Annotated in this window: 54 protein-coding genes, 3 tRNA genes and 1 riboswitch (1 of these 58 cut by a window edge); of the genes, 32 read left to right on the top strand and 25 right to left on the bottom strand. The window is 64.5% G+C overall.

Annotation, left to right across the window (positions count from 1 at the left end):
• From trxA to BM315_RS06065, 3 genes are all read right to left on the bottom strand, one after another.
• Positions 1–355, bottom strand: partial view of a thioredoxin gene (gene trxA / locus BM315_RS06075; RefSeq protein WP_090498862.1) — the start only. It extends 518 nt beyond the left edge of the window; 355 of the gene's 873 nt are visible here — the first part of the coding sequence; its start codon is at positions 353–355; its stop codon lies off the left edge, out of view.
• Between the two features lie 122 nt (positions 356–477).
• Positions 478–1,134 carry a class I SAM-dependent methyltransferase gene (locus tag BM315_RS06070; protein ID WP_090498860.1) on the bottom strand — a complete coding sequence of 219 codons (657 nt, stop codon included), beginning with the start codon at positions 1,132–1,134 and terminating at the stop codon, positions 478–480.
• A complete protein-coding gene (locus BM315_RS06065) occupies positions 1,131–1,562 on the bottom strand; it encodes a YbaY family lipoprotein (protein ID WP_090499094.1) in 432 nt (143 codons plus the stop codon). The genes BM315_RS06070 and BM315_RS06065 overlap by 4 nt, the downstream gene beginning before the upstream one ends.
• A gap of 135 nt (positions 1,563–1,697) precedes the next feature.
• On the opposite strand from BM315_RS06065, the gene nrdR reads away from it, so the two are divergent.
• From nrdR to BM315_RS06000, 13 genes are all read left to right on the top strand, one after another.
• Positions 1,698–2,165 carry a transcriptional regulator NrdR gene (nrdR, locus tag BM315_RS06060; protein WP_090498858.1) on the top strand — a complete coding sequence of 156 codons (468 nt, stop codon included), beginning with the start codon at positions 1,698–1,700 and terminating at the stop codon, positions 2,163–2,165.
• On the top strand, positions 2,162–3,283 hold the full coding sequence (gene ribD / locus BM315_RS06055; RefSeq protein ID WP_090498856.1) for a bifunctional diaminohydroxyphosphoribosylaminopyrimidine deaminase/5-amino-6-(5-phosphoribosylamino)uracil reductase RibD: 1,122 nt from the start codon (positions 2,162–2,164) through the stop codon (positions 3,281–3,283). The genes nrdR and ribD overlap by 4 nt, the downstream gene beginning before the upstream one ends.
• Before the next feature lie 155 nt (positions 3,284–3,438).
• Positions 3,439–3,598, top strand: a riboswitch (FMN riboswitch).
• A gap of 119 nt (positions 3,599–3,717) precedes the next feature.
• Positions 3,718–4,380, top strand: a complete 663-nt coding sequence (locus BM315_RS06050; RefSeq protein ID WP_090498854.1) for a riboflavin synthase — start codon at positions 3,718–3,720, stop codon at positions 4,378–4,380.
• 12 nt (positions 4,381–4,392) lie between these two features.
• Positions 4,393–5,490, top strand: coding sequence for a bifunctional 3,4-dihydroxy-2-butanone-4-phosphate synthase/GTP cyclohydrolase II (gene ribBA, locus BM315_RS06045; RefSeq protein WP_090498851.1), 1,098 nt, complete (start codon positions 4,393–4,395; stop codon positions 5,488–5,490).
• 51 nt (positions 5,491–5,541) lie between these two features.
• A complete protein-coding gene (ribH, locus tag BM315_RS06040) occupies positions 5,542–6,018 on the top strand; it encodes a 6,7-dimethyl-8-ribityllumazine synthase (protein ID WP_090498849.1) in 477 nt (158 codons plus the stop codon).
• Positions 6,015–6,500, top strand: coding sequence for a transcription antitermination factor NusB (gene nusB / locus BM315_RS06035; protein WP_090498847.1), 486 nt, complete (start codon positions 6,015–6,017; stop codon positions 6,498–6,500). The genes ribH and nusB overlap by 4 nt, the downstream gene beginning before the upstream one ends.
• Positions 6,501–6,583: 83 nt before the next feature.
• Positions 6,584–7,552: a thiamine-phosphate kinase gene (thiL, locus tag BM315_RS06030; protein WP_090498845.1), complete on the top strand. Its 969-nt coding sequence runs from the start codon at positions 6,584–6,586 to the stop codon at positions 7,550–7,552.
• Entirely contained in the window at positions 7,545–8,057 is a 513-nt protein-coding gene (locus BM315_RS06025) for a phosphatidylglycerophosphatase A family protein (protein WP_244527255.1), read from the top strand. The genes thiL and BM315_RS06025 overlap by 8 nt, the downstream gene beginning before the upstream one ends.
• Positions 8,058–8,059: 2 nt before the next feature.
• Positions 8,060–8,785, top strand: a complete 726-nt coding sequence (locus BM315_RS06020; protein ID WP_090498843.1) for a transporter substrate-binding domain-containing protein — start codon at positions 8,060–8,062, stop codon at positions 8,783–8,785.
• Between the two features lie 12 nt (positions 8,786–8,797).
• The gene (locus BM315_RS06015) at positions 8,798–9,448 is read left to right on the top strand and encodes a retropepsin-like aspartic protease family protein (RefSeq protein ID WP_090498841.1); all 651 of its coding nucleotides are present in this window, start codon (positions 8,798–8,800) and stop codon (positions 9,446–9,448) included.
• A 152-nt stretch (positions 9,449–9,600) separates the two neighbouring features.
• Complete coding sequence (gene ribA / locus BM315_RS06010; RefSeq protein WP_090498838.1) at positions 9,601–10,221, top strand: GTP cyclohydrolase II; 621 nt, start codon at positions 9,601–9,603, stop codon at positions 10,219–10,221.
• Positions 10,218–10,637, top strand: a complete 420-nt coding sequence (locus BM315_RS06005) for an MFS transporter (RefSeq protein WP_090498836.1) — start codon at positions 10,218–10,220, stop codon at positions 10,635–10,637. The genes ribA and BM315_RS06005 overlap by 4 nt, the downstream gene beginning before the upstream one ends.
• A gap of 671 nt (positions 10,638–11,308) precedes the next feature.
• The gene (locus tag BM315_RS06000; RefSeq protein ID WP_141123929.1) at positions 11,309–11,530 is read left to right on the top strand and encodes a cupin domain-containing protein; all 222 of its coding nucleotides are present in this window, start codon (positions 11,309–11,311) and stop codon (positions 11,528–11,530) included.
• Between the two features lie 436 nt (positions 11,531–11,966).
• Here BM315_RS06000 and trmA read toward each other — a convergent pair whose 3' ends face one another.
• Together trmA and BM315_RS05990 are read right to left on the bottom strand one after the other, a co-directional pair.
• Positions 11,967–13,055, bottom strand: a complete 1,089-nt coding sequence (trmA, locus tag BM315_RS05995) for a tRNA (uridine(54)-C5)-methyltransferase TrmA (protein ID WP_090498832.1) — start codon at positions 13,053–13,055, stop codon at positions 11,967–11,969.
• Positions 13,056–13,164: 109 nt separating this feature from the next.
• The gene (locus tag BM315_RS05990; RefSeq protein ID WP_090498830.1) at positions 13,165–14,457 is read right to left on the bottom strand and encodes an NCS2 family permease; all 1,293 of its coding nucleotides are present in this window, start codon (positions 14,455–14,457) and stop codon (positions 13,165–13,167) included.
• Between the two features lie 182 nt (positions 14,458–14,639).
• Here BM315_RS05990 and BM315_RS05985 point away from each other — a divergent pair, with 182 nt between their 5' ends.
• Entirely contained in the window at positions 14,640–15,194 is a 555-nt protein-coding gene (locus tag BM315_RS05985; RefSeq protein WP_090498828.1) for a DJ-1 family glyoxalase III, read from the top strand.
• Positions 15,195–15,417: 223 nt separating this feature from the next.
• Here BM315_RS05985 and BM315_RS05980 read toward each other — a convergent pair whose 3' ends face one another.
• Positions 15,418–16,686 (bottom strand): MFS transporter, encoded by a 1,269-nt coding sequence (locus BM315_RS05980; protein ID WP_090498825.1) that lies wholly within the window; start codon positions 16,684–16,686, stop codon positions 15,418–15,420.
• A gap of 303 nt (positions 16,687–16,989) precedes the next feature.
• On the opposite strand from BM315_RS05980, the gene BM315_RS05975 reads away from it, so the two are divergent.
• From BM315_RS05975 to BM315_RS05965, 3 genes are read left to right on the top strand one after another with little or no spacing between them, the layout of a single operon-like run.
• Positions 16,990–18,423, top strand: a complete 1,434-nt coding sequence (locus BM315_RS05975) for a cytochrome ubiquinol oxidase subunit I (protein WP_090498823.1) — start codon at positions 16,990–16,992, stop codon at positions 18,421–18,423.
• A 2-nt stretch (positions 18,424–18,425) separates the two neighbouring features.
• Positions 18,426–19,433, top strand: a complete 1,008-nt coding sequence (gene cydB, locus BM315_RS05970) for a cytochrome d ubiquinol oxidase subunit II (protein WP_090498820.1) — start codon at positions 18,426–18,428, stop codon at positions 19,431–19,433.
• A gap of 10 nt (positions 19,434–19,443) precedes the next feature.
• A complete protein-coding gene (locus BM315_RS05965; RefSeq protein ID WP_090498818.1) occupies positions 19,444–19,587 on the top strand; it encodes a DUF2474 domain-containing protein in 144 nt (47 codons plus the stop codon).
• Between the two features lie 106 nt (positions 19,588–19,693).
• Here BM315_RS05965 and BM315_RS05960 read toward each other — a convergent pair whose 3' ends face one another.
• Positions 19,694–20,818 (bottom strand): methyltransferase, encoded by a 1,125-nt coding sequence (locus BM315_RS05960; protein WP_090498816.1) that lies wholly within the window; start codon positions 20,816–20,818, stop codon positions 19,694–19,696.
• A 154-nt stretch (positions 20,819–20,972) separates the two neighbouring features.
• On the opposite strand from BM315_RS05960, the gene BM315_RS05955 reads away from it, so the two are divergent.
• Positions 20,973–21,749, top strand: a complete 777-nt coding sequence (locus BM315_RS05955) for a ferredoxin--NADP reductase (RefSeq protein WP_090498813.1) — start codon at positions 20,973–20,975, stop codon at positions 21,747–21,749.
• Between the two features lie 136 nt (positions 21,750–21,885).
• Here the strand turns inward: BM315_RS05955 and mscL are convergent, their stop codons facing one another.
• Positions 21,886–22,299 carry a large-conductance mechanosensitive channel protein MscL gene (mscL, locus tag BM315_RS05950; protein WP_090498810.1) on the bottom strand — a complete coding sequence of 138 codons (414 nt, stop codon included), beginning with the start codon at positions 22,297–22,299 and terminating at the stop codon, positions 21,886–21,888.
• A 227-nt stretch (positions 22,300–22,526) separates the two neighbouring features.
• Here mscL and BM315_RS05945 point away from each other — a divergent pair, with 227 nt between their 5' ends.
• The 3 genes from BM315_RS05945 to radA all read left to right on the top strand — a co-directional run bounded on the left by BM315_RS05945 (position 22,527) and on the right by radA (position 24,538).
• Positions 22,527–22,775, top strand: coding sequence for an HP1242/YdcH family protein (locus tag BM315_RS05945; RefSeq protein WP_090498808.1), 249 nt, complete (start codon positions 22,527–22,529; stop codon positions 22,773–22,775).
• 66 nt (positions 22,776–22,841) lie between these two features.
• Positions 22,842–23,108, top strand: coding sequence for an HP1242/YdcH family protein (locus BM315_RS05940; protein ID WP_090499090.1), 267 nt, complete (start codon positions 22,842–22,844; stop codon positions 23,106–23,108).
• Between the two features lie 65 nt (positions 23,109–23,173).
• Positions 23,174–24,538, top strand: coding sequence for a DNA repair protein RadA (gene radA, locus BM315_RS05935; RefSeq protein ID WP_090498806.1), 1,365 nt, complete (start codon positions 23,174–23,176; stop codon positions 24,536–24,538).
• A gap of 306 nt (positions 24,539–24,844) precedes the next feature.
• On the opposite strand, the gene BM315_RS05930 is transcribed toward radA, so the two are convergent.
• Positions 24,845–25,216, bottom strand: coding sequence for a PilZ domain-containing protein (locus tag BM315_RS05930; protein WP_090498804.1), 372 nt, complete (start codon positions 25,214–25,216; stop codon positions 24,845–24,847).
• Positions 25,217–25,414: 198 nt separating this feature from the next.
• Positions 25,415–26,668 carry a serine hydroxymethyltransferase gene (gene glyA, locus BM315_RS05925; RefSeq protein ID WP_090498802.1) on the bottom strand — a complete coding sequence of 418 codons (1,254 nt, stop codon included), beginning with the start codon at positions 26,666–26,668 and terminating at the stop codon, positions 25,415–25,417.
• A 317-nt stretch (positions 26,669–26,985) separates the two neighbouring features.
• Here glyA and BM315_RS05920 point away from each other — a divergent pair, with 317 nt between their 5' ends.
• On the top strand, positions 26,986–27,213 hold the full coding sequence (locus BM315_RS05920) for a PA4570 family protein (protein WP_090498799.1): 228 nt from the start codon (positions 26,986–26,988) through the stop codon (positions 27,211–27,213).
• A gap of 105 nt (positions 27,214–27,318) precedes the next feature.
• Here BM315_RS05920 and bamJ read toward each other — a convergent pair whose 3' ends face one another.
• The 6 genes from bamJ to norR form a co-directional block, all read right to left on the bottom strand.
• Positions 27,319–27,936 (bottom strand): BamJ family beta-barrel-assembly machinery protein, encoded by a 618-nt coding sequence (gene bamJ / locus BM315_RS05915; RefSeq protein ID WP_090498797.1) that lies wholly within the window; start codon positions 27,934–27,936, stop codon positions 27,319–27,321.
• 82 nt (positions 27,937–28,018) lie between these two features.
• Entirely contained in the window at positions 28,019–28,318 is a 300-nt protein-coding gene (locus BM315_RS05910) for a DUF6482 family protein (protein WP_090498795.1), read from the bottom strand.
• A 168-nt stretch (positions 28,319–28,486) separates the two neighbouring features.
• Positions 28,487–28,981, bottom strand: coding sequence for a TIGR00645 family protein (locus BM315_RS05905; protein WP_090498794.1), 495 nt, complete (start codon positions 28,979–28,981; stop codon positions 28,487–28,489).
• A 204-nt stretch (positions 28,982–29,185) separates the two neighbouring features.
• The gene (locus tag BM315_RS05900) at positions 29,186–29,527 is read right to left on the bottom strand and encodes a PA4575 family protein (protein WP_090498792.1); all 342 of its coding nucleotides are present in this window, start codon (positions 29,525–29,527) and stop codon (positions 29,186–29,188) included.
• Between the two features lie 388 nt (positions 29,528–29,915).
• Entirely contained in the window at positions 29,916–32,372 is a 2,457-nt protein-coding gene (locus tag BM315_RS05895) for a Lon protease family protein (RefSeq protein ID WP_090498791.1), read from the bottom strand.
• 164 nt (positions 32,373–32,536) lie between these two features.
• The gene (gene norR / locus BM315_RS05890; RefSeq protein ID WP_090498790.1) at positions 32,537–34,090 is read right to left on the bottom strand and encodes a nitric oxide reductase transcriptional regulator NorR; all 1,554 of its coding nucleotides are present in this window, start codon (positions 34,088–34,090) and stop codon (positions 32,537–32,539) included.
• Positions 34,091–34,240: 150 nt separating this feature from the next.
• Here norR and BM315_RS05885 point away from each other — a divergent pair, with 150 nt between their 5' ends.
• Entirely contained in the window at positions 34,241–34,594 is a 354-nt protein-coding gene (locus BM315_RS05885) for a hypothetical protein (RefSeq protein ID WP_090498788.1), read from the top strand.
• A gap of 392 nt (positions 34,595–34,986) precedes the next feature.
• Here BM315_RS05885 and BM315_RS05880 read toward each other — a convergent pair whose 3' ends face one another.
• Positions 34,987–35,307: a TraR/DksA family transcriptional regulator gene (locus tag BM315_RS05880; protein WP_090498786.1), complete on the bottom strand. Its 321-nt coding sequence runs from the start codon at positions 35,305–35,307 to the stop codon at positions 34,987–34,989.
• Between the two features lie 277 nt (positions 35,308–35,584).
• Between BM315_RS05880 and BM315_RS05875 the strand changes: the two genes are divergently transcribed.
• Positions 35,585–36,805 (top strand): RtcB family protein, encoded by a 1,221-nt coding sequence (locus BM315_RS05875; protein WP_090498784.1) that lies wholly within the window; start codon positions 35,585–35,587, stop codon positions 36,803–36,805.
• A 127-nt stretch (positions 36,806–36,932) separates the two neighbouring features.
• Here BM315_RS05875 and ettA read toward each other — a convergent pair whose 3' ends face one another.
• A complete protein-coding gene (ettA, locus tag BM315_RS05870) occupies positions 36,933–38,600 on the bottom strand; it encodes an energy-dependent translational throttle protein EttA (RefSeq protein WP_090498782.1) in 1,668 nt (555 codons plus the stop codon).
• A 407-nt stretch (positions 38,601–39,007) separates the two neighbouring features.
• Between ettA and BM315_RS05865 the strand changes: the two genes are divergently transcribed.
• Both BM315_RS05865 and clpB read left to right on the top strand, forming a co-directional pair.
• Complete coding sequence (locus BM315_RS05865) at positions 39,008–43,153, top strand: sensor domain-containing protein (protein WP_090499088.1); 4,146 nt, start codon at positions 39,008–39,010, stop codon at positions 43,151–43,153.
• Between the two features lie 367 nt (positions 43,154–43,520).
• Positions 43,521–46,085: an ATP-dependent chaperone ClpB gene (gene clpB / locus BM315_RS05860; protein ID WP_090498780.1), complete on the top strand. Its 2,565-nt coding sequence runs from the start codon at positions 43,521–43,523 to the stop codon at positions 46,083–46,085.
• A 302-nt stretch (positions 46,086–46,387) separates the two neighbouring features.
• On the opposite strand, the gene BM315_RS05855 is transcribed toward clpB, so the two are convergent.
• Together BM315_RS05855 and BM315_RS05850 are read right to left on the bottom strand one after the other, a co-directional pair.
• Positions 46,388–46,720 carry a PilZ domain-containing protein gene (locus tag BM315_RS05855; RefSeq protein ID WP_090498778.1) on the bottom strand — a complete coding sequence of 111 codons (333 nt, stop codon included), beginning with the start codon at positions 46,718–46,720 and terminating at the stop codon, positions 46,388–46,390.
• A 19-nt stretch (positions 46,721–46,739) separates the two neighbouring features.
• Positions 46,740–49,067, bottom strand: coding sequence for a DUF1631 domain-containing protein (locus BM315_RS05850; RefSeq protein WP_090498777.1), 2,328 nt, complete (start codon positions 49,065–49,067; stop codon positions 46,740–46,742).
• Positions 49,068–49,277: 210 nt separating this feature from the next.
• Here BM315_RS05850 and BM315_RS05845 point away from each other — a divergent pair.
• The 4 genes from BM315_RS05845 (at position 49,278) to BM315_RS24240 (ending at position 49,758) form a co-directional block, all read left to right on the top strand.
• Positions 49,278–49,353 (top strand) — tRNA-Asn (locus BM315_RS05845).
• Positions 49,354–49,363: 10 nt separating this feature from the next.
• A tRNA-Pro gene (locus BM315_RS05840) sits at positions 49,364–49,440 on the top strand.
• Between the two features lie 5 nt (positions 49,441–49,445).
• Positions 49,446–49,521: transfer RNA gene (locus tag BM315_RS05835), tRNA-Lys, on the top strand.
• Positions 49,522–49,569: 48 nt separating this feature from the next.
• Positions 49,570–49,758 (top strand): hypothetical protein, encoded by a 189-nt coding sequence (locus BM315_RS24240; RefSeq protein WP_141123928.1) that lies wholly within the window; start codon positions 49,570–49,572, stop codon positions 49,756–49,758.
• Positions 49,759–49,889: 131 nt separating this feature from the next.
• Here BM315_RS24240 and BM315_RS05830 read toward each other — a convergent pair whose 3' ends face one another.
• The 3 genes from BM315_RS05830 to BM315_RS05820 form a co-directional block, all read right to left on the bottom strand.
• Positions 49,890–51,197: an NAD(P)/FAD-dependent oxidoreductase gene (locus tag BM315_RS05830; RefSeq protein ID WP_090498775.1), complete on the bottom strand. Its 1,308-nt coding sequence runs from the start codon at positions 51,195–51,197 to the stop codon at positions 49,890–49,892.
• Between the two features lie 62 nt (positions 51,198–51,259).
• Positions 51,260–51,433, bottom strand: a complete 174-nt coding sequence (locus BM315_RS05825; RefSeq protein WP_090498773.1) for a DUF3094 family protein — start codon at positions 51,431–51,433, stop codon at positions 51,260–51,262.
• Between the two features lie 189 nt (positions 51,434–51,622).
• Positions 51,623–52,252 (bottom strand): DUF1780 domain-containing protein, encoded by a 630-nt coding sequence (locus BM315_RS05820; RefSeq protein ID WP_090498772.1) that lies wholly within the window; start codon positions 52,250–52,252, stop codon positions 51,623–51,625.
• 301 nt (positions 52,253–52,553) lie between these two features.
• Between BM315_RS05820 and BM315_RS05815 the strand changes: the two genes are divergently transcribed.
• Positions 52,554–53,243 (top strand): energy-coupling factor ABC transporter permease, encoded by a 690-nt coding sequence (locus tag BM315_RS05815; protein WP_090498770.1) that lies wholly within the window; start codon positions 52,554–52,556, stop codon positions 53,241–53,243.
• A 125-nt stretch (positions 53,244–53,368) separates the two neighbouring features.
• Here BM315_RS05815 and yacG read toward each other — a convergent pair whose 3' ends face one another.
• Both yacG and coaE read right to left on the bottom strand, forming a co-directional pair.
• Positions 53,369–53,575, bottom strand: a complete 207-nt coding sequence (gene yacG / locus BM315_RS05810) for a DNA gyrase inhibitor YacG (protein ID WP_090498768.1) — start codon at positions 53,573–53,575, stop codon at positions 53,369–53,371.
• On the bottom strand, positions 53,572–54,180 hold the full coding sequence (gene coaE / locus BM315_RS05805) for a dephospho-CoA kinase (protein ID WP_090498766.1): 609 nt from the start codon (positions 54,178–54,180) through the stop codon (positions 53,572–53,574). Before coaE ends, yacG begins: the two co-directional genes overlap by 4 nt.
• A gap of 361 nt (positions 54,181–54,541) precedes the next feature.
• Between coaE and BM315_RS05800 the strand changes: the two genes are divergently transcribed.
• Positions 54,542–55,084 (top strand): REP-associated tyrosine transposase, encoded by a 543-nt coding sequence (locus tag BM315_RS05800; protein ID WP_090498764.1) that lies wholly within the window; start codon positions 54,542–54,544, stop codon positions 55,082–55,084.
• Positions 55,085–55,225: the final 141 nt, after the last annotated feature.

Raw genomic sequence — 55,225 nt, 5'->3', positions numbered from 1 at the left:
CGGGTGCCGGCTCGGCCACGTGGGGCTTGAGTAGTTCGCGGATCGCCGATTCCGGTTGCGCGCCGGTAAAGCCATCGACCGGCTGGCCGTCCCTGAACAGCACCACGGTGGGCAGGCTGCGAATGCCGAAGCGCGCGACTATGTCCTGTTCGATGTCGCAGTTGACCTTGGCCAGCAGCAGTTCGCCCTGATAGCCCTCGGTGATTTGCGCCAGCAGTGGCATCAGCGCCTTGCAGGGCGCACACCACTCAGCCCAGAAGTCCACCAACACCGGCTTGTGGAAGGAGTTCTCGATCACCAGTTGCTCGAACTGGGCACTACCGGACACGTCGAAAATATAGGGGCTGTCGCTCATGGGCTCGGCTTCAATGATGAGAAAGGCATAGTTTCAGGCTGAAGGGCGCAGGCTGCAAGTTTCGGGGCGGAGATGAGGGAAAGCTGCGTTGGCTGGCGCGATCACCACAGTGAATTCCCCATTCAAGCCCGCTGCGCGTAATACAGGCTAACCTGGCGAAACTCTTCCGGCTCAGCCAGGTCCGGCCAGGTGCAGGCGTCCATCACGCCAAGGCGCCGATACAGCGGGTGCTGGAAGTCGCGCACCCGTGAATCGGCTACCAGTGCCTGGCGTCCGCGGCTGAGGAACTGGTCGAGCAGCGGCAGGTTGGCGCGGTCGTAGAGCACGTCGGCGACCAGGATCAGGTCGAAACGGTCGGCTTCCCGGAAGAAGTCCGCCGAATAGCCCAGTTCCACCTGATTGAGGGCGGCATTGGCCCGGCAGGCCGCAAGGGCCAGTGGGTCGAGGTCGCAGGCCACCACTTCGAGGGCGCCCGCCTTGGCCGCGGCAATCGCCGCGACGCCGGAGCCGCTGCCGAAGTCCAGTACACGCTTACCGCGCACCCACTGCGGGTGCTCAGCCAGCCAGCGCGCCAGCACCAGGCCGCTGGCCCAGCAGAAGCACCAATAGGGCGGCCCCTCGAGAATGCGCCGGGTTTCCTCAGGATTGAAGGCTCGATCCATATTGGTCGCATCGATCAGCCAGAGTTTCAGCGCGGTGCCGGGCACGGTGGTGGCGGTCAGTTGCGCATCGCCGAGTAGTTCGTGCAGCGCCCTGTGCAGGCGAGCCGGTGCATTCATGGCGCGGGTACCAGTTGCAGTGCGCCGAGTTGCTGGCTGTCGTTGTGGCGAATCGGCTGGGGTGGCAGGCGCAGGATCAGTCGGCCGGCCTGATTGACCCGCCCGCGCAGCTCGACCCGAGTGCCGGGGATAAAGGCCTGGGGGTCGAAGGGCAGGCGAAAGGGCAGCGCCGCGCCGCTGCCGGTCAGTTGGATGGTGCCCAGCAGAACCTGCGGCAAGCCGCGCGCATCGATCAGCAGCAGGGCCAGTTCGACTTCGGCATTGCGGGGTACGCCGAGCAGGTTGCCGCTGAGTTCGCGCAGATGGGCCGGCAGGGCGGCGGGGGCCGCGTCAGCCGGTGCTTGCGCCGCTGGCTGGGGCGGCATGGCGGGTTCGCTGGCGCAGGCCGCCAGCAGCCCGGTCAGGGCAAGCGGAGCGAGCAGTCGCATCGTGCAAGTGGCCATCGAAGTGGGTGCCGGGAAGAGTGGTGGGAACGGGCGTCTGTATAGCGCAAACTCCTCGGCTTGTCTTGCCCGCGGGATGCGCTACCATGGCGCTTTCCTGTTCAAGGCGGCTGCCATCCTATGCACTGTCCCTTCTGCGGTGCCAACGACACCAAGGTCATCGATTCACGCCTGGTCGCCGAGGGCGGGCAAGTGCGCCGTCGGCGCGAATGCCTGGCCTGCGAAGAGCGTTTTACCACCTTCGAAACCGCCGAGCTGGTGATGCCGCGGCTGATCAAGCAGGACGGCAGCCGCCAGCCGTTCGACGAAGACAAGCTGCGTGCCGGCATGCAGCGCGCCCTGGAGAAACGCCCGGTGAGCATCGAGCGTCTGGAGGCGGCGATTGCCCATATCAAGCACCAGCTGCGCGCCACCGGCGAGCGCGAGATCAAGTCGCTGGTGCTCGGCGAACTGGTGATGAGCGAGCTGCAGAAGCTCGATGAGGTCGCCTACATCCGCTTCGCCTCGGTCTATCGGCGCTTCCAGGATCTCAACGAATTCCGCGAGGAAATCGACCGGCTGTCCCGCGAACCCGCGAAACAGCCATGATGGGCTTCGATCATGCTTGCATGGCCCGCGCCCTGCAGCTGGCCCGCAAGGGTCTGTATTCCACCCACCCGAACCCGCGGGTCGGCTGCGTCATCGCCCGCGACGGACAGATTGTCGGCGAAGGCTGGCATGTGCGCGCCGGTGAGCCGCACGCCGAGGTGCATGCGCTACGCCAGGCCGGCGAGCAGGCGCGGGGCGCCACCGCCTATGTGACTCTGGAGCCCTGCAGCCATCACGGCCGTACCCCGCCGTGCGCCGATGCGCTGGTCGCCGCCGGTGTGGCGCGGGTGGTGGTGGCCATGCAGGATCCCAATCCAGAGGTCGCCGGCAATGGCCTGGCGCGGCTGAGGCAGGCCGGGATCGAGGTCCAGACTGGCGTGCTGGAAGCCGAGGCGCGGGCGCTCAATGCCGGCTTCATCAAGCGCATGGAACAGGGCCTGCCCTTCGTGCGGGTCAAGCTGGCGATGAGCCTGGACGGCCGCACTGCCATGGCCAGCGGCGAGAGTCAGTGGATCACCGGACCGGCCGCCCGCGCCGCGGTGCAGCGCCTGCGTGCCCGCGCCAGCGTGGTGCTGACCGGCGCCGACACGGTGTTGGCGGACGATGCCCGCCTGACCGTGCGCCCGGAGGAACTGGGCCTGGATGGCGAGCTGACGGCGCTGGCGATGACCCGCCCGCCGTTGCGGGTGCTGGTCGACGGCCGCCTGCGGGTGCCGCTGGATGCGCCCTTCTTTCAAGCCGGCGCGACGCTGGTGGCGACCTGCGCGGCGGCCACGGCGCGTGATCGCTACCTGGAGGCGGGGCACGAATTGCTGGCCGTACCGGGCAGTAGCGGTCATGTCGATCTGCACAAACTGCTGGCCGAACTGGCCGGGCGCGGCGCCAACGAGGTGCTGGTCGAGGCCGGGCCGCGCCTGGCCGGGGCCTTCGCCCGCGAGGGCCTGGTCGATGAATACCAGTTGTTCGTCGCAGCGAAGTTTCTCGGCTCCAGCGCGCGGCCGCTGCTCGAACTGCCGTTGGCGCGGATGGCCGAGGCGCAGGCGCTGAAGATCGTCGAGATGCGCGCAGTCGGCGACGACTGGCGGATCATCGCAGTGCCGGAGCAGAGGCAGGCATAAGCGGCAAGCCACAAGCTGCAAGTAAGAGCTTGACGCTGGCTGAACTCGAGCCCGCACACTGATGCGCTTGCAGGGGGCGGCCATCCGCTTTGCAGCTTGCAGCTGCTTCATTGCCACAATTGTGGTAAAACGCGTCTCGGCCACTGCGGTGGCCGCAACGTTCTCAGGGCGGGGTGTGATTCCCCACCGGCGGTAATGGCGCCATGCGCCTAGCCCGCGAGCGCTTGTTACCACCTGTTACAGGCGGCGGCAAGGTCAGCAGACCCGGTGCGATTCCAGGGCCGACGGTATAGTCCGGATAAAGAGAGAGCGGGATTCCCTCCTCGGGCGCCCTGTGCGCACCCGTGAAATCCCTATCGATCGGCATTGCCCTGTTTTGACTAAAACAGGAGTTCATCCATGCTGTTCAACATCATCCAGGCACCGGAGGACCCATGTTCACCGGCATAATCGAATCCATCGGCAGCATCCGTGCACTGACGCCCAAGGGCGGCGACGTGCGTGTCCATGTGGCCACCGGCAAGCTCGATCTGGGCGACGTCAAACTGGGCGACAGCATCGCGGTCAACGGCGTCTGCCTGACCGCGGTGGCGCTGCCCGGCGACGGTTTCTGGGCCGACGTCAGCCGCGAGACCCTGGCACGCACCGCCTTCATCGACTTGAAGCCCGGCAGCAAGGTCAATCTGGAAAAGGCGCTGACGCCCTCCAGTCGCCTCGGCGGCCATCTGGTCAGCGGCCATGTCGACGGTGTCGGTGAGGTCATCGCCCGCGCCGACAACGCCCGCGCCGTGCAGTTCACCATCCGCGCGCCGCGCGAACTGGCCAAATACATCGCCCACAAGGGCTCGATCACGGTCGACGGCACCAGCCTGACCGTCAACGCGGTGAATGGCGCCGAATTCGAGCTGACCATAGTGCCGCACACCCTGGCCGAGACCATCATGGTCGACTATCGCCCGGGGCGTCAGGTCAACCTGGAAGTGGATCTGCTGGCGCGTTACCTGGAGCGCCTGCTCCTCGGCGACAAAGCCGCCGAGCCAAACGCCTCGGGCATGACGGAAAGTTTTCTGGCCGAACACGGCTACCTGAAGAATTAAGGAATCGCCAGCATGGCTCTCAACAGCATCGAAGAACTGATCGAAGACATCCGCGCCGGCAAGATGGTCATCCTCATGGACGACGAGGATCGCGAAAACGAAGGCGACCTGATCATCGCCTCCGAGTGCGTCAAGGCCGAACACATCAACTTCATGGCGCGTTTCGCCCGCGGCCTGATCTGCATGCCGATGACCCGTGAACGCTGCGAGCTGCTCAAGCTGCCGCTGATGGCGCCGCGCAATGGCTCCGGTTTCGGCACCAAGTTCACCGTCTCGATCGAGGCCGCCGAGGGCGTCACCACCGGCATCTCCGCCGCCGACCGCGCGCGTACCGTGCAGGCCGCGGCAGCCAAGCACGCGGTGGCCGACGACATCGTCAGCCCCGGCCATATCTTCCCGCTGATGGCCCAGCCCGGCGGCGTCCTGGCCCGCGCCGGCCACACCGAAGCGGCCTGCGACCTGGCGCGCATGGGCGGCTTCGAGCCGAGCGGGGTGATCTGCGAGATCATGAACGACGACGGCACCATGGCCCGGCGTCCCGAGCTGGAAGAGTTCGCCGCCGAACACGGCATCAAGATCGGTACCATCGCCGACCTGATCCATTACCGGCTGATCCACGAGCGCACCGTCGAGCGTGTCAGCGAGCAGATCCTCGATAGCGAGCTGGGCCAGTTCAACCTGGTGACCTACCGCGATTCGGTGGAGAACGACGTGCACATGGCGCTGACTCTGGGCACCATCTGCGCCGATCAGCCGACCCTGGTGCGGGTGCACAACATGGACCCGCTACGCGACCTGTTCATGGTCAAGCAGCCGGGGCGCTGGAGCCTGCGCGCGGCCATGGCCGAGGTGGCCAGGGACGGCAGCGGCGTGGTGCTGCTGCTGGGCAACCCGCTGACCGGCCCGGATTTGCTCGCGCATTTGGAGCGGCAGTTGGGCGGCGAGGCGAAAGTGCTAGCCAATCCGACCACCTACAGCACCGTCGGCGCCGGCTCGCAGATCCTCCGTGACCTCGGCGTGCGCCAGATGCGCCTGATGAGCTCGCCGATGAAGTTCAATGCGATATCCGGTTTCGACCTGGAAGTTGTAGAATACCTGCCCTCTGAATAATCCCAAGGGCCGCCAATCGCGGCCCGGCTCTTTAAATAGACGAGACTCGCTATGACCCTGAAGACCATCGAAGGTACTTTCATCGCCCCCAAGGGCCGCTTCGCCCTGGTGGTCGGCCGCTTCAACAGCTTCGTTGTCGAAAGCCTGGTAAGCGGCGCCGTTGACACCCTGGTTCGCCACGGCGTGAGCGAAAGCGACATCACCCTGATCCGTGCACCGGGCGCCTTCGAGATCCCCCTGGTGGCGCAGAAAATCGCCCAGCGTAGCGAGTTCGACGCGATTATCGCCCTCGGTGCGGTGATCCGTGGCGGTACGCCGCATTTCGAATACGTCGCCGGCGAATGCACCAAGGGCCTGGCCCAGGTGTCCATGGAGTTCGGCGTGCCGGTGGCCTTTGGCGTACTGACCGTCGACTCCATCGAGCAAGCCATCGAGCGTTCCGGCACCAAGGCCGGCAACAAGGGCGCGGAAGCTGCACTGTCCGCCCTGGAAATGGTCAGCCTGCTGGCGCAGTTGGAGGCCAAGTGAGCCAGAACGACAAGCCGCAAGCGCCGAAAGGTTCCAAGGCTCCCAGCGGCAAGACCCTGGCGCGCCGTCAGGCGCGCACCCTGGCCATGCAGGCGCTGTACTCCTGGCACATGGCCGGTCAGCAACTGAACGAGATCGAGGCGCAGTTTCGCGTCGATAACGATTTCAGCACGGTCGACGGCGCCTACTTCCACGAGATCCTGCACGGCGTGCCGCGGCAGAAGAGCGAGATCGACGGCGCCTTCGAGATCCTCCTGGATCGCCCTATCGCCGAGATCGACCCGGTCGAGCTGTCGATTCTGCGGCTGTCCACCTACGAGCTGAAGAACCGCCTCGATGTGCCCTATCGGGTGGTGATCAACGAAGGCATCGAGTTGGCCAAGGTGTTCGGCGCCACCGACGGGCACAAGTTCGTCAACGGCGTGCTGGACAAATTGGCGCCGCGTCTGCGGGCCGACGAAGTCCGTGCCAACCGGCGCTGACAGCCTCTTGAACAGCGACTGCGGCTTGCGTGCGCCAGGCCAGACCCGCCTGGTCGCGGCGCCGCTGGCCGGCGGTGTCGTCCGTGGGTGAGTTCGAGCTGATTCGCCGTTACTTCGCCGCGGCGGCCTGTGCGCAGGCTGGCGCAGGCGTGGCGCTGGGCATCGGCGACGACTGCGCGCTGCTGGAGCTGCCGGCTGGCGAACAGCTGGCGGTATCCACCGACACCCTGGTGGCCGGGGTGCATTTTCCCGCTGCAGCCGATCCCTTTCTGCTCGCCCAGCGTGCGCTGGGCGTGTCGGTCAGTGACCTGGCCGCCATGGGCGCGAGCCCCATCGGCTTCACCCTGGCCTTGACTCTGCCTGGCGCCGAAGCGGCTTGGCTGCAAGCCTTCGCCGGCGGTCTCGACCGGATGGCGCAAGACTGCGCCGTGCGCCTGATCGGCGGCGATACCTCGCGCGGGCCGCTGAGCCTGACCCTGACCGTGTTTGGCCGGGTGCCCCATGGCCTGGCGTTGACCCGCGCCGGTGCGCGGGTCGGCGATCTGCTCTGCGTCGGCGGCGAGCTGGGCGATGGCGCCGGTGCCTTGGCCCTGGTGCTCGGCCAGCGCCAGGCGCCAGCCGAGATTGCCGAACCCTTGCTGGCGCGCTATTGGTCGCCGCGCCCGCAGCTTGGCTTGGGCGTGGCGCTGCGCGGCAAGGCCACGGCGGCGCTGGATATTTCCGACGGCCTGCTGGCCGATTGCGGGCATATCGCCGCCGCCTCGGGCGTGGCGCTGCTGATCGAGCAGGCGCGCCTGCCGCTGTCGCCGGCATTGCTGGCCTTGCTCGGTGCCAGTGGCGCGCGGAACTGCGCGCTGAGCGGTGGCGACGATTACCTATTGGCCTTTACCCTGCCGGCCGAGCATCTCGCCGGCTTGCAGGCGCAGGGTTGGCCGGTGCATGTGGTCGGCCGCGTCGAGGCCGGGGCAGGCGTGCAGTTGCTGGATCAGCAGGGTCAAGGCATCACGCCGCAGGCGCGGGGCTATCAGCATTTCGGGAGTGACGGTGACTGAACCGCTAAGCGTGCCGCCGTCGGTATGGCGCAATCCGTGGCATTTCATCGCCTTCGGCTTCGGCTCGGGCACCTTGCCCAAAGCACCGGGCACCTGGGGTTCGCTGGTGGCGCTGCCGTTCATCCCGCTGTGGCAGATGCTGCCGGACTGGGGCTACTGGCTGATGCTCGGCATTACCATGCTGTTCGGCTTCTGGCTGTGCGGCAAGGTGGCGGAAGACCTGCGTGTGCATGACCATGAAGGCATCGTTTGGGACGAAATGGTCGGCATGTGGATCACCCTGTGGCTGGTGCCGGAAGGCTGGGGCTGGCTGCTGGCGGGTTTTTTGATGTTCCGCCTGTTCGACATCCTCAAGCCCTGGCCGATCAGCTGGATCGACCGGCACGTGCATGGCGGCGTCGGCATCATGCTCGACGACGTGCTGGCCGGGGTATTCGCCTGGCTGGCCATGCAGGTGCTGGTGTGGGGCTGGGTCAATGGACTGGCGGCAGGGTTGGGCTTCTAGCCGTGCGATGGAAGTTGGGGTTGCTGCTGGGGGCGCTGGGCTGTTCATGCGCCTATGCCGAGCCGGCTGCGCCGCGGGAAATTCGCCTGGCCAGCGAGGTCTGGCAAGGCTACAGCCATGCCGACGGCAGTGGTCTGGCCTGGGATATCCTGCGTCAGGTGTTCGAGCCCGAAGGCGTCGAACTGGTGATCCAGAGCGTACCCTATACCCGCTCCATCGGCCTGGTGCAGCGCGGCGAGGCCGATGCCTGGGTCGGCTCCTACCGCAATGAGGTGGACGAGGGCGTGTTTTATCCGCGCTGGCACTACGACGCCGATCAGATCAGTGCACTGGGCTTGATCGAGCAAGCGGTACCCACCCAGGCGACGCTCGGCGAGTTCCGCCTGGTGTGGGTGCGTGGCTATGAATACCAGCGTTATTTGCCAAACCTGAAGCACTACCGGGAAATTCAACGCCGCAACGGTATCCTGCCCATGCTCGATTACGGCCATGCGGATTTCTACATCGATGCGCAGACCGAGATCGATGAGGTGCTTGAAGGTGCCGCCGACCGGGCCCGCTACCGGGTCACCCGGTTGACCCGGTTGCCGATGTACCTGGGGTTTGCCGATAACCCGCGTGGGCGGGCGTTGGCCCAGTTGTATGATCGACGCATGGCGCAGCTGGTCGAGCAGGGCAGCTTGCGCCCACTGTTCGAGCGCTGGCGGCAGCCCTATCCCTTCGAATGAGGAGTGAGAGCTTTGCGTAACAGGCTGAAAGTACTCTGCGCCGGGGCGCTGCTGTTGGCTTGCGCGACGAGTTGGGCGGCGGCCCAGGTGCTGGTGGTCGGCCTGTTCCCCGGTGCCGCGGTGCTCAATGTCGACGGCCAGCGCAAGCTGGTGAGAGTCGGCCAGACCGGTCCCGGCGGGGTGGTGGTGGTCAGTGCCGATAGCCGTGGCGCCGTGCTGCGGGTGGATGGCGTGGAGCGCGCCTATTCCCTGAGTCGCGAATACAGTGAAGGCTTTGCCGAGCCGAGCACGCGTCAGTTGAGCATCGCCAAGGGCATTGGCGGGCACTATTGGGTCGCCGGTTCGGTGAACGGCCACCCGCTGCAGTTCCTGGTCGACACCGGCGCCACCTCGGTCGCCCTCAACGATGGCCACGCTCGCCGCCTCGGCATCGACTATCGCGTGGTCGGCCGGCCATTGCAGGTCAGTACCGCCAGCGGCACGGTGCGCGGCTGGCGGGTCAATCTCAACAGCGTCAAGGTCGGCACTCTGGAGGTGCTGGGCGTCGAGGCGGTGGTGCTGGAGGGTGGCTCGCCCAGCGATGCGCTGCTCGGCATGAGCTTTCTCAGTCGGGTCGGCTGGCGGGTGGAGCAGGATCTGCTGGTGCTGGAGTCCAAGCACTGACAGCAGACATACGCCATAAGCCCGGCCTGCTATCCCCTCGTTGCGGCTTATCCGATCCTTATCATCGGTAATTCAAGCTGACCCGCTGGCAAGGGCTGCTGTTACAATGCGCCCTCGCAAATTTCCAGCCCTTATCTATTTAGGAGCATCCGGTGTCTGTCGTGTTCGTCGCCGCCTCCCAGCTGCCTACCCCGTTCGGGGTGTTTACCATGCATGGCTTTCTCGAAACGGCCACGGGCAAGGAGCACGTCGCGCTGACCTTTGGCGATGTGGCCGATGGCGAGCCGGTGCTGGGGCGCCTGCATTCCGAGTGCCTGACCGGCGATGCGCTGTTCAGCCTGCGCTGTGACTGCGGCTTCCAGCTCGAAGCCGCGATGCGTGCGATTGCCGCCGAAGGACGTGGCGTCCTGCTCTATCTGCGCCAGGAGGGCCGCGGCATTGGCCTGCTGAACAAGATTCGCGCTTACGAACTGCAGGATGGCGGCGCCGATACGGTGGAGGCCAACGAGCGCCTCGGCTTTGGTGCCGATCAGCGTGAATACGCGATCTGCCTGCCGATGCTTGAACACCTGCACATCAAGGCGCTCAAACTGATGACCAACAACCCGCGCAAGGTCAAGGCGCTGGGCGATATGGGCATCAACGTAGCCACTCGCGTGCCACTGCAGATCGACCACAATCCGCACAACAAGAAGTACCTGGCGACCAAGGCTGGCAAGCTCGGGCATATGCTCGGCAGTCTGCATCAGGGCGAGGTTGAGGAAAGCCTGTGACCCGCGCCAACGTGCGCCGTCGCCTGGCGCTGGCCTGGTGGTCGCAGCTGGCGCTAACCCTGGCGCCGCTGTTGGTGCTTGACTTGCTGTTTGCTGCCGATCGGCAGCTGACTGTGTTGGCCATGCCCTTGTTCATCGCGGGGATGGCATCGATGTTCGTCAGCCTGCCGCTGTTCCATGCCTACAAGCACGCCTTGATCGCCACTGAAAAGCACCTCGATACCCCGCAAGAACCGTCCGCCTGGCTGGCCTTGGCCGCTCGGCGTCGGCTGGCTCTGCTCGGCGCCGGCCTGCCGGCCTGGATTGCCGCCATCGCGGTGTTCGCCGGGCTTGAGGCGATTCCGCTGACGCTCCTGGCGCTGTCCAGCGTCGTCCTGTTCTACCTCTACCGTATTCCCCGCCAACTCGGTCAGTAATCGGCGCAGCGCCCGGCCATTCACCGCGGCACTGTCCGCTACGGCGCGTCCAGGCGGCTCCGCCCGCGATCTCATGACCTTGAGGTAATCCGGGGCTGCTGCCGGTTTTATCGGCTGCGCCCGGCCTATCCCTTCAGCGACGACTTCAAGCAGCAGGGCGATCTCGGCCATGACCAGGTCGAGGCCACCGATGCTACCCGCCGCCTGACCAGATTCAGCATCGCGCCGGCCTGGCCTCGTCGCCCGCCCAAAATACGTCCGCTCTACTGTTGGTGCAAAACGGTTCCGATGGTAGCGCGAAGTAAATGACACACAAGGGAGAAATATCCGCGGCGTGACATCGCACACCCTTGATAACGACCGTTATCCAGGCGCCAGCGGTGGTAGAACCTCACCGGCGATATTCGCAAGCGTGGCAGGCAATAATCCGGCGTGCTCGGCGACAGGACTCCGCCGAAGACGGCGGCTGATCGCCTGCACATCCGATCGAGCCCTGAACCGCCTCCAAGCATGGGGTGAAGGAGGCCGTTTCGGGTTTCTGCCGACCACCAGGAACGAACCTGCCGCCACAGCGAGGCGGACATTAGCGGTCAGGCGCTGGTGCAGGCGGTTGCGCCGAGCTGGAGGTCGAGGGGACGCTGCAGCGGATCGCGCAAGCCTCGCTGCAGGTGGTGCCCGCGCTGAGTGTCTACGGCTTTCGCTTTTCCCGGGATATCCAGGGCCATGTGCTGAGCCTGGCGCTGCCGCTGGTCGAGCAACTGGAGACGGGCTTGCCGCTGGCCCCGCTCGCCGCTGCGAGCGGGCGTACCGTGGGCGGCGAGAAGCCGCGGCTGGATGCCCTGTTCGAGTCGATTGCCCAGGAGTACTGCAGCTGGTCGCTGGGTGCGAGCTGATGTTGCAGTCGCTGATCAGCATGCTGCTGGTGTGGATTGGCTGGCGCTGCCTGGCGGCGCAGCACTGGACAAGGGGCGGGTCCACCTGCAGCGCTTCACCCGCCTGCTGGAAGAGCACTACCGCGCGCACTGGTCCATCGAGCGCTACGCCACGGAGCTGGGGCTCGGCGCCGCCCACCTGAATGCCCTGCGCCGCAGCCTGGCTGGGCTCTCGGCCCTGCAGGTGATCAACCAGCGGGTGCTGCTGGAGGCCAAGCGCAACCTGGTGTACACCACCATGACCATCAACCAGGTGGCCGATAGCTCGGTTTGTCCGGGCCGGCTTACTTCTCGCGCTTCTTCAAGCGTTGCGCCGGGGCCGCCCCGCAGACACTTCGCCAGCGCCGCTAGGCTCGCTGACCGCGTGTGGCGCGGGCAGCCATGCGCAGGAGTGCGCCTATCGCCTGCTCAGCAGCACCCCGGCTTCCATGTGGTGGGTGTAGGGGAACTGGTCGAACAGCGCGCAACGGGTGACCTGGTGAGTGTCGCTGAGCTGGGCGATGTTGGCGGCCAGGGTCTCGGGGTTGCAGGAGATGTAGAGGATGCGCTCGAAGCGCCGGGTCAGCTCGCAGGTGTCCGGATCCATGCCGGCGCGCGGCGGGTCGACGAACACGCTGCCGAACTCGTAGCTTTTCAGGTCGATGCCGGCCAAGCGGCGGAACGGCCGCACCTCGTTCAGTGCCTCGGTCAGTTCTTCGGCGGACAGGCGCACCAGGCTGACGTTGTCCACGCCGTTGTCTTCCAGGTTGGCCAGGGCGGCGTTGACCGAGGATTTGCTGATCTCGGTGGCCAGCACCTTGCGCACCCGGCTGGCCAGCGGCAGGGTGAAGTTGCCGTTGCCGCAATACAGTTCCAGCAGGTCGTCGTCGCGCTCGCCCAGCACCTCGTGGGCCCAGCCGAGCATCTTCTGGTTGACCTCGCCGTTGGGCTGGGTGAAGGCGCCTTCCGGCTGGCGATAGCGGTAGCTACGGCCGGCCACCTGCAGTTGTTCCTCCACATAATCCTTGCCGATGACGATGCGCTTGCCGCGCGAGCGGCCGACGATATTCACCTGCAGGTCGGCGGCGAGCTTCTCCGCCTCGGCCTGCCAGGCGGCGTCCAGCGGGCGGTGGTAGCACAGGGTGATCAGCGCTTCGCCACTCAGGGTGGTGAGGAATTCGACCTGAAACAGCTTGAAACTCAGCGTCGCACTGGCCTGCCAGGCTGCTTTCAGGCGCGGCATCAGCGCGTTGATCCGGGCGCTGGCGATGGGGAAGTCGTCGAAGAAGATCGGCGTGTGCTTGTCGCCGGCCGCGAACATCGCGTAATGACGGTTGCCGTCTTCGCGCCACAGGCGGAACTCGGCGCGCAGGCGGTAGTGCTCGCGCGGCGACTCGAACACCTCGGGTTCGGGGGCAGTGAAGGGCGCCAGCAGCTCGACCAGGCGGGCTTTCTTTTCGGCGAGTTGGGCGGCGTAGCGGGCGGGATCGAATTGGGAACGGCTCATGGGTTACTCGGAAATTCTATGAATTACGTTACTTGTAGGAGCGGCGGGGGCGTCTAGCCCATGCCCGCGAACCATGATCGCGGGCATGGCCCGCTCCTACAGGGCGGAGTCAGGCGAACCAGCCCAGCTTGATCACGAACAATAGCGACAAGACCACCAGCGCCGGGTTGAGGTCGCGCCAGCGGCCGGCCAGCAGCTTGATCAGGGTCCAGGCGATGAAGCCGAAGGCGATGCCGTTGGCGATCGAGAAGGTCAGCGGCATGGCCAGGGCGGCGACCACCACCGGGGCGGCGACTGTGAGGTCGTCCCAGTCTATCTGCGCCAGGCTGCTCATCATCAGCACGGCGACGAACAGCAGCGCCGGCGCGGTGGCGAAGGCCGGCACGGCGCCGGCCAGGGGGGCGAAGAACAGGCTGAGCAGGAACAGCAGGGCGACCACGCAGGCGGTCAGGCCGGTGCGCCCGCCGGCGGCGATGCCGGCGGCGGATTCGATGTAGCTGGTGGTGGTCGAGGTGCCCAGGGCGGCGCCGGCCATGGTCGCCGTGCTGTCGGCCAGCAGGGCGCGACCCAGGCGCGGCATCTTGCCGTCCTTGTCCAGCAGGTCGGCCTTCTGCGCCACGCCGACCAGGGTGCCGGAAGTATCGAACAGGTCGACGAAGAGAAAGGCGAAGATCACGCTGAGCAGGCCGATGTCCAGGGCGCCGGGGATGTCCAGTTGCAGCAGGGTCGGCAGCAGCGACGGCGGCATCGACACCACGCCAGTCAGTTGCGACAGGCCGAGCAGGATCGACAGGCCGGTGATCAGCAGGATGCCGATCATCACCGCGCCGGTGACCCTGCGGTAGGCCAGGGCGGCGATCACGAAGAAACCCAGGCAGGCCAGCAGCACGCCGCCCTGGCTCATGTCGCCGAGGCTGACCAGGGTGGCCGGATGGTCGACCACGATACCGGCGTTCTTCAGCGCGATGATCGCCAGGAACAGGCCGATGCCGGCGGCGATGCCGGCGCGCAGGGCCAGGGGGATGCTGTTGATGATCCACTCGCGGATCCTGAAGATCGACAGCGCGAAGAAGATCACCCCGGAGAGAAACACCGCGCCCAGCGCCACCTGCCAGGTGTGGCCCATGGTCAGGACCACGGTGTAGGTGAAGAAGGCGTTGAGGCCCATGCCCGGCGCCAGGGCGATCGGGTAGTTGGCCAGCAGGCCCATGATCGCCGAGCCGATGGCCGCCGCCAAGCAGGTGGCGACGAACACCGCGCCCTTGTCCATGCCGGTTTCGGCGAGCATGTTGGGGTTGACGAAGAGGATGTAGGCCATGGTCAGGAAGGTGGTGAGACCGGCGAGGATCTCGCGGCGTACCGTGGTGTGATGCGCTTCGAGGTGGAAGAGGCGTTCCAGCATGCGGGGCTCCCTGTGACGCCACGGCGGCGTGAATGTGTAAACCGCAAGCAAAGCACATCCGCCGGCGGCTGCACGATTTTGCTGGCGATCTGGAAAAAGGCGCGCATCATAACAGCTCGTCCGCAAGCGGTGCAGGCATGGCCCTGCGGACGCTTTTCGTTGTGCTTTTCGAGGAGGCAAACATGACTTCACGTGCCCTTGTCGCCATTGCCGATGGCGTCGAAGACATCGAATGCGTGACCTTGATCGACGTGCTGCGCCGTTCCGAGGTCGAAGTGGTGGTCGCCAGCATCGAAGGTCGGCGCATGGTTACCTGCGCCCGCGGTACTCGCCTCACCGGCGACGCCATGCTGGTCGACGTGCTGGCCCAGGAGTTCGACCTGATCGTGCTGCCTGGCGGCATGCCCGGGGCCCAGCGCCTGGCCGAGCATGAGCCGCTGGCCGAACGGGTGCGCCGGCAGGCCAAGGCCGGCAAGTTGTTCGCGGGAATCTGCGCAGCGCCGGCGCTGGCCTTGCAGGCGTTCGGTGTGCTCAAGCAGCGGCGCATGACCTGCTACCCGAGCTTCAGCGAGCGTCTCAGCGGTTGCACCTTCGTCGATCAGCCGGTGGTGGTCGACGGCAACTGCATCACCAGCCAGGGGCCGGGCACCGCGATGGAATTTGCCCTGACCCTGGTCGAACACCTGCGTGGCAAGGGCACGCGCAAGCAGGTGGCCGAGGCGATGCTGGTGCAGTGACGCGGGCTTCACTCGTCTATCCGCACGGAGGGCGCACTCGCGCAGAACCGTAGGGTGGGTCAGGCGCTTGTTCCGATAGGGCGATCGCCGCCGTTTATGGTGCGCCGTAACCCACCATGGCCGCGCCTCGGACTACTGTTTGGTGGGTTACGCGGCGCGCAAGAAACGGTGTCGAATTGACGATCTTTACCTGCGCCGCTAACCCACCCTACGGTTCTGAGCCTTACCGGCTCACCGGCCCGGTTCCGGCCGTCGCCATCGCCTCGGCAGCATCCTGTGGCTCATGCATACGGTCGCGCTTGGCCAGTTCCGGGAACAGCTTGAGCCAGGCGCCGCTGACCAGCAGGGCGCCGACCCCGCCGATCAGCACCGCCGGCACGCTGCCGAACCAGGCGGCGCTGACCCCGGCACGGAACTCGCCGAGCTGGTTCGAGGCGCCGATGAACAGGCCGTTCACCGCGCCGACCCGGCCGCGCATCTCGTCCGGCGTCTGCAGCTGCACGAAGGCGCCGCGGATGACCATGCTGACCATGTCCGCCGCGCCCAGCAGCACCAGGGTCGCCAGGCTGAACCAGAGCGAGGTGGACAGGCCGAAGCCGATGGTCGCCACGCCGAAGATCGCCACCGAGATGAAGATCACCGGGCCGACCCGGCGCTCGATGGGGAAGTACGCCAGCCACAGCGACATCAGCAGCGCGCCCAGCGCCGGCGCCGAGCGCAGCAGGCCGAGGCCCCAGGGGCCGGTGAGCAGGATGTCCTTGGCGAATACCGGCAGCAGCGCGGTGGCGCCGCCGAGCAGCACCGCGAACATGTCCATGGAGATAGCGCCGAGCACCTCGGGGCGGCTGCGGATAAAACGGAAGCCGGCCAGCAGCGAGTCCAGCGAAGCCTTCTGTTTCAGCGGCAACTGGCGCGCCGGCAGGCTCAGCATCAGGCTCAGGGCGGCGCCATACAGCAGCGCGGCGGGACCGTAGACCCAACCCGCATCCAACGCAAAGAGCAGGCCACCGAGTGCCGGTGCGACTATGGTCGCGGTCTGCATCGCCGAGGCGGAGGCGGCCACGGCGGCGGGAAACAGTCCGGGCGGCACTATGTTGGGCAGCAGCGCCTGGGTGGTGGGCATCTCGAAGGCGCGGGCGCTGCCGAGCAGAAAGGCGATGAGGAAGATCATCTCGCGGCTGAGGCCGCCCAGCGTGGTGCCGATCAGCAGGGCCAGGGCGACCAGGCCCTGAGCGCCCTGGCACAGCGCGGCGACCTTGCGCCGATCGAAGCGGTCCGCCACATGGCCGGTGAGGAGGATGAACAGGATTCGCGGGAGAAACTCGACCAGGCCGACCAGGCCCAGGTCGAGCACGTTGCCGGTCAGCGTGTACAGCTGCCAGCCGATGGCCACGGTGAGCATCTGGAAGCCGCTGGCGGTGCCCACCCGGGCCAGCCAGAAGGCGATGAAGGGGCGCTGGTGGCGCAGGAGCAGCTTGGTGTGGACGCTCATGGATTATTTAGGTAGCTAGCTACTGAAGATGCGCCAGCCTAGCATGGCTGGCGGCCCGCACAAGCCTGCGGCGCGACAAATGACCACAGCGGCAAGCGCCGGAGGAGACGCTACTCTCTAATCCATAATTGATCCAGATCAAGATTTATCCTGGTTTTTCTGGGGTCACCTCGATCGGATCCGCCGCATCGCCCCGGCTATGACAAGAACAATCGCACCCTTTGCGCCTTTCTATTGATGGGGGCGTGATCGACAGGCGCGCGCCCAGGGCCGTACCCCGAATAACCTGAGTGAGGATGCTGCATGTTCGGCATAGAGGCGCTCGACCTGGCGCGAATCCAGTTCGGCTTCACCATTTCCTTCCACATCATCTTCCCGGCCATCACCATCGGCCTGGCCAGCTATCTGGCGGTGCTGGAGGGCTTGTGGCTGAAGACCCGGCAAGAGGTGTACCGCGATCTGTACCACTTCTGGGCGAAGATCTTCGCGGTCAACTTCGGCATGGGCGTGGTTTCGGGCCTGGTCATGGCCTACCAGTTCGGCACCAACTGGAGCGCCTTTTCCGATTTTGCCGGGGCGGTCACCGGGCCGCTGCTGACCTACGAGGTGCTCACCGCGTTCTTCCTCGAGGCCGGCTTTCTCGGCGTCATGCTGTTCGGTTGGCAGCGGGTCGGTCCCGGCCTGCACTTCTTCTCCACCCTGATGGTGGCCATCGGCACCCTGATCTCGACCTTCTGGATCCTCGCCTCCAACAGCTGGATGCACACGCCGCAGGGTTTCGAGATCATCGACGGTCGGGTGATTCCGGTGGACTGGTTCGCCGTGGTGTTCAATCCCTCCTTCCCCTATCGCCTGGCCCATATGGCCACCGCGGCCTTCCTCGCCACGGCCTTCTTCGTCGGCGCCTCGGCGGCCTGGCACCTGCTGCGCGGCCGCGACAACCCGGCGCTGCGCAAGATGCTCTCGATGGCCCTGTGGATGGCGCTGATCGTTGCGCCTGTGCAGGCCGTGATCGGCGACCTGCACGGCCTTAATACCCTGAAATACCAGCCGGCGAAGATCGCGGCGATGGAGGGCCACTGGGACAACAGCAACGGCGAGCCGACCCCGCTGATCCTGTTCGGCTGGCCGGACATGCAGCGCGAGGAAACCCGCTTCAAGCTGGAGATTCCCGCGCTCGGCAGCCTGATCCTGACCCACAGCCTGGACCAGCAGGTGCCGGCGCTGAAGGAGTTCGCTGCCGAGGATCGGCCCAACTCGACCATAGTGTTCTGGACCTTCCGGGTCATGGTCGGCCTCGGCCTGCTGATGATCCTCACCGGTCTCTGGGGCCTGTGGTTGCGCGTGCGCGGTCGCCTCTACCAGTCGCGGGCGTTCCTCCACCTGGCGGTGTGGATGGGGCCTTCGGGCATCGTCGCCATGCTCGCCGGCTGGTACACCACCGAGATCGGCCGCCAGCCGTGGATCATCCAGGGCCTGATGCGCACCGCCGATGCGTCCTCGGGGCACAGCTTCGCGCAGATGAGCCTGACCCTGGCGCTGTTCGTGGTGGTGTACTTCGCCCTGTTCGGTGCCGGGCTCGGCTACATGATGCGGTTGGTGCGCAAGGGGCCGATTACCGACGAAGGCAAGCAGGCCGCCGAGGGCGGACCAGGCCAGAGGCGCACGCCGTCGCGACCGTTGTCCGCCGCCGAAGAAGGTCTGGACGATAACGACAGCCTGACTGAGAGGACTTGACCATGGGTATCGACCTTTCGCTGATCTGGGCCGTGATCATCGCCTTCGGCGTGATGATGTACGTGGTCATGGACGGTTTCGATCTGGGCATCGGCATCCTCTTTCCCCTGGTCAAGAGCAAGGGCGAGCGCGATGTGATGATGAACACAGTGGCGCCGGTGTGGGACGGCAACGAGACCTGGCTGGTGCTCGGCGGCGCGGCGCTGTTCGGCGCCTTCCCGCTGGCCTATGCGGTGGTCTTGAGTGCGCTCTACCTGCCGTTGATCCTGATGCTGCTGGGGCTGATCTTCCGTGGCGTGGCCTTCGAGTTCCGCTTCAAGGCCAAGGCGGCCAAGCGCCACCTGTGGGACAAGGCCTTTATCGGCGGCTCGCTGACCGCGACCTTCTTCCAGGGCGTGGCTCTGGGCGCCTATATCGACGGCTTCGAGGTGGTGGAGCGGGTCTATGTCGGTGGGGCCTTCGATTGGCTGACGCCGTTCTCGCTGTTCTGCGGCCTGGCGCTGATCGTCGCCTACGCCTTGCTCGGCTGCACCTGGCTGATCATGAAGACCGAGGGTCGTCTGCAACAGCAGATGCACGATATGGCCAGGCCGCTGGTGTTCGTGGTGCTGGCGGTGACCGGCATCGTCAGCCTGTGGACGCCGCTGGCCCATGCCGAGATCGCCGCGCGCTGGTTCAGCCTGCCCAACCTGTTCTGGTTCATCCCGGTACCGCTGCTGGTGCTGCTGTGCACCTGGGCACTGCTGCGCGCGGTGGCCGGCAACGCCCACTATTCGCCGTTCCTGCTGACCCTGGCGCTGATCTTCCTCGGCTACAGCGGCCTGGGCATCAGCCTGTGGCCGCACATCATCCCGCCGTCGGTGAGCATCTGGGAGGCCGCCGCACCGCCGCAGAGCCAGGGTTTCATCCTGGTCGGCGCGCTGTTCATCATCCCCTTCATCCTGATGTACACCGCCTGGAGCTACTACGTGTTTCGCGGCAAGGTGACCGAGGAAGACGGCTATCATTGAGGTGCCCGCCATGCCGGACCAACAGGAGAAGAAACCGCTGTGGCAGCGCCTCGGCTGGCTGCTATTGATCTGGTCCGCCAGCGTGCTGGCGCTGGGGCTGGTGGCCGGGCTGTTGCGCCTGTTTATGCAGGCGGCAGGGATGGGCACGCCGTAAGGCCATGTACCTGTTAGGTGTTGCAGGGCCGGTAGGTAGGGTGCGCCGTGCGCACCAGTGTTCTCGGTGCGCATGGCGCACCCTACGGTTTAGCGGCGTGCCAAGCCTATTTGATCGCTTTCAGCACCACGAACTTGGGCGTGGCCGCGACCTGCTCGACGCCGCGGAACAGGCGTTTGAGTTTGCCGTGGTAGCCCAGGTGGCGGTTGCCGACCAGCCACAGTTCGCCGCCTTTGACCAGCGCGGCGCGGGCCTGCTGGAACATGCGCCAGGCGAGGAAGTCGCCGACCACCTGCTGCTGGTGGAACGGCGGGTTGCACAGCACCAGGTCCAGCGAGTCCGCCGGCTGCTCGGCCAGGCCGTCGCCGGCGCGGATCTGCACCGGCCGTTCGCCGAGGGCCGCGCGCCAGTTCTCCCGGGCCGATTGCACCGCCATATAAGACTCGTCGACCAGGGTCAGTTCGGCCTGCGGACTGCCCAGGGCGTAGACGATGGCGAGCACGCCATTGCCGCAGCCGAGATCCGCCACGTGCATGCGGCTGAGGTGTTTGGGCAGATGAGGCAGGAAGGCGCGGGTGCCGATGTCGAGGTCTTCGCGGCAAAACACGTTGGCGTGGTTGAGCAGTTCGATGGCCGGCTGGTCCAGGCGGTAGCGCGTAGGGTAGGGCGATACCGGCGCGGGCTTGTCTGCGGGCGTGGCCAGCAGCAGACGGGCCTTTTTCACCGCCAGCGAGGCCTGCACCGGGCCGATGTATTTTTCCAGCAGATCGCCGGCGGCGCGCGGCAGGTGTTTGACCATGCCGGCGGCGATGACCCGGGCATCGGGCGCCAGTTGCCCGTGCAGGCGGATCAGTTGTTCCTCCAGCAATGCCAGGGTCTTGGGTACACGGATCAGTACCCGGTCGAACGGACCCAGGGCCGTTGCGCTGGCCGGCACGAAACTGACCGCGTCTGCCGGCAAGTGATTGCGCGCCAGATTAGCCTGCAAACCCAGCAGGCCCAGGTGCGAGTCGCCACTGCTGGTGACCCGGGCATGCCCGGCCAGACTGGCCGCCAGGGCGCCGAAGTTGTCGTTGAGCACCAGCACGCGTGCAGCCGCGGGCAAGCCCTGTGCATGCAGATGGTTGAGCAGGTACTCGTCGGCGGCGTCGAAGGCCTGCAGGGGTTCGGCCTGCTGTTCGGGCTGGCGGATCAGGTCGAGTCGGGCAAAAGGCGTAACGAATATAGGCATATAGACTGCTGGTGTTTGTTAAGGACGCTTTGCGCGACACTGTGACCGGCCGTTGAAAAACTATTGCGCCTTGACTGGGCGTCCCCGTCTAGCCTTCGCTCGCTACGTTTTTTAACGGCCCGCCAGATCTTCGGCACAGCAGAGGGAGTGAAGTATGACCGCCAGCGAAGACAAGTTCACCCGGCAGATATTGAGCGACGTGCATGTGTGGTCGCCGAGCCTGTTCAGTCTGCGTTGTTCGCGGGACCCCGGGTTCCGATTCCGCGCCGGGCAGTTCGCCCGTCTTGGCGTGCAGAAGGCCGACGGTTCCGTGGTTTGGCGCGCCTATTCGATGGTGTCGGCGCCGCACGACGAGTTTCTCGAGTTCTTCTCCATAGTCGTGCCCGGCGGCGAGTTCACCTCCGAGCTGAGCCGGCTCAAGGCCGGCGACAGCCTGCTGGTGGACAAGCAGGCGTTCGGCTTTCTCACCCTCGATCGTTTCGTCGATGGCCGCGATCTCTGGCTGCTGGCCAGCGGCACCGGCCTGGCGCCCTTTCTGTCGATCCTCCAGGACTTCGAGGTCTGGCAGCGCTTCGAGCGCATCGTCCTGGTCTACAGTGCGCGCACCGCCGGCGAACTGGCCTATCAGCCGCTGATTCACGGACTCGAGAAGCTGGAACACCTGGTCGAGTATGCCGGCAAGCTGACCTATCTGCCGCTGGTGACCCGCGAACAGGCGCCGAACTGTCTGCACGGGCGCATCACCAGGCTGCTGACCAGCGGCGAACTGGAACGCGCCGCCGGCCTGAGCCTGAAGCCCGAGCGCTCGCGGCTGATGCTCTGCGGCAATCCGCAGATGATCGACGACACGCGCACGCTGCTGAAACAGCGCGATCTGCAACTGAGCCTGACCCGCCGGCCGGGGCAGGTGGCGGTGGAAAATTACTGGTAATGATGAGGTGGAGCGGAGTGCGGTCCGGGCGGCGATCCGCCGGGCACAGCGACAACCCGCCAGTTTGGTAACGCGCGATGAGCCACTGCTGCACTGCCTTCGGCGAGTGAGACACCAGCCTCGGCGGTGTTACAGGCTACTCCTTGCTTTGCTGGGCCTTGAGCAGGTCGCGAATCTCGGTCAGCAGGGTTTCTTCCGCGCTTGGTGCCGGTGGCAGGGTAGGCGCCACGGCTTCCTCGCGCTTGAGCTGGTTGATCACCTTGACGGCCATGAAGATGGCGAAGGCAACGATCAGGAAGTCCAGCAAGGTCTGGATAAACTTGCCGTAGCTGAGGATCACCGCCGGCAGGTCGCCCTCGGCAGCCTTGAGGGTAATCGCCAGGTCGGTGAAATCGACGCCACCGATCAGCAGGCCGATAGGCGGCATGATCACGTCGCCGACGAAGGACGAGACGATCTTGCCGAAAGCCGCCCCGATGATGATGCCCACGGCCATGTCGACCACGTTGCCCTTGACGGCGAAGGCCTTGAATTCGCTGATGATGCTCATGTGTCACTCCCTGATTTGGATGATGTGCAGAGTGTAATGCAGTGCGCTGTACTTGCCAGGCGGCAGCACAGTCTGAAGACGCATTCAGGCGCCCTCTCGCGCGTGGACCATGCAACCAGCTAAGCAAAAAATGCCGCGCCTGTCCTGCTTGTTCGCCAGTAGTCTAGGATTTCGGTGTGAAGCATCGGGCTGAGCTAGTCTGATACATACATTCGGAGGGTGCCGCCATGCCATTGCAATATCATCCACTCAACCGCGAATTTCCCCAGTTTGAAACACAGATGCGCACCTTGTTGCAGGTCGACGGCCATTTCGCCCGCTTGGCCGAGGAGTACGAACAGCTGGATAAACGCATCTATGAAGTGGTGGATGGCCGGGTGGCGATGGACGAGCTGCAACTGCAGGGCCTGAAAATGCAGCGGGTCACCCTCAAGGACGAAATCGAAACCCTGTTGCGCGGCGGTACGGTCGGTTGATCCGGGTCAAGGGGCGGGCCGGCGCAGGGGGATATGCTGATCCTGGTCATTTTCTGGAGTATCAGCATGCATATCGAACATCACCCCCTGGTTCATGATTTTCCCGAGCAGCGTGCCGAGTTGCACGAGTTGCGGCAAAACGACCCGGACTTCGCGCGCCTGGCCGATGACTACGAGGCGTTGGATAAGCGCATTTGCCGCGTCGAAGAGGGCATCGAACTGTTGGCCGACGATGCCTTGACCGCCTTGAAACAGCAGCGGGTCGAGCTCAAGGATCGGGTGGCCAGCCGGCTCAAGCCGGCGACCACCTGCTGCGGTTGCTGCCAAGGCTGATCGGGCTGCCGTTGAGCGGCTGGTAAAGGCTATGATGCGGACTTTCGTCTGACGGAGTCCGCTTGATGGCCAAGGCCAAGCGCATGTACGGCTGCACCGAGTGTGGCGCCACCTTTCCCAAGTGGGCCGGGCAATGCGGCGAATGCGGCACCTGGAACACCCTGACCGAAACCCTGATCGAAGCCCATGCTGTTGCGCCCAGCGGACGCAGCGGCTGGACCGGGCAGCAGGCGCAGCTGAAAACCCTGGCGGAAGTCAGTGTCGAGGAGATGCCGCGCTTTTCCACCGCCTCCGGTGAACTGGACCGGGTGCTCGGTGGCGGTCTGGTCGATGGCTCGGTGGTGCTGATCGGCGGCGATCCGGGTATCGGCAAGTCGACCATTCTGCTGCAGACCCTGTGCAATATCGCCACGCGCTTTCCCGCGCTCTATGTCACCGGCGAGGAATCCCAGCAGCAGGTGGCCATGCGCGCCCGTCGCCTGGGCCTGCCGGAAGACCAGCTCAAGGTCATGACCGAAACCTGCATCGAAAGCATCATCGCCACCGCGCGCCTGGAAAAGCCCAAGGTGATGGTGATCGACTCGATCCAGACCATCTTCACCGAACAATTGCAGTCGGCTCCCGGCGGTGTGTCCCAGGTGCGCGAGAGTGCGGCCCTGCTGGTGCGTTACGCCAAGCAGAGCGGTACGGCGATCTTCCTGGTCGGCCACGTGACCAAGGATGGCGCGCTGGCCGGCCCGCGGGTGCTCGAGCACATGGTCGATACCGTGCTGTATTTCGAGGGCGAGTCCGATGGCCGCCTGCGCCTGCTGCGCGCGGTGAAGAACCGCTTCGGCGCGATCAACGAACTGGGCGTGTTCGGCATGACCGACAAGGGCCTCAAGGAGGTCACCAATCCGTCGGCGATCTTCCTCACCCGCGCCCAGGAAGAGGTGCCGGGCAGTGTGGTGATGGCCACCTGGGAGGGCACCCGGCCGATGCTGGTGGAGGTGCAGGCGCTGGTCGACAGCAGCCATATGGCCAACCCGCGCCGCGTCACCCTGGGCCTGGATCAGAACCGCCTGGCCATGCTGCTGGCCGTGCTGCACCGCCATGGCGGCATCCCCACCCATGACCAGGACGTGTTCCTCAACGTGGTCGGCGGGGTCAAGGTGCTGGAAACCGCCTCCGACCTGGCACTGATGGCCGCGGTGATCTCCAGTCTGCGCAACAGGCCGCTGGCCCATGACTTGCTGGTGTTCGGCGAAGTGGGCCTGTCCGGCGAGGTGCGGCCGGTGCCGAGCGGTCAGGAGCGCCTGAAGGAAGCCGCCAAGCACGGCTTCAAGCGCGCCATAGTGCCCAAGGGCAACGCACCCAAAGAGGCGCCGGCAGGCTTGCAAGTGATCGCGGTAACCCGCCTGGAACAGGCGCTGGATGCGTTGTTCGAGTGAAACTGTGGGGCGGTGAGTCCTCGCTGGGGGGCGCGCAGGATGAGCGTAGCGATACCCATCGGGCGGTTTATGCCTGCGCCCGTTGGCAGGGAGAATATCGATGATGGGTTACGGCGTGTTCTTCTGCTGACAGCAGGTCAATTCGTGGGTGCCTAACCCATCCTACGGTCTACGGTCTACGGTCTACGGTCTGGAAGGCTGGACGAGCAGGCAGAAGAGCGGGCCGGATCGGCTAAGGTTTGAGCGGAATGAGGGATAGGGTTGTGCCAGCCTCGATGTCGGAGCTTGATCCCCCATCCCCCAAGCTCAGTCCCCCTCGCCCAGCGCCGCCAGTTCGCGTTCCAGCAGGGTTTCATCGCCGAGATTGAGCTCCACCAGGCGTCGCAGGTGGCTGACCGAGTCGAGGTCGATATGCCGGCAGACGAAGCCGAGCAGCCCGTCATGGGTGCGGGTCAGAACCACTTCCATCTGCACGACGGCGTCCTCGGCGAGCTGGATGCTGGCGATGAAAGGGTGATTGGGGTCACCATTCCACTGCTGCGGCCGTTTGATCAGCAGCCCCTTGAGCGAGACGTCATGCAGTTCGACCGCCCAGCGCCGCTCACCCTGAATGATCTCGGTGGGGGCATCGAAAGCGATGCGCTGAAAGCGCCTACGCTCGTTGCTCGTGTCGCTCATGCAAAAACTCCTGCGCGGTTTTGTCCACTATAGCCAAGGCTGATGCGGCCGGCTCGGCTTTATGCGGCGCGCCGGGGCACCGGGCCCGATGTCTGGCCGGGAGACCAGGCTGATTATCGATCGTTAGCAGCCAGTCGCTTGTTGCTGCGTCACAAAAAAGCCCGCCAAATGGCGGGCCTCTGTGTGCTGCGGTTGAGCTTAGTTGCCGTACACCGGGAACTGGGCGCAGAGCGCTTTGACCTGCTCGCGGATGCGTGCTTCGACCGAGTCGTCGCCCAGGTTGGCGAGGATCTCGCAGATCCAGCCGGCCAGTTGGCGGCATTCGTCTTCCTTGAAGCCGCGGGTGGTCACGGCCGGGGTGCCGATGCGCAGGCCCGAGGTAACGAAGGGCGAGCGCGGATCGTTGGGCACGCTGTTCTTGTTCACGGTGATGAAGGCGCGGCCCAGGGCGGCGTCGGCGTCTTTGCCGGTGATTTCCTGCTTGATCAGGCTGAGCAGGAACAGGTGGTTCTCGGTGCCGCCGGAGACCACGTCGTAGCCGTTGTCGATAAACACGCCGGCCATGGCCTGGGCGTTCTTCACCACTTGCTGCTGGTAGGCCTTGAACTCGGGTTGCAGGGCTTCCTTGAAGCATACGGCCTTGGCCGCGATCACATGCTCCAGCGGGCCGCCCTGGCCACCAGGGAACACCGCGGAGTTGAACTTCTTCTCCAGTGCTTCGTTGGCACGGGCCAGGATCAGGCCGCCGCGCGGGCCGCGCAGGGTCTTGTGGGTGGTGGTGGTGACCACGTCGACGAACGGCACCGGATTGGGGTAGACGCCGGCAGCGACCAGGCCGGCCACATGGGCCATGTCGACGAACAGGTAGGCGCCGACCTTGTCGGCGATGGCGCGGAAGCGCGGGAAATCGAGGATCTGGGAGTAGGCGCTGAAGCCGGCGATGATCATCTTCGGCTTGTTTTCTACGGCCAGACGCTCGACTTCGTCGTAGTCGATCAGGCCGTTGTCGTCGATGCCGTACTGCACGGCGTGGTAGATCTTGCCGGAGAAGCTGACGCTGGCGCCGTGAGTCAGGTGGCCGCCGTGGGCCAGGCTCATGCCCAGCACGGTGTCGCCCGGGTTGAGCAGGGCCATGTACACGGCGGCGTTGGCCTGGCTGCCGGAGTGCGGCTGGACGTTGGCGTAATCGGCGCCAAACAGCTCTTTGGCGCGGTCGATGGCCAACTGCTCGACCACGTCGACGTATTCGCAGCCGCCGTAGTAGCGCTTGCCCGGATAGCCTTCGGCGTACTTGTTGGTCAGCACGCTGCCCTGGGCTTCCATCACCGCTGGGCTGCAGTAGTTTTCCGAGGCGATCAGCTCGATATGTTCTTCCTGGCGCTGGGCTTCTTGCTCCATCGCGGCAAACAGGTCGGCGTCAAAACGGGCAAGATTCAAATCACGGCTGAACATGGCAAATCCCCTGAGAAAACCAGCTGGGCGGTAGAAAGAGGGGGCGAATTCTACCTCAACTCGGACGAGCAGGGGTATGCAGTGCAGTCATGTGGCGGACAAGTGGGGTTCATTTTGGCGGCAGTCCAAGGCGGTAGGCGGGGGTGGGGCCGAGCGTCGACACTCTGCCAGCCCGGATAGGCGTCAGCGCCATCCGGGAACGCTGGCGGCCCGGCCAGAACAGCGCACACGGCCATCGCTCAGGCGGGAGCATTTAATACTTGCCATTCATGAAATAAGAATTATTCTCATCAAGTCACTTAAAAGGAAGATGAGCCATGACCTACTTGATCGATGCCTGGCTGGACCGGCCACAGCCTTACCTGCGCATACTCAACCGCAATACCGGAGAAGTCTGCGCGGTACTGGAAGAGCAGGCGCTGGACGAACTGCGCGACCAGGGCGACCTGGATTTGCATGAGCTGAACTCCAGCGAGCCGCTGGTGCTCAAGGAGTTGGTGCGCAACCTGTTTCTTTACTGCTATGCGCGGGCATTGCGCCCCTGAAGCCTGCAGCATAAATGCATCGCGGGCATGGCCGGCTCCTACGGGTTCCAGGGGCTCTGGTGTAGGAGCGGGCCATGCCCGCGAAAGTTGGCGCGATCTGAAATGCTAGAGGACTTCCAGCAGTTCAACGTCGAACACCAGCACGCTGTGCGGCGGGATGCTGCCTACGCCTTGTTCGCCGTAAGCCAGTTCGCTCGGCACATAGAGACGCCATTTGCTGCCGGCGTTCATCAGTTGCAGGGCCTCGGTCCAGCCGGCGATGACGCCGCCCACCGGGAACTCGGCCGGCTGGCCGCGCTCGTAGGAGCTGTCGAACACGCTGCCGTCGATCAGGGTGCCGTGGTAATGGGTGCGCACGGTGTCCTCGCGGGACGGCTTGGCGCCTTCGCCGCTGGTCAGCACTTCGTATTGCAGGCCGGAAGCCAGTACGGTGATGCCGGCGCGCTTGGCGTTCTCGGCGAGGAAGGCCAGGCCAGCACCGGCGGCCGCTTCGGCCTTGGCTTGGGCTTCGGCCTGCATCACATCGCGGATGACCTTGAAACTGGCCGACAGCTCGGCCTCGCTGACGCGGCTCGGCTGACCGAGGAAGGCATCGGCCAAACCGGCGATGATGGCTTCCAGGCTCACGCCCGGCGGCGGATTGTCGCGCAGCTGGCCGCCAAGCTGACGACCGATGCCGTAGCTGACGCGGGTTTCGTCAGTGGAAAGATTGAGTTCGGACATGCAAAGGCTCCGCTGGGGCTGAAAAAGGGCGACCAGCCTAGCACAGCTGTGCCGGCCGCCCTACCGCTGCCATGTCCAGCTCTCAGTGCGATGAGGTCGGCCCCGGTTTCATCCCTGGCTCATCGGGCATGCCGCACATTTCGTCATGCACCTGCGTCTGTACCAGGTGGAGCGCCGGCAGTTGCGGCAAGGGCTGCAGCACCTCGCGGGCATGCTCCAGCGAGCGCAGGTGGAGGATATGGCCGTGGCCGTCTTCCAGCGTGAATGGCTGACCGCTCACGCGTGCTTCCAGCAGGTAATAGTTGCCCCCTTCGAGGGAGATGAGGTTCAACCCATCGACATGCCCGGCGCGGGCATGACTGGAAAGGTCGTGCAGGTTCATGAGGCCACCTCGCGCAAACGACTCGTACGGACTCCATAAGAATAGTCGCTGTGGAAGAGCCGGGAAGCACAAGACAGAACCGCAACCGCCCGGCCCCTCTCACTCAAAGCGACAGCTGATTCGTGTCGAGACACTAGCTGTCGCATGGATTGAAGCCCGAGCAACGGCTCAGTGGTCGTGTTTGGTCAGCTTGTCCAGGTAGCCCATGGCAAATGCCGAAACCACAAAGGCCATGTGGATAATCACGTACCACATCAGGTAGTCCGTTCCGATGTTCTCCGCGTTCATAAACACCTTGAGCAGGTGGATCGAGGAAATCGCCACAATGGAGGCCGCGACCTTCATCTTCAGCGAGCCGGAGTCCATCTTGCCCAGCCAGCTGAGCTTTTCCTTGCCCTCGTCGATATCCAGTTGCGAAACGAAGTTTTCGTAACCGGAGATCATCACCATCACCAGCAGGCCACCGACCAGGGCCATGTCGATCAACGACAGGATCACCAGAATCAGGTCGGCCTCAGCCATGGCGAATACGCCGGGAATGATATGGAAGATCTCCTGAAAGAACTTTAGCGCCAGCGCCAACAAGCCAAGCGACAAACCGAAGTAGATAGGCGCTAACAGCCAACGGGAGGCATACATCGCGTTTTCGATAAAGCGTTCCATGGGGTCTCGCAGGTAGGGGGAAAAACTGCCGGCGAGTATACCCAGCGCTCCCTCGCAGACAAAGGCATCGGTGACACTGGAAAGATCGATTGCGCTTATCCCCAGCAACTGTGGATAACCTTGTGGACAGGTTCGGGATTAACGCCGTCAGGCCAACTGCGACCGGCCTTGCTGCAGGCTGCTCAAAAGACGACCGGGCCGCGCTCAGCTATCCGGCTGGAATTGGTAATAGCCCTGACGGCCATGGCGGTCGCCATTCAAGCGGCGCAACTCGGCCTGGATATGCAAGCGCCAGATCGGCAGTTCGGCGCATTCGTCGTAGCCCTGGACCAGCAGGCTTTCGGCAATCCCGGCCAGCACCCCTTCGGCCACGACAGGCCCGCAGAACGGGCCTTGTGCCTTGATGGCAGAGGGTTGGGAGCCGGACAGGCCGGCGGCACAGATCAATGTCCAGAGGCCCTTGTCGCCGGCCAGTGGCAATACCACGCATTCGATGCGGGTAATCAAACCCAGGCATTGACGGGTGAGACAGAGGCAGCGCGGCATGGCGGCGACCCTCATGTGATCAGGCCTTCAGCCTACACCCGCATAGGCGAGGCAGGGAAGCCGCCAGTCAGCTCGGCAATCTGTGGATAACTGTGTGGATGAAATCCTCCGGTGCCTGAGTCCAAGGCGGCGCCGAAGCTTTACCCCATCCGCCAGTTGCGCCCGCCACCGGCTTGGCCGTAGGCAGCAGGCAGGGGGCAGCAGGCAGGTAAATTTCCAGCGCAACGCCGCCGCGGATCACATGCACTTGCGCAGGCAAGCGTGGAAGGGGCTTCAGCCGCGATGCTTTCAGCGCCTTCAAGGCCAATCGCGGCTAACAGGCCCTTCCACAAAGCGGGCCAATATCCACCGCTAAAACGCAGCGCCGCTGGCGCCTTTTCCCAGGTCCTCAGGCGGCCGGTTTCTTCGCCCGTGGCTTTTTCTCCTTGGCCAGCGCCACCAGCACTTCGGTCTTCACCTCCTTGTCATCCTCGGCCATGCCGATTTCGGCGATCTCGCGCAGCCGCTCGACTACCCGTGCATTGACGCTGCCAGGCGGAAACTGACCTTCGGCATTGGGCGTACCGGCATCTTCGCCGACCAGCAGGCTCAACGCCTCGTCGACCTGGCGCACCGCATAGACATGGAACTGCCCGGCCCGCACCGCCTGCAGCACGCGCTCGTCGAGCATCAGGGTGGCGATGTTGGAGTGCGGGATGATCGCGCCCTGTTCGCCGGTCAGGCCGCGGGCCTCGCACAGGCGAAAGAAGCCTTCGATCTTCTCGTTGGCCCCGCCGACCGCCTGCACCTCGCCGAACTGGTTGATCGAGCCGGTGATGGCGAAACACTGCTTGAGCGGCCGGCGCGACAGGGCGGAAATCAGCGTGCAAACCTCGCCCAGCGAGGCGCTGTCGCCGTCGACATAGCCATAGGATTGCTCCAGGGCGATGCTCGCGGAAATCTCCAGGGGAAATTCCTGGGCGTAGCGGCTACCCAGGTAACCGGTGAGGATCATCACGCCCTTGGAGTGGATCGGCTGGCCGAGGTTGACCTCGCGCTCGATGTCGACGATGCCCGAACCGCCGGGGTAGACGGTGGCGGAAATCCGCGCCGGCACGCCGAACGCCGAATCGCCGACTTCCAGCACGGTCAGGCCGTTGCACTTGCCGACCGCGGCACCGGCGGTGTCGATCAGGATGATGCCGGCCAGCATGTCGTCGATGATCCGCGCCGACACCCGGCCGGTACGGGTCGCCTTGGCCTTCAGGGCGCGTTCGATATGACCGACGTCGGTGACCGTCTCACTGGCCAGCTGGCGGATGAAGTCGGCCTCGCTGACCAGCTGGAACAGGTCGCCAATGCGCGCCGACAGGCGCCCCTGGTGCTCGGCCAAGCGCGCGCTGAAGGTCGCCAGGCGCGCTACCGCGGCGGCGGTCAGCGGCGCCATGCCTTCTTCCATGGTGCGGGTCTTCATCAACTGGGCGAACTGCTCCAGGCTCTCGTCGGCCAGGGGAATGTCCTCGTCGAAGTCGACCAGCACGCGGAACATTTCCTGGAAGTCCGGATCATGGTCCTGCAACGCGTAGTACAGCTGGCGCGCACCTATGATGATGACCTTGACCTGCAAGGGGATGACCTGCGGATTGAGGGTCACAGTGGCGATGCGGCCGAGGTCGCCGAGCGGCGACTCCATCTTCAGCTGGCGTGAATGCAGGGCGCGCTTGAGCGCATCCCAGACGAAGGGTTCGCCGAGCATCTTCTCCGCTTCGAGGATCAGGAAGCCGCCGTTGGCGCGGTGCAGGGCGCCGGGGCGCAGCTGCCGGTAACTGGTGTAGAGCGCACCCTGGTCGGCGTTGTATTCGATGCGGCCGAACAGGTTGTCGTAGGTCGGATGCGACTCGAACACCACGGGCGCGCCGCCCTGGGCGTGATGGCCGACCACCAGGGACGGGCAGTACTGCTCCTCGAGCAGCTTGCGCGTTTGCGCATCGGCCTTTTCCACCTCGACCAGCTGGTCGACCACGGTCTTCAGCAGGTTGACCTGCACCGCCTGCAGGTAGGCGCAGACGCCGGCGTTTTCCGCGTACTTTTCCGACAAGGGCGCCAGCAACGGCTGCAGCGCCACGGTGATGGTTTCTTCATTGAGCTGGCGCAGCTGGTTGCTCGACTCGCGCTTCCACTGCGGCAGGCTGGCCAGTTCTTCGTTGAGCCGTTCTTCCAGACTGGAGATATCGACGTGGAAGCGCTCGCGCTCGGCTTCCGGCAACTGGGCGAACTCGGCCTCGTCCAGCGCCTTGCCCTCGAGCATCGGGGTGAAGGCGATGTTGCTGCTGTCGCGGTACAGCGCCACGTTCTTTTCCAGGGACAGCTTCTCGATCACATCGAGCGCCTGGTCGTAGCGCTTGTTGAAGGCGCGGTCGATGGCGCTCTTCTTCTGCTGATAGGACGGGTGCTCGAATACCGCCGGGAAGGTCGCCAGCAGGTTGTCGATCAGCAGGTTGATGTCGGCGATGAATGCCCCGGCACTGCCCGCCGGCAACTCCAGTGCACGCGGCTCGCGTGGCTCGTCGAAGTGATTGACGTAGACGTGGTCCGCCGGGGTCGCCAGGCGCTTGGCCTCGGCCTTGAGGTAGCGTTTGACGAACGAGAAGCGGCCGGTGCCGGGCTCGCCCATGACGAACACGTTGTAACCGGGGCGCGGCATGGCCACGCCGAACTGCAGGGCCTCGACCGCACGCTCCTGACCGAGCACGCCACGGAACGGCTCCAGGTCATCGGTGCTGGTGAAGTTGAACTGCTCGGGCGAGAACGGGCGGGTGAGTGCTTCAGGTGCCAGCCGCAAATGGGCTGCAACGGAGTCTGGCATTGGAAATCCTTGAACGGAGGGCTGGTGAAATCATGGCCGCATCGACGGCCATCCACAAGCCGTTTGGTAGGTCGCGGGCACGCAAAAAGCCTTGAGCGCTTGTGAAAAAACGCTCAGAGGCTGGGGAAATATCGAAGGTCGTAGCGAGCGTCTTTCACAAGCACTCAGAGAAGACCCAGGCGTTTGCCCAGACGGTTCAGGTTGGCCCGGTCGATACCCAGGTCCCGGGCGGCGTCCGCCCACTTGTTCTGATTGCGGGCCAGCGATTCGTTGATCAAGCGCTTCTGGTACTCGCCCATCAGCGTCTTCATGTTGGCCCCGGGGCGGGGCGGGGGAGCCTCGTGCGCCGGCACGCTCGGCAATGGTTCGAGCGCCTGTTCCTCGAGATCCAGGTTGTGCGGTTCGAGGGTGAGGATGCGCGGACGCTCCTTGTGCCCGGCCATGGCCTTGAGCACGGCGCGGCCGATCAGGTGTTCGAGCTCGCGTACGTTGCCCGGCCAGCTGTAACCGAGCAGGGCGCTCTGCGTACTGGCGCTCAGGCGCAGGCTGCGCAGGCCGAGCCGAGCGCGGTTCTCTTCGAGGAAGTAGCCGGCCAGCAACAGGATGTCGCGGCCGCGCTCGCGCAACGGCGGCACCAGCAACGGGTAGACGCTGAGGCGGTGATAGAGGTCCGCGCGAAAGCGCCCGCTGCGCACCTCTTCGGCCAGGTCGCGGTTGGTCGCCGCGATGATGCGTACATCGACGTGATGCTCGCGATCCGAGCCGACCCGCTGCAACTGGCCGCTCTGCAGGACACGCAGCAGCTTGGCCTGGATCGGCAGCGCCAGCTCACCTATCTCGTCGAGGAAGATCGAGCCGCCATCGGCCAGTTCGAACTTGCCGCTACGCTCGCCGACGGCGCCGGAGAAGGCCCCCTTGACGTGGCCGAACAGTTCACTCTCGACCAGGGTGTCGGGCAGTGCCGCGCAGTTCAGGCTGATCAGCGGCTTCTGCGCACGTGGCGAGCTCAGGTGGATGGCTTCGGCGACCAGTTCCTTGCCCACCCCGGTTTCGCCGGTGATCAGCACGGTCAGCGCGCTGTTGCCGACCAGCTGGACCTCTTCCTGCAACTGTTTGTGACGGGCGCTTTGGCCGACCAGTTCGCGCGGTCGGCGACCGTCGGCGGCGCGTTTGTAGACGGCCGCCAGTTGCCGCTGTTCCTCGGCATTGCGCGCCAGCAGGCTGATGCGTTCGCTGGCCATCACGGTGGCGGCGGCCAGGCTGGCGAAGGCGGCCAGGTTGTCCAGGTCGACGCTGCCGAAACTGGCCGGATCGAGCGCGTCTAGGGTCAGCAGGCCCCAGGGCTTGTCCTGCAGGTAAAGCGGACAGCCGAGGCAGTCGTGAATCGCCAGGTGCCCCTGGTGACCATCGACCAGGCCGTCATAGGGGTCGGGCAAGCCGCAGTCGATGGCGAAGCGCGTCGGCCCGCGCCGCTCGAGGAGCATGCGCAGACGCGGGTGGTGCTCGACCTTGAAGCGGCGCCCCAGGGTGTCCGGGCTCAGGCCCTCGACCGAAAGCGGAATGAGGGTATCGCCCTCCAGCTTGAGCAGGGCCACGGCCTCGCACGGCATGAGTTGACGCAGTGCGCACAGCAGGCGTCGATAACGCTCCTCGTCGGGCAGATCGCGCGACAGGTCGGCGACCAGGGGAACCAGGGCCAGCAGCAGCGGGTTGGTCATAACGACTCCGTTTTAGTCATAGTGACACGCGCACGCTCTTGTCACTATGACTCGTTAAAATAATAACTATCTGATTTATATGAATATTTTTTATGGCACGGAAAATGACTATGTTCATGTGTCGATAAACTATCACGCAAGGGAAGAACCATGAAACGACTCTCCGCGCTTACTCTCAGCTTGTTCCTGCTCTCTGCTCAATCGGCCTTCGCCATCGAAGTGCTCGCCGAGAAACCTGACCATACTGCCGGCAAGGTATTCGGCGGCCTGGGCGGGGTAATCCTCGGCGGCGCCGCTGGCGGCCCCATCGGCGCGCTGGTCGGCGCCGCCGTGGGAGCCTGGGGCGGCTCGGGCACCCAGAACGCGCTGGGGCTCAGCGACACGGCCTATCTGGTCAAGACCGATGACGGCACGCAACGCGTCGTGCGCTCACCCAACGCACGCTTCAAGGCGGGTGAGTTGGTAAGCATCCGCGGCAACCGGCTCGCCCGGCCCGAACACTAAGAGGCTGTGAAAAGACTCCCGCCTGCTGCGAGCGCCCCCAGACGCCCGCGGCAACGCGCGCTGCGAGCACCTGGAGACGGGTGCTCGATTTTCCACAACCTCTGACCGCTGCCATGCCCGAGTGGGGCGCCGGCTACCGTCCCACTCCACGCGACCACTCGTGAAGGCACCCATCTACCTGCCTTGCGGCCCGTGCAACACCAGGGCTCGTGATGCTCTCCTGTTTTTTGGTGGCAAAGACCCGCTCCGCCATGGTCCGCTCCTCCATGGCCTGCTCCGCTAGGGTCTACTCCGGTTCCCGTGCATGCACGGCTTTCACCAGCACCCACACCTGACCGTGTGGGTTTTTTTTGACCCTATTCCGGCCATGGCTTGCAGGGGGGGGCGGGACTTTATTGCAGATCGGCACAGCGCAGGCAGTATTCGGTGGCCGGCAACACCTGCAAGCGCGCCGGCTCGATCGGTTCGCCACAACGCAGGCAGTCGCCATAGGTGCCGTCGGCCAACCGCAGCTTGGCCATTCCCACCTGGCGCATGCCTTTCTTGGCCTCGGCCAGCAGGGCTTCGAGCACTTCGTCGTTTTGCCGTTGCAGGGCCTGCTCGGCGAAGTCCGGCGAGTGGCTGCGGGCCAAGTCCTGACTAATCGCACTGGCCCGCGCGCTGTATTCGGCGAACAGGGCATCGAGTGCCGCTTGGGGATCGAAAGCAGGCATGGACATACTCCTCGGTGGTCAACGATGAAGCAATGCGCGGGCATGGCCACTCCCCGCGGGGCACAAAGCCAAACGTTGCAACTACCGCCGGCCGGCCCGAAAGGTTTCAACTGTCTAGTTAGTGTGGACGCTGTCGCGCGGTCTGCATAATCGCCAGCGAAAACTTGTGCCCGGAGCCGGCGCCTTGCTGGCCACGGCATGCACCCGTTGGCCGGGGCGGCGATTGGGTGCATGCTGATTCAGTAGCGCCAGAACAATGGGCAAGGCCGCAAATCCTATGAAACACAGCTCGCCGCAGATTCTTCAGGCCGCCAATGGCAAGCCGATCAAGCTCTGGACCCAGGGCGTGCCGGTCGAAGCCCAGGCCCGCCAGCAACTGCTCGAGACGGCGCAACTGCCGTTCATCTTCAAGCACCTGGCGGTGATGCCGGACGTGCACCTGGGCAAGGGCTCGACCATCGGCAGCGTGATCCCCACCGTCGGCGCCATCATCCCGGCCGCCGTGGGCGTGGACATCGGCTGCGGCATGATCGCCGTGCGCACCTCGCTGCAGGCCGGCGACCTGCCGGACAACCTGCATGGCCTGCGCAGCGCCATCGAGCAGGCCGTGCCCCATGGCAAGACCTTCGGCCGGCACGACCAGGGCGCCTGGGAGCGCGTGCCGGTCGCCGCGGACCAGGCCTGGAAGGCGCTGGCCGGGCGTTTCAAGGCGATCAGCGACAAGTATCCGCGCCTGGAAAAGACCAACAACCGCGTGCACCTGGGTACCCTGGGCGGCGGCAACCACTTCATCGAGGTCTGCCTGGACGAGCATGACCAGGTGTGGTTCATGCTGCACAGCGGCTCGCGCGGGGTGGGCAACGCCATCGGCACGCTGTTCATCGAGCTGGCCCAGGCCGACATGCGCCAGCACCTGGCCAACCTGCCGAACAAGGACCTGGCCTACTTCGAGGAGGGCAGCCGGCACTTCGCCGACTACCTGGAGGCAGTCGGCTGGGCCCAGGACTTCGCCCGGCAGAACCGCGCGCTGATGATGCAGGCGGTGATCGCCGCGGCGCAGCGGGTGCTCGGCAAATCCTTCGCGGCCAGCCTGGAGGCGGTGAACTGCCACCACAACTACGTGCAGCGCGAGCAGCACTTCGGTCGGGAGGTGCTGGTCACCCGCAAGGGCGCGTTATCGGCGCGGCAAGACCAGCTGGGCATCATCCCCGGCTCCATGGGCGCCAAGAGCTTTATCGTCCGCGGCCTGGGCAACCCGCAGGCATTCTGCTCCTGCAGCCACGGCGCCGGGCGGATCATGAGCCGCACCCAGGCCAAGAAGCAGTTCACGGTCGCGGATCAGGTGCGCGCCACGGCCCATGTCGAATGCCGCAAGGACAAGGCGGTGATCGACGAGATCCCCATGGCCTACAAGGACATCGACGCGGTAATGGCCGCCCAGAGCGAGCTGGTGGAAGTGCTGCACACCTTGCGTCAGGTGGTCTGCGTCAAGGGCTGAGCCAAAGTATCGCGCCGGGGCACGGAACGCCGCCCGGACCCTCCCACAAGAGCAACCGACACCGCGCGGGAGTCCTCGAACAAAAAACGGAGCCCGAAGGCTCCGTTGCATGTCACCAGCGTGGCACTTATTGCGCCAGTTTCTTGTGGCGCACGCGGTGCGGCTGGGAGGCGGCATCGCCGAGGCGCTTCTTGCGGTCGGCCTCGTACTCGGTGTAGTTGCCTTCGAAGAACTCGATGTGCGAGTCGTCCTCGTACGCCAGGATGTGGGTGGCAACACGGTCGAGGAACCAGCGATCGTGGGAGATGACGATGGCCGCGCCGGGGAAGTCGAGCAAGGCCTCCTCCAGCGAACGCAGGGTTTCCACGTCGAGGTCGTTGGACGGTTCGTCGAGCAGCAGGACGTTGGCGCCTTCCTTGAGGGTCAGGGCCAGGTGCAGGCGGCCACGCTCACCGCCGGACAGGTCCTTGACGAACTTCTGCTGGTCGCCGCCCTTGAAGTTGAAACGGCCGACGTAGGTGCGCGAGGGAATCTCGTAGTTGCCGATGCGGATCTGGTCGGAACCGTTGGAAATCATCTCGAACACCGACTTGCTGCCGTCGAGGTCGTCGCGGCTCTGATCCACGCAAGCCAGCTGCACGGTCTCGCCGATCTCAATGCTGCCCGAGTCCGGCTGCTCCTTGCCCATCAGCATGCGGAACAGGGTCGACTTGCCGGCGCCGTTGCCGCCGATCACCCCGACTATGGCGCCCTTGGGCATGCTGAACGACAGGTTGTCGATCAGCGCACGGTCGCCGTAACCCTTGCTGACGTTGACGAAGTCGATGACCTTGTCGCCCAGGCGCGGGCCGGCCGGGATGTAGATCTCGTTGGTTTCGCTGCGCTTCTGGAATTCCTGCGACTGCAGTTCCTCGAAGCGTTGCAGGCGCGCCTTGGACTTGGCCTGGCGGGCCTTGGCGCCTTTGCGCACCCACTCCAGTTCTTCCTTCATGGCCTTCTCATGGGCCGACTGCTGCTTGGATTCCTGGGCCAGGCGGTTGGACTTGGCTTCCAGCCAGCCGGAGTAGTTGCCCTCGTAGGGAATGCCGGCGCCGCGGTCCAGTTCGAGAATCCAGCCGGCGACGTTATCCAGGAAGTAACGGTCGTGGGTGATCGCCACCACGGTGCCGGGGAAGTCGTGGAGGAAGTGCTCCAGCCAGGCCACCGAGTCGGCGTCCAGGTGGTTGGTCGGTTCGTCCAGCAGGAGCATGTCGGGCGCCGACAGCAGCAGGCGGCACAGCGCCACCCGGCGCTTCTCGCCGCCGGAGAGTACGGCGACCTTGGCGTCCCAGGCCGGCAGACGCAGGGCGTCGGCGGCGACTTCCAGCTGGCGCTCGAGGTTGTGACCGTCGCTGGCCTGGAGGATGGCTTCGAGCTTGGCCTGCTCGGCGGCCAGCTTGTCGAAGTCGGCATCCGGCTCGGCGTAGGCGGCGTAGACCTGATCGAGGCGCGCCTGGGCGTCCTTGATATGGCTGACGGCTTCTTCCACCACCTCGCGCACGGTCTTGTTCGGGTCGAGCTGCGGTTCCTGGGGCAGGTAGCCGACATTCAGCTCGGGCATCGGCCGGGCTTCGCCATCGAACTCGCTGTCGACACCCGCCATGATTTTCAACAGGGTGGACTTGCCCGAACCGTTGAGGCCGAGCACGCCGATCTTGGCGCCGGGGAAGAACGACAGGGAGATGTTCTTGAGGATTTCCCGCTTCGGCGGCACTACTTTGCTCAGCCGGTGCATGGTGTAGACGTATTGGGCCATGAATAACCTTGGTTCTAAGACGGAAAACTGAAAAATGGCTGCGGGTCGCGTGGCAAACGCAAGGTCATGGGTGACGGCATCTGCCAGGCGATGCACCGGACCGTTTGTCGAAAATCGCTGTGCACAGCTCCCGCGCGCGTGCGGCAAAGCTACCGGAATGCGCCGTGCAGGGCAAACCACGCTCGTCGGCGGCACTGGCACTTCGCCACGGTTATGGCATGCTAGCGCCCCGCGCGCGCCATTGTCAGAAGGCATGGGCGCGTCCCGCGTTCATCGAGCCGTAATTGCAGGATCCTCATCAAGTGCCAAGCCACACCTCACCATCGTTACCCCATGCTCCGGGCGAACCCTCGTCGCCTGCTTGGCGTGGCTCGATCAAGGGTGCCCTGGTGGTGCTGGTGCTGGGCATGCTGGCGTTGCTGCTGTGGCAACTGCAGGTGGAATCGCGGCAATTGCTCGACAACCAGCGCCAGCTCAACCATGAGTTCAGCGCGCAACTGGCCAATCACCTCAGCCTGAGCATGGAGCTGAAGGCTCAGGCCGGCGTGGCGATACTGCGCCAGCACAGCACCCCGGCGCCAGGCCAGGGTGAGGTCGATGAGAAACTGCAAAACAGCCTGCGCGGGGTCTTTGCCAGCCTGCGCAGCCTGGCCTCGCTCGACTCTCGCGGCAACATCCTGACAGACACCCAGCCCCGGGCGGATGACAGCCGCTATCTGGCCAGCCTGATCGAGCGCAGCAACGGTGCGGCTTATCACTATGCGTTCAGCGCCGACGATGGTGGACTGATCCACCTGCTGCTGCGTCAGGACGAAGGCGGCAGCCCGAGCGGCTACTGGGTCTTGCGCCTGACTGCCGAGGCACTGCGCAGCTGGTTGCACGAACACCACCAGAGCCGCTATCGCTGGCAGCTGGAAGACCGCCAGATGCAACGCACGATTGCCAGCCAGCATGGCGGCCTTGCGGACAACGGCGCGGTCCTGCAGCCGATAAGCGCAGACGATCCGCAGCAGAGCATTCTCCTGGCGCCGCTCAAAGGCAGCGACTGGCAGCTGCGCGCCCTGTTCGACGAGCGCAGTGCGCGCGCACAATTGTTGCCCGCACTGTCCGGCAAGCTCCTGCTATTTACCCTCTGCTCCCTATTGACCTTGCTGGCTCTGTACCGCCTGCAGCGCGAACAGCGCAGTCTGCATGAACTCAATGCGGCGTCGCGGCGCTCGCTGCGCCAGGCGGCCAGTGCGTTGGGGGCCATCGAGGAGCGCGTGCTGGTCACCGCCAGCGATGGCCAACTGAGCTACCTCAACCCCCAGGCCGAGGAACTGTTCGGTTTGCGCAGCAAGGACGCGCACAGCTGGCACCTGCTGCAACTGCTGCCCCATCTCGATCCGCAGCTGTTGCACGACTCCAGCAGGCCTGGCGACCTTGATACCGATCTGGTGGAGATCCGCCAGGACGGTGTGCCCCGCCTGTTCACGATAAGCCGCAGCGACCTCGGCGATCCGGCGCGGCGCCTGGGCTTCGTCTGGGTGCTGCGCGACGTCACCGAGCAGCAGCACGCCACCCACGTCCTGCAGGAAACCCGCCGGCGCTACCAGGACATCTTCGAAGGCACCGGCACCGCGCTCTGCGTCCTGGATCTGGCCGCGCTGCCGGAGTACCTGCAGCAGCTGCAGGTGCATGACGGCGCGAGCCTGAAGCGCTGGCTGCTCGCCCATCCGCAGCGGCATGGCGAACTGCTGCAACTGATGCGTTTCACCGAGACCAACCAGGTGGCCTTGCAACTGCTCGGCGTCGACTCCACCGAGCACGCCTGGCGACACCTGATCGACAGTGGCCCACTGCACCCCGAGGGCTTTCGCGTGCACCTGCTCACGGCCCTGCTCGAAGGCGTCGGCCAGCTTGAACTGGAGCGGCGGATCAGCACCCCGCAGGGTCACGAGCGTCACCTGTGGCTGGTACTGCGCCTGCCGGACAGCGCGCAAGAACTGAATGCGGTGACCCTGAGCATCAGCGACATCACCAGCCGCAAGCGCATCGAACTGTCGTTGATCGAGCGTGAGCGCTTCTGGTCGGATGTGGTGCGCACCGTGCCGGACACCCTCTATGTGCATGACATGTTGAATAAGCGCGTGCTGTTCAGCAACCATCACCTGGGCCTGCAGCTGGGTTACAGCACGGCCGAACTGCACGCCCTGGGCGAACGCTTCTGGGAGCGCATCCTGCACCCCGATGACAGCGACTATTACTGGCGCATCCGCAACCTGCAACAGGTGGTCGGCGACGGCGTGCTGCTCGAATCACAACTGCGCTGGCGCCATCGCAACGGTACCTGGCGCTGGTTCAGCATCCGCGAACAGGCCCTGGCGCGCGATGCCCGTGGGCGTGTCAGTCGCCTGATCGGAGTGGCCAAGGACATCACCGAGCAGATCGGCAGCAGCGAATCGCTGCGCAACAGCGAGCAGCGTTACCGGCTGCTGGCCGAGAGCACCAGCGACGTGATCTTCTCCACGGACAACAACCTGCACCTCAACTACGTCAGCCCTTCGGTGGCAACGGTGCTCGGTCATCCGCCGCAATGGTTCCTGGCCCACAACTTCCACAGCCTGGCCGCCAACCCGCAGCAACTGGCCGGCCTGACGATATTGCTCGAGCGGGTGCGCGCGGCGCTTGGCAGCCCCCTGCGCATGAGCGAGCTGCGCGCACAGTTCCAGCCGCAACTGTTCATCCTCGACTGCCTGCGCGCCGATGGCCGAAAAATTCCGGTCGAATTGCGTCTGGTGCCGATGTGGGATGACAACAGCCACTTCGAGGGCCTGCTCGGCGTGGGCCGCGACATCAGCCAGCAGCGCCGCTCGGAAAAAGACCTGCGCATGGCCGCCACGGTGTTCGAACACTCCACCGCGGCGATCCTGGTCACCGATCCGGCCGGCTACATCGTCCAGGTCAACAAGGCCTTCAGCCGGGTCAGCGGTTACTCCTCGGCCCAGGTCCTCGACCAGCTGCCGGGCATGCTCACCGCCGACCGCCAGCAGGCCAGTCACCTGCACTACGTGCTCAACCAGCTCGATCAGCGCGGCAGCTGGGAAGGCGAAATCTGGCTCAAGCGTCGCGACGGCGAGAGCTTCCCGGCCTGGGTCGGAATCACCGCGGTGCAGGACGAAGAAGGCGACCTGGTCAGTTATGTGTGCTTCTTCAGCGACATCAGCGAGCGCAAGGCCAGCGAACAGCGCATCCATCGCCTGGCCTACTACGACGCCCTGACCCTGCTGCCCAACCGCACGCTGTTCCAGGATCGCCTGCACACGGCGCTGCAACATGGAGCCCGGCATCAGGAGTGGGTGGTGCTGATGTTCCTCGACCTCGATCGTTTCAAGCCGATCAACGACTCGCTCGGCCACGCCGCCGGCGACCGCATGCTCAAGGACGTCGCAGTGCGCCTGGAGGCCTGCGTCGACAGCGACGACACAGTGGCGCGCATGGGCGGCGACGAGTTCACCCTGTTGCTGCAGTCGTGTGCCACTCGCGAGGGCGCGCTGAACCGGGCGATCCATGTCGCCGAGCAGATTCTCGCCAGCCTGGCCCGGCCGTTCATGCTCGAAGGCCGCGAATTCTTCGTTACCGCCAGCATCGGCATCGCGCTGAGTCCGCAGGACGGCAACGAACTCAGCCAACTGATGAAGAACGCCGACACGGCGATGTACCACGCCAAGGAGCATGGCAAGAACAACTTCCAGTTCTATCAGGCGGACATGAACGCCAGCGCCCTGGAACGCCTGGAGCTGGAGCGGGACCTGCGCCACGCCCTCGAACAGCAGGAGTTCGTGCTCTACTATCAGCCGCAGTTCTCCGGCAACGGCCAGCGTCTGGCCGGCGTCGAAGCCCTGTTGCGCTGGCAGCACCCGGTACGCGGCCTGGTGCCGCCGGATGACTTCATCCCGGTGCTGGAAGAACTCGGCCTGGTGGTACAGGTCGGCGACTGGGTCCTGGCCGAGTCCTGCCGCCAGCTGAAGAGCTGGCACGCGGCGAAGATCCGCGTACCGAAGATCTCGGTCAACCTGTCGGCCCGGCAGTTCACCGAGGGCGCGCTGGCTCAGCGCATCGCCGCGATTCTCGAGGACAGCGGGGTCGCCCCGGCCTGCCTGGAGCTGGAGTTGACCGAAAGCATCCTGATGCAGGATGTGGCGAGCGCCCTGCGCACCCTCAACGACCTGAAAAGCCTGGGCCTGTGCATCGCCATCGACGACTTCGGCACCGGCTACTCGTCGCTCAACTACCTCAAGCAATTTCCCATCGACGTGCTGAAGATCGACCGCAGCTTCGTCGACGGCCTGCCGCAAGGCGAACAGGACGCGCAAATCGCCCGCGCCATCATTGCCATGGCCCACAGCCTGAACCTTTCGGTAATCGCCGAAGGCGTGGAGACCCAGGCGCAGCTGGACTTCCTGCGCATCCACGATTGCGACGAAGTCCAGGGCTACCTGCTCGGCCGGCCCATGCCTGCCCACCAGTTCGCCGCCCAGTTCAGCGGCGCCGCACTGTTCATGCTCAGCTAGGGTCTGTTTTGCCGTTTTGTCGCGAACCGCGTTGCGCGAGAAGGTTTTTGTAGGTGCGGGCCATGCCCGCGAAGCTTTTGCTCATCCGGGAGTTTTCGCCGAAAGCATCGTGAATCTAGTGCCGCGACACGGGTGCGTGGGAGGGGCTTTAGCCGCGATGCTTTCAGCGCCGTCAAGGTCAATCGCGGCTAAATCGGAACGCCGCCCGGCCCTCCCACAACCCCCACCCTCTGCCCGGTATGACCCAGATCAACGTCGCCGCGCTTGAAACTCGCACAATCGTCCTCATCTAGTTTTCATCTCGGCAGGCTTTCAATACAGGGGTGTCCATCGCGCCGGCCTGCTCTTAATAAGGAAGGATGACGCAATGCGAATCGACCGATTGACCAGCAAGTTGCAACTTGCGCTATCCGACGCCCAGTCCCTGGCCGTCGGCCTCGACCATGCCGCCATCGAACCGCTGCACCTGATGCAGGCGTTGCTCGACCAGCAGGGTGGTTCGATCAAGCCGCTGCTGATGCAGGTCGGCTTCGACGTGGGCAGCCTGCGCCAGGCGCTGAGCAAGGAACTCGATCACCTGGGCAAGATCCAGAACCCGACCGGCGATGTCAACCTGTCCCAGGACCTGGCGCGCCTGCTCAATCAGGCCGACCGCCTGTCCCAGCAGAAGGGCGACCAGTTCATCTCCAGCGAACTGGTGCTGCTCGCCGCGCTGGACGAAGGCACCAGGCTGGGCAAGCTGCTGCTGGCCCAGGGCGTGAGCAAGAAAGCCCTGGAAAACGCCATCAGCAACCTGCGCGGCGGCGACGCGGTGAACGACCCGAATGCCGAGGAATCGCGCCAGGCCCTGGACAAATACACCATCGACCTGACCAAGCGCGCCGAAGAGGGCAAGCTGGATCCGGTGATCGGCCGCGACGACGAGATTCGCCGCACCATTCAGGTGTTGCAGCGCCGCACCAAGAACAACCCGGTGCTGATCGGCGAGCCGGGCGTGGGCAAGACCGCGATCGTCGAAGGCCTGGCCCAGCGCATCGTCAACGGCGAAGTGCCGGACGGCCTGAAAGACAAGCGCGTGCTGTCGCTGGACATGGGCGCGCTGATCGCTGGGGCCAAGTTCCGTGGTGAGTTCGAGGAACGTCTGAAGGCGGTGCTCAACGAACTGGGCAAGCAGGAAGGGCGGATCATCCTGTTCATCGACGAGCTGCACACCATGGTCGGCGCCGGCAAGGCCGAGGGCGCCATGGATGCCGGCAACATGCTCAAGCCGGCCCTGGCGCGTGGCGAGCTGCACTGCGTCGGCGCCACCACCCTCGACGAGTACCGCCAGTACATCGAGAAGGACGCCGCCCTGGAGCGGCGCTTCCAGAAGGTGCTGGTCGACGAGCCGAGCGAGGAAGACACCATCGCCATCCTCCGTGGCCTCAAGGAGCGCTACGAGGTGCACCACAAGGTGGCGATCACCGATGGCGCGATCATCGCCGCGGCCAAGCTCAGCCACCGCTACATCACCGACCGCCAGCTGCCGGACAAGGCTATCGACCTGATCGACGAGGCGGCCAGTCGCATCCGCATGGAGATCGACTCCAAGCCGGAGGTGCTCGACCGCCTGGAGCGGCGCATGATCCAGCTCAAGGTCGAGGCCCAGGCGCTGAAGAAGGAGGACGACGAGGCGGCGATCAAGCGCCTGGAAAAACTCAAGGAAGACATCGCCCGGCTGGAGCGCGAGTACGCCGATCTGGAAGACATCTGGAAGGCGGAAAAGGCCGAGGTGCAAGGCTCCGCGCAGATCCAGCAGAAGATCGAGCAATCGCGTCAGGAGCTGGAAGCGGCGCGGCGCAAGGGCGATCTCAGCCGCATGGCCGAACTGCAGTACGGCATCATTCCGGATCTGGAGCGCAGCCTGCAGATGGTCGACCAGCACGGCAAGAGCGAGAACCAGCTGCTGCGCAGCAAGGTCACCGAGGAAGAAATTGCCGAAGTGGTGTCCAAGTGGACCGGCATTCCGGTCTCGAAGATGCTCGAAGGCGAGCGCGACAAGCTGCTGAAGATGGAAGGCCTGCTGCACCAGCGGGTGATCGGCCAGAATGAAGCGGTGGTCGCGGTGGCCAGCGCCGTGCGGCGTTCGCGCGCCGGGCTGTCCGATCCCAATCGGCCAAGCGGCTCCTTCCTCTTCCTCGGCCCGACCGGGGTGGGTAAGACCGAGCTGTGCAAGGCCCTGGCCGAGTTCCTCTTCGACACCGAGGAGGCGCTGGTGCGCATCGACATGTCCGAGTTCATGGAGAAGCATTCCGTGTCGCGGCTGATCGGCGCGCCGCCCGGCTACATCGGCTACGAAGAGGGCGGTTACCTGACTGAGGCGGTGCGCCGCAAGCCCTACTCGGTGGTGTTGATGGATGAGGTGGAGAAGGCCCACCCGGATGTGTTCAACATCCTCCTGCAGGTCATGGAAGACGGCCGCCTGACCGACAGCCACGGGCGCACCGTCGACTTCAGGAATACCGTGATCGTGATGACCTCCAACCTCGGCTCCGCGCAGATCCAGGAACTGGTCGGTGATCGCGAGGCGCAACGGGCGGCGGTGATGGATGCGGTGAGCAGCCATTTCCGTCCGGAATTCGTCAACCGTATCGACGAAGTGGTGGTGTTCGAGCCGCTGGCCCGCGAGCAGATCGCCGGCATCGCGCAGATCCAGTTGGGCCGCCTGCGCCAGCGCCTGGCCGAGCGCGAGCTAAGCCTGGAGCTGAGCGACGAGGCCTTGGACAAGCTGGTCGCCATCGGCTACGACCCGGTCTACGGCGCACGGCCGCTGAAGCGGGCGATCCAGCGCTGGATCGAAAACCCGCTGGCGCAGTTGATTCTCGCCGGCAAGTTCAGCCCCGGCAGCACCGTCACCGGCACGGTCGAAAACGACGAAATCGTCTTCGTCTAAGTCCCTGCTGCACTAACAACGCCTCGTCACGGTCAGCGCCGTGCGGGGCGTTTTTTATGGGCTTGCGGCGGTCAGAGCTCTTGTAGGATGGCGTTGAGCGAAGCGATACCCATCGGCGGTCACATGTAGCAACGCGCACTCGGCGACGTAGCCCGCATAAGCCCCGGTGCAATCCGGGGGCGGTTGGGTGGGTGCCGAAACTTCCCGGCTTGCCTGCCGGCTGCGGTGATGGGTATCGCTGCGCTCAACACCATCCTACGGGGGCGCACCATCCTACGGATCATTGGATCCCCGGCCGGTGCTCAAAGATGCTTGAGCAACACGTCCAGCGCCGCGGCCTGGTCTTGTTCTATGTCGATGATATGAAAGCCGGCCCAGCAGTGCTGGCCGTTGGCGCCGGGGCGGCTCCACAGGCAGTCGGCGCGTAGCTGGATTTCGCCGACCCCGTCGATCACCTGTTCGCTGACCAGGCGGCATTCGACCACGGTGTCCGCGCGGTGCGGCTTGTCGCTGAACAGCATGAAGCCGTCGGCAGAGAGGTCTGCCACACGGCCGAGGCACTGGCCGCTATGCAGGTCGAAGACTTCCAGCTGCAGCTCGGTGTGGTGACGGCTGTGCTGACGACGATCTTCCATGGAATCTCCTTGTGGGGGATCAGCGAGTTTTGCTCGTGCGCCCGCTAAATCGTTGCAGCACACGATAAATGGCGTTGAGGGCACGGTCCACCAGCGGTGCATCCTGTTCGGGTGGCACGATGCGGGCCAGGCCCCGTTCCATCTCTGTGGCCAGCAGGGTCAAGGGTTTGATCGCCGCCCGTTGGCCGCTGTGATCGACAAACATGTAATTGCGCGTGGTCGGGCTGAACCAGGAGAGCTTGAGCAGGTGGGGCTGGTTGTCCGTGAGGAATTCGAACCAGGTGCCGAACTCGATGTGCATCAGCTCCCGGGCGAATGTCTGCGCGCGTGCCGACAGGCCGGATTCGCGCGGCGCCAGAGAGGCGAGCATGGCGTCCTCGCCGAGCATGGCGCCGAGTGTGCCCGCCGCCAGTTGCGGGGTGAAGGTGTCGGCCAGTTGCGGTTGTTTGGCTTGTGCGGCGTACTGGCAGGCGACCAGGTCCTGCAGCAAGCGGCGAATACCGTCTTCATGGTAGCCGCCGAGCAGTTGCAGGCCTTTGCGTAAATCATCCAGCAGTGTCATGCGTAGCGCCTGCAATTGCTGGTGGCCGCTTTCATCGAGTGGGGTGCCGCTCCAGGCCAGTTGCTCGGCTACCTCACAGGCGCGTTGCCACTCGCTGCTGTTCTCGCCATGACGGAGCAGGATGAACACCAGAACGTCGCTCCAGGTCAGTTCGAGGAAGTTGCGAATGATCCCCGGCGTCTGGCGTTGCTTCAGGCAGCGGGCAATCACCTCGAGAGCCTGCTGACGGGCGCCCAGCAGTTTGTCGCGACCCTTGGCCGCTGCCACGGCGCGGTGCTCGCGCAGTTCGACCTTGTGCTTGAGGGTGGCGGTGTATTCGTCGAACTGTTCGAGAAGCCCCTCGAACAGCAATGGATCGTTGTTGCCTGCGCTGACTACCTGCTCCACCACCCACTGCATCTTGGCCAGCAGGGCGCGCTCATTGGTTTCGCCGCCATAGAGCACGCCCGCCTGGGCCATGCTGTTGAGCAGGCGGCGTGCCGGGTGCGTGTGCTGGGTGAACAGCGCCTTGTCCTGCAACGCCACCTTCAGGTAGGGCGTGTGCAGGTGGGAGAGCAGGGTCTTGTAGCTGTCGATCAGGCAGTTGTCGTCGAGGATGAAGTCGAACAGCATGCCGACCAGGTCGATCACGTCGGCTTCCTGATCCGACAGTTTCTGTTGCCCCGGGCGCTGACTGAAGGCTTCCAGTTGTCGCTGCAAATCGGTTTTCAAATCGTCGACCTGCTGCGGACGTTGCAGGCGCTGCGCCAGTTCATCGGCGGACTGGCGTTGCATGCGGTCCAGGGCGCCGAGCAGATCGTTGGCGCTGTAAGTGCTGGTGGCGTTGCGCGGGGCATGGCTGGCAATACTGCGGGTGCCACCGAGTAGCGGGGCGTCGATATCGCGCTGGCGATGTTCGCCCAGCAGGGCGGTCAAGCCCTGCAGCAGCGCTGTCGGATTGCCGGGAGGCGGGCCGTCGAGGTCGAGCGCCGGAGCGGTCGCGGTACTGGCGCCTGCCCGGGGATCACTGCCCTCCGGCAGTTCCTTGCGAGGGGCGGGAGGGCTCCCGGGGCTGCTTGGCCGCTCGGGGTTGTCGGCACGCTTGGCGCTGTGCTTGAGGGTGGGCAGTACACCGGCATCGATCAGGCGCTGGTTCAGGGCGCTATATATAGTGTCCAGGCTGAGCATCACATGCTTGTCGAACAAAGCGTAGAGAACGGCCTTGATCTGCAGTTGAAGTGGGCTGGGTGCCAGGGCCTGACGAAAGGCCAGGGCAATCTGCTGTGGGTCGAAGGGGTTGTTGTCCTCGCCCAGTTGTTGCCCGTTGTTGAGCAGGGCCAAACGCTGCTCCAGAGCAAATAGCTGCGGCGCGCAGCGTGATTTGACCTGGCTGACCATGGTGCTGATCAGCAGGCTTTCCTCGTACTCCTCGTTCTGTACCAGGGTGAGTTGCTCGGCATCCAGTTCAGCGGTACTGGGCACAGGCTTGAGCTTGCCATCGAAAAAGTCGGAGAAGTTCTGCGCGATTTTCTGGTGGTAGGTGCGCTCGATCTGCGGTCGCTGCTTGCGAATCTCGCGCATGCTGTCGAAGAACAGGGTTTGTGCCTGATTGTTCTCGGCTTTTTCCGCGCACTCGAACAGAGTGTCATCGACCTGGGAAAACACGCCCGTCAGTTGTTCCGCCAGCCGGTTCATCACCAGCTTGCGACAGCTTTGCACCAGCTCGCCAAAGCGTGGCTGGATGCCACGGCTGGCGAGGGTTGGCGCTGGTTTTTGCGTGCTTGGAGGTATGTCCTGGTTGCTCATGGACTTTCCTGATTGAAGCATTGCGACTAACGTATCCTGCGCTGATCACGCTCCAAGAAGATATAGCAGGCCATCAGCCACGTGCAAAGCATTGTCATAAAAGCATTTTAGGGGGTTGACAGGCCGCTGCGGAAACGTAAAATGGCGCGCCTCAGACACGGGAATCGGTTCACACCGAAGCCTGGTGGAAGAGATTTGAAAGCACGAAGTTCCGCGATAGCTCAGTCGGTAGAGCAAATGACTGTTAATCATTGGGTCCCAGGTTCGAGTCCTGGTCGCGGAGCCAATCTTTCAATCGGGGTATAGCGCAGTCCGGTAGCGCGCCTGCTTTGGGAGCAGGATGTCGGGAGTTCGAATCCCCCTACCCCGACCATTTTTGGGTCGTTAGCTCAGTTGGTAGAGCAGTTGGCTTTTAACCAATTGGTCGTAGGTTCGAATCCCACACGACCCACCATTTTCACCTGCAGCTGTTTGCAGCGTTGAATCTTAAGGTTGAGATGAGATGTTCATCGGCAACCATAAAAAAAGCGCCCTTAGGGGCGCTTTTTTTATGCGTGCGATTTGTCATGGGCTCCGCGACGACAGCTGGCTTGAAGTGGCGATCCGTTCGGAGCCTGGATTAGCCGAAGGCGAAATTCAGGGCAGTTGTGCAGGCGCCGAAATTTCCCGGATATCATCCAGGTCGCTGTGATGGGTATCGCTGCGCTCAACCGCGCTACGCTCATCCTACAAAAAGCTGCGGCCACCACCCGTAGGATGGTGCGGGCCGCGTAGGCTTGAGCGAAGCGATACCCATCACTTCCGTAGTCCGTGTCCTGCCTCTCAGTGCAGCTTCAGGCGTGGCTCGGTGCTGCGGCCGATGCGGTCGCTGAGCATCAGCAGCAGGGTGCGCAGCGAGCCGTACAGCGCCATCTGGTGCATGCGGTAGAGCGACACATAAAACACCCGCGCCAGCCAGCCTTCGAGCATCACACTGCCGGTGAGGTTGCCCATCAGGTTGCCGATCGCCGAAAAACTCGACAGCGAGATCAACGAGCCGTAATCGCGATAGCGGTATTCCGGCAGGGTCTGGCCCTGGCCGTCGATGCGCAGTTTCAGCGACTTGGCCAGTAGCGAGGCTTGCTGGTGAGCGGCCTGGGCGCGCGGCGGCACGTTGCGGCCTTCGCTGCCGGGTTGCGGGCAGGCGGCGCAGTCGCCGAAGGCGAAGATATTGTCGTCGCGGGTGGTTTGCAGGGTAGGGCGCACCTGCAGCTGGTTGATCCGGTTGGTCTCCAGGCCGTCGAGGTCCTTGAGGAAGCCGGGTGCGCGAATGCCCGCGGCCCAGACCTTGAGACTGGCGGTGATGGTGTCGCCCTGGGTGGTGAGCAAGGCATCGCGGGTCACCTGGCTGACCGCTGCATTGGTCATGACCGTCACGCCGAGGCTTTCCAGGGTCTTGTGCACCGGCTTGCCGATCCGCTCCGGCAATGCCGGCAACACCCGCGGTCCGGCTTCGATCAGGGTGATGCGCATGTTTTCCGGGCGAATGCTGTCCAGGCCATAGGCCGCCAGTTGATGCGCCGCATGGTGCAGTTCGGCGGCCAGTTCCACACCCGTGGCGCCGGCGCCGACGATGGCCACGCTGATCTGTTCGGTGGTATCGCTCTGGCTGGCGTGGGCACGCAAATAGTGGCTGAGCAACTGGCCATGGAAGCGCTCGGCCTGCTCGCGGGTGTCGAGAAACAGGCAGTGTTCGGCGGCGCCGGCGGTGCCGAAGTCGTTGGTGGTGCTGCCGACCGCGATCACCAGGCTGTCGTAATCCAGTTGCCGCTCCGGCACCAGCACTTCGCCCTGCTCGTCGAGCGTCGCGCTGAGGGTGATGCGCTGTCCGGCGCGGTCGAGCCCGCTCATGCGTCCGAGCTGGAACTCGAAGTGATTCCACTTGGCCTGGGCCACGTAGTTCAGCTCGTCTTCCGAGGAGTTCAGCGAGCCGGCGGCCACCTCATGCAGCAGCGGTTTCCAGATGTGCGTCAGGTTGGCGTCGACCAGGGTGACTTTGGCTCTGCCGCGTTTACCCAGAGTTCTACCCAGGCGGGTAGCAAGCTCCAGGCCGCCGGCGCCGCCGCCGACGATCAGGATTCGATGGGACATGGATCACTCTCACAAGGCTTGGAAAAAAATCGGCGAGTCTTGCTGGGCGAGCGCGAAGCAGCTCATAGCACCAGGCGACTCAGAAGACGGCTCAGCAGGCCCAAGGCGATCACCGCGACGAGAATGATCAGCAACAAGCGCCACACCTTGAAGGGTTGACGTTCGACTTGATGCTGCGGGGCACTCAGGTACTGGTCGACGCGTTTTTGATCGTCGGGACTCAGGCGGCTTGACATGGGAACCTCGAGGGATCAGACCGTGGGAAAACCCCGCGGTTCTCGGCTGGCCTGTGGGTGGTGGCTATTCTAGCCGCGGCATTCACAAGGGCTCAACGCACAGGTCGTCATTCAGACGAATAATGCCGCCGCACCCGGGCGCTGTGTGGCGCAAAGTGGGCCGGATTGGTGATGCAGTGTCTCAGTTCATCACAGGCTGATGCCGACATCGAACAGTACGCAGCGGCCGAGGTTGCCGCGCAGAAAGTCCGGGGCTTCGGGGTGGGCGAACAATACCCGGGCGAAGGTCGGGCCGACCAGCGATAGCGAACGCCAGCCCTGGCGCAGGAACTCGGTGGGCGGCGGGAAGTGGCTGTTGAAGTCGGGTACCACGCGTTTCAGACTGACGAACGCCAGCATATCCAGCTCGCCGGGATCGAGGCCGCGTTCGCTGTAGTTGTGCGCTTTCTTGCGCAGGGTCGGAGCCAGGCGTGCCTGCAGCTCGGCGGCGCCAATGCGCCGAGGTTTGGCCTCGCGCCGCACCAACTGGCTGAGCGAGAAGGCACTGCGCCGACGTTCCAGCTCGATGCGCCATTCATCGTTGAGGCGCCGGCCTTCGTCCAGCACGAAAAACACCTCGAAACTGGCCTCGCGAAACAGCACATCCGGCGGTTCCTGCCCGGCCGCGCTGAACTCCTCGAGCCGATGGCTGACGTTCAAGGCTTGCAGCAGGCGCTGACACACCCAACGCTCACGCTCCCACTTGCGGGCATTGGACAGGAACGCATTCGCCTGCTCAGCCTGGTGCGTGAGCAGGCGCAGGTAGTCTGAATCATCCATGCCTACAGCTTAGCCCGCAGACGTGGGGGGTTGGTAGCCCCTGGGTCGTTCTGTCCGGAGCGCAGCGACAGCTTGGGTGGCGTTCCGTTCAGATGTAGGGCGGCCGGGGCGCCGTCCGTTCGGAGCGCAGCGACAACCCGCCATGGTGCACTGCCTTCGGCGAGTGACACCCTGCGGATCGCTGGTTGTTCCAGATTCTGTGGTCTGCCCGTAGATACGCTTCGCTCGCGAAGCTTTTTTTGTCGTCTAAACACCGGTGTAGACTGGCGGCGTTCATCATTCAGGGGTTGGGTGCTTACCTATGATCGCCGCCGAATTACTCTCACCAGCCAGCCAGGTCATCGGCTGGACGCTCTATCTGCCAATGCTGCTCTGGGCCATATGGCGGGCGCCGTGGCTGGAGTTGTTCAGCGACCTGCGGCGTCAGCACCTGGTCTTCGCCACGGTGTTCGTACTCTTCGTGCTGTGGCTGGTGCGCCGCGATTTCGCCTCGGGGCTGTCCTATCACATCATCGGCATGACGGCGGTGACCCTGCTGCTCGATTGGCCGCTGGCGATCCTCGCCGGGTTTGTCGCCCAGCTCGGCATGCTCCTGCTGGGCCGGCAGGATATGGCTGCACTGGGCGTGAACGGCGTGCTGCTGGTGCTGATTCCGGTGCTGGTCACCGAACTCTGCGCGCTGCGGGTCGAGCGCGCGCAACCACGCAATCTGTTCGTCTACATCTTTTTCAGCGGCTTCTTCCCCGCGGCCCTGGCCGTCTTGCTGTGCATTCTCGCCGGGCTGGGCGTGTTGTGGGTCGACGGCTTGTTCCCGATGCCACCCTGGCTCGGCGACTTCGTCGGCTTCCTGTGGCTGGTGATCTTCCCCGAGGCCTTCATCAACGGAATGATCGTCACCGCACTGGTGGTGTTCTACCCCGACTGGCTGGAAACCTTCAACCGCTCGCGCTACCTGGCGGCGCCCTGGAAGGACGACAACCTGCCGCATTGATGGCGCAGGCTTCAGCAAATTGATTCCCGCTGCACCACTTCCGCATCCTGTCACCGCCCGTAGGGTGCGCCGTGCGCACCAGCTGTCGGACTCTCGGCATGGGTTTGTTGGCGCAGCTCGAGTCCTCAGTGCCGGCGCGGCGGCTGATCCAGATCGCTGGAGAACAGTTCGTCTTCCAGGTTGTCACCGGGGATGGCGTGCTCTTCCGCGGCCCAGGCGCCGAGGTCGATCAGTTTGCAGCGTTCCGAGCAGAAGGGCCGTTGCGGGCTTTGCGGCCCCCATTCGACCGGGGCCTTGCAGGTGGGGCATTTCACGATGGTGGGTTGGCTCATGGCTGGCCTCCGCGCAGGGTCAGGTAAAAGTTGTGCAGGCGTTCGACTTCGCTTTTCAGCCAGGCCAGGTTGCGATCATTGAGCAGCACGTCATCGGCATGCTGCAGGCGTTGTTCGCGACTGGCCTGGGCCTTGAGAATCGCCTGCACCTGTTCGGCCGAGGTCTGGTCGCGCTGCATGGCGCGCTGCACCTGCAAGTGTTCGGGCGCATCGATCACCAGCACGCGCTGGGCCAAGCGGTGCTGACCGGATTCGACCAGCAGCGGCGACACCAGGATCGCGTAAGGCGACTCGGCACGCGCCAGATATTGGCTGATTTCCTGGCCGATCAGCGGGTGCAGCAGGGTCTCCAGCCAGAGCCGTTGCTCGGGGTTCTGGAAAATCAGGCTGCGTAATGCCGCGCGATCCAGTTGGCCGTCAGACTGCAACACCCCTTCACCGAAGTGCTCGACGATCTTGGCCAGCGCCGGCGTGCCCGGTTCGACCACCCAGCGCGCCGCATGATCGGCATCGACCAGATGCACGCCCTGATCGATAAAGTAATGGGCGACCGCGCTTTTACCGCTGCCGATACCGCCCGTGAGGCCAAGAATCCAGGGTTTCATCTTCGCGTGCGGCTCTCGTTGGCCAAAAACAGGGCAACAATTGTAGAGCAGGAGCAAGCGCCCTGGCGAATCAGGCGGCGGATCGCGGCGGCTCTCGTAGGATGCGGTTGAGCGCAGCGATACCCATCGAGCGGTTGCACAGCCGCCGTATTTTGTTGATATGCCGCAGATCGCTGTGATGGGTATCGCTGCGCTCAACGCCATCCTACGGTGATCGCACCATCCTACGGGCTGGCTTCTGTAGGATGAGCGCAGCGATACCCGTCGAGCGGTTGCCCAGCCGCCGCGATCGTCATCATTCAGTCAATCCATTTGCATCAACTACACTGATCCAGCCCTACCCTGCAACGGACTGCAGCCCATGACCGCTTACCGCCGCGATAACACGCCGGGCGCCACCTGGTTCTTCACCCTCAACCTGGCCGACCGCCAACGCGCTTTGCTTACCGCCCAGGTCGACCTGCTGCGGGCCAGCTTCGTCAGGGTAATGCGCCAGCATCCCTGGCGTATCGAGGCCATCGTCATCCTTCCCGATCACCTGCACGCCCTCTGTACCCTGCCGCCCGGCGATGCCGACTTTGCCGTGCGCTGGCGGCTGATCAAAACCGGCTTCTCCCGCGCATTGCCTGGCGGTGAAAGGATTTGCGCCAGCCGTCGGGGCAGAGGCGAGCGCAGCATCTGGCAGCGGCGTTATTGGGAGCACCGCATCCGCGATGACCAGGACTTCGCCCGGCATGTCGACTATATCCACCACAACCCACGCAAACACGGCCACGTACAACGAGTAGCCGATTGGCCTTGGTCGTCCTTTCACCGCTATGTACGGGCGGGTTTGTTGCCCGAAGATTGGGCCGGAGACGATGAGGCGGACAGCGAATATGGCGAACAGCAATGGAAGGATTGATGGTTTACAGCCAACCGATGGGCAGCCGCAGGGTTCATTGGCTTGTCGCAGATCGCTGTGATGGGTATCGCTTCGCTCAACGCCATCCTACGGGACTGCAGGGTTTTTGTAGGATGAGCGTAGCGTGGTTGAGCGAAGCGA

It is taken from the genome of Pseudomonas borbori, assembly GCF_900115555.1.
Classification (GTDB): domain Bacteria; phylum Pseudomonadota; class Gammaproteobacteria; order Pseudomonadales; family Pseudomonadaceae; genus Aquipseudomonas; species Aquipseudomonas borbori.
Note: the sequence above shows the minus strand (reverse complement) of the source record. Positions and strands in the feature narration are given on the sequence as shown.

Excerpts from the sequence above, each read along its gene's own strand:
- BM315_RS06070 (WP_090498860.1), bottom strand. The coding sequence starts at position 1,134 with ATGAATGCACCGGCTCGCCTGCACAGGGCGCTGCACGAACTACTCGGC.
- BM315_RS06065 (WP_090499094.1), bottom strand. The coding sequence starts at position 1,562 with ATGCGACTGCTCGCTCCGCTTGCCCTGACCGGGCTGCTGGCGGCCTGC.
- nrdR (WP_090498858.1), top strand. The coding sequence starts at position 1,698 with ATGCACTGTCCCTTCTGCGGTGCCAACGACACCAAGGTCATCGATTCA.
- ribD (WP_090498856.1), top strand. The coding sequence starts at position 2,162 with ATGATGGGCTTCGATCATGCTTGCATGGCCCGCGCCCTGCAGCTGGCC.
- BM315_RS06050 (WP_090498854.1), top strand. The coding sequence starts at position 3,718 with ATGTTCACCGGCATAATCGAATCCATCGGCAGCATCCGTGCACTGACG.
- ribBA (WP_090498851.1), top strand. The coding sequence starts at position 4,393 with ATGGCTCTCAACAGCATCGAAGAACTGATCGAAGACATCCGCGCCGGC.
- ribH (WP_090498849.1), top strand. The coding sequence starts at position 5,542 with ATGACCCTGAAGACCATCGAAGGTACTTTCATCGCCCCCAAGGGCCGC.
- trmA (WP_090498832.1), bottom strand. The coding sequence starts at position 13,055 with ATGAGCCGTTCCCAATTCGATCCCGCCCGCTACGCCGCCCAACTCGCC.
- BM315_RS05990 (WP_090498830.1), bottom strand. The coding sequence starts at position 14,457 with ATGCTGGAACGCCTCTTCCACCTCGAAGCGCATCACACCACGGTACGC.
- BM315_RS05985 (WP_090498828.1), top strand. The coding sequence starts at position 14,640 with ATGACTTCACGTGCCCTTGTCGCCATTGCCGATGGCGTCGAAGACATC.
- BM315_RS05980 (WP_090498825.1), bottom strand. The coding sequence starts at position 16,686 with ATGAGCGTCCACACCAAGCTGCTCCTGCGCCACCAGCGCCCCTTCATC.
- BM315_RS05975 (WP_090498823.1), top strand. The coding sequence starts at position 16,990 with ATGTTCGGCATAGAGGCGCTCGACCTGGCGCGAATCCAGTTCGGCTTC.
- cydB (WP_090498820.1), top strand. The coding sequence starts at position 18,426 with ATGGGTATCGACCTTTCGCTGATCTGGGCCGTGATCATCGCCTTCGGC.
- BM315_RS05965 (WP_090498818.1), top strand. The coding sequence starts at position 19,444 with ATGCCGGACCAACAGGAGAAGAAACCGCTGTGGCAGCGCCTCGGCTGG.
- BM315_RS05960 (WP_090498816.1), bottom strand. The coding sequence starts at position 20,818 with ATGCCTATATTCGTTACGCCTTTTGCCCGACTCGACCTGATCCGCCAG.
- BM315_RS05955 (WP_090498813.1), top strand. The coding sequence starts at position 20,973 with ATGACCGCCAGCGAAGACAAGTTCACCCGGCAGATATTGAGCGACGTG.
- mscL (WP_090498810.1), bottom strand. The coding sequence starts at position 22,299 with ATGAGCATCATCAGCGAATTCAAGGCCTTCGCCGTCAAGGGCAACGTG.
- BM315_RS05945 (WP_090498808.1), top strand. The coding sequence starts at position 22,527 with ATGCCATTGCAATATCATCCACTCAACCGCGAATTTCCCCAGTTTGAA.
- BM315_RS05940 (WP_090499090.1), top strand. The coding sequence starts at position 22,842 with ATGCATATCGAACATCACCCCCTGGTTCATGATTTTCCCGAGCAGCGT.
- radA (WP_090498806.1), top strand. The coding sequence starts at position 23,174 with ATGGCCAAGGCCAAGCGCATGTACGGCTGCACCGAGTGTGGCGCCACC.
- BM315_RS05930 (WP_090498804.1), bottom strand. The coding sequence starts at position 25,216 with ATGAGCGACACGAGCAACGAGCGTAGGCGCTTTCAGCGCATCGCTTTC.
- glyA (WP_090498802.1), bottom strand. The coding sequence starts at position 26,668 with ATGTTCAGCCGTGATTTGAATCTTGCCCGTTTTGACGCCGACCTGTTT.
- BM315_RS05920 (WP_090498799.1), top strand. The coding sequence starts at position 26,986 with ATGACCTACTTGATCGATGCCTGGCTGGACCGGCCACAGCCTTACCTG.
- bamJ (WP_090498797.1), bottom strand. The coding sequence starts at position 27,936 with ATGTCCGAACTCAATCTTTCCACTGACGAAACCCGCGTCAGCTACGGC.
- BM315_RS05910 (WP_090498795.1), bottom strand. The coding sequence starts at position 28,318 with ATGAACCTGCACGACCTTTCCAGTCATGCCCGCGCCGGGCATGTCGAT.
- BM315_RS05905 (WP_090498794.1), bottom strand. The coding sequence starts at position 28,981 with ATGGAACGCTTTATCGAAAACGCGATGTATGCCTCCCGTTGGCTGTTA.
- BM315_RS05900 (WP_090498792.1), bottom strand. The coding sequence starts at position 29,527 with ATGCCGCGCTGCCTCTGTCTCACCCGTCAATGCCTGGGTTTGATTACC.
- BM315_RS05895 (WP_090498791.1), bottom strand. The coding sequence starts at position 32,372 with ATGCCAGACTCCGTTGCAGCCCATTTGCGGCTGGCACCTGAAGCACTC.
- norR (WP_090498790.1), bottom strand. The coding sequence starts at position 34,090 with ATGACCAACCCGCTGCTGCTGGCCCTGGTTCCCCTGGTCGCCGACCTG.
- BM315_RS05885 (WP_090498788.1), top strand. The coding sequence starts at position 34,241 with ATGAAACGACTCTCCGCGCTTACTCTCAGCTTGTTCCTGCTCTCTGCT.
- BM315_RS05880 (WP_090498786.1), bottom strand. The coding sequence starts at position 35,307 with ATGCCTGCTTTCGATCCCCAAGCGGCACTCGATGCCCTGTTCGCCGAA.
- BM315_RS05875 (WP_090498784.1), top strand. The coding sequence starts at position 35,585 with ATGAAACACAGCTCGCCGCAGATTCTTCAGGCCGCCAATGGCAAGCCG.
- ettA (WP_090498782.1), bottom strand. The coding sequence starts at position 38,600 with ATGGCCCAATACGTCTACACCATGCACCGGCTGAGCAAAGTAGTGCCG.
- BM315_RS05865 (WP_090499088.1), top strand. The coding sequence starts at position 39,008 with ATGCTGGCGTTGCTGCTGTGGCAACTGCAGGTGGAATCGCGGCAATTG.
- clpB (WP_090498780.1), top strand. The coding sequence starts at position 43,521 with ATGCGAATCGACCGATTGACCAGCAAGTTGCAACTTGCGCTATCCGAC.
- BM315_RS05855 (WP_090498778.1), bottom strand. The coding sequence starts at position 46,720 with ATGGAAGATCGTCGTCAGCACAGCCGTCACCACACCGAGCTGCAGCTG.
- BM315_RS05850 (WP_090498777.1), bottom strand. The coding sequence starts at position 49,067 with ATGAGCAACCAGGACATACCTCCAAGCACGCAAAAACCAGCGCCAACC.
- BM315_RS24240 (WP_141123928.1), top strand. The coding sequence starts at position 49,570 with ATGTTCATCGGCAACCATAAAAAAAGCGCCCTTAGGGGCGCTTTTTTT.
- BM315_RS05830 (WP_090498775.1), bottom strand. The coding sequence starts at position 51,197 with ATGTCCCATCGAATCCTGATCGTCGGCGGCGGCGCCGGCGGCCTGGAG.
- BM315_RS05825 (WP_090498773.1), bottom strand. The coding sequence starts at position 51,433 with ATGTCAAGCCGCCTGAGTCCCGACGATCAAAAACGCGTCGACCAGTAC.
- BM315_RS05820 (WP_090498772.1), bottom strand. The coding sequence starts at position 52,252 with ATGGATGATTCAGACTACCTGCGCCTGCTCACGCACCAGGCTGAGCAG.
- BM315_RS05815 (WP_090498770.1), top strand. The coding sequence starts at position 52,554 with ATGATCGCCGCCGAATTACTCTCACCAGCCAGCCAGGTCATCGGCTGG.
- yacG (WP_090498768.1), bottom strand. The coding sequence starts at position 53,575 with ATGAGCCAACCCACCATCGTGAAATGCCCCACCTGCAAGGCCCCGGTC.
- coaE (WP_090498766.1), bottom strand. The coding sequence starts at position 54,180 with ATGAAACCCTGGATTCTTGGCCTCACGGGCGGTATCGGCAGCGGTAAA.
- BM315_RS05800 (WP_090498764.1), top strand. The coding sequence starts at position 54,542 with ATGACCGCTTACCGCCGCGATAACACGCCGGGCGCCACCTGGTTCTTC.